Origin of the sequence: Pseudomonas sp. ANT_J12 (assembly GCF_008370045.1) — a bacterium.
Classification (GTDB): domain Bacteria; phylum Pseudomonadota; class Gammaproteobacteria; order Pseudomonadales; family Pseudomonadaceae; genus Aquipseudomonas.
Genome location: NZ_VOBN01000013.1, coordinates 1 through 57,351, shown reverse-complemented (window position 1 = coordinate 57,351; position 57,351 = coordinate 1). Strand labels below are relative to the sequence as shown.

The window sequence follows — 57,351 nt, the reverse complement described above, 5'->3', positions numbered from 1 at the left end:
CCGGCCGCGACCCTGGAAGACACTTACAACGACCTGCGCAGCCTCGGCAAAATCTTCGACGTGCAGGACCGCGCCAACGCCTTGATCGCCCAGATGCAGGCGCAAGTCGCCGCGGTGCGCAAGGATCTGCCGGCGGACAAACCTCGCGTATTCCTCTACGACAGCGGCGAAGACCGGGCCATGACCTCCGGACGCCTGGGAATGCCGCAAGCGCTGATCGATGCAGCGGGCGGGCGCAATATTCTGGATGACGTCGAGGCCAGCTGGACGCGTGTGAACTGGGAGAACGTGGTCGAGCGCAACCCGCAGGTGATCGTGATCGTCGACTACGGCGAAGTCACCGCCGAACAGAAACAGCAATTCCTGCTCGACAACAAAGCCCTGCAATCGGTGGACGCGATCAAGCACCAGCGCTTTATCGTCATCCCCTACGTGCAAGCCACGCCAGGCATCGACAACGTGCTGGCGGTGGAAACCCTGGCCAAAGGGTTCCACGGCGAATGATCGACCGTCGCTACGCCTTGCTGCTGATCGCCCTGGGCACACTGTTGCTGGTGTCGTGCGTGGTGTCTCTGGGCTTCGGCCCGGCGCGGGTGCCGGTGGACGTGGTGTGGCGGATTCTGCTGCACAAGCTCTTCGGCATCGGCGTGCCGGATTGGGCGGCGGGCCAGGAACATATCGTGTGGCTGATTCGCGTGCCGCGCATGTTGCTCGGTGCGTTGGTCGGCGCCGGGTTGGCGTTGATCGGTGCGGTGTTGCAAGCGGTCACGCGTAATCCGCTGGCGGATCCGCACCTGCTCGGCGTCACCTCCGGCGCGACCCTGGGCGCGGTGATTGTGGTGCTGCATGTGGGTGAAATCGTCGGCCTGCTGACCTTGCCGATTGCCGCGTTTATCGGCGCGCTGGCGAGCATGCTGATCGTGCTGATGATCGCCAATCGCAACGGGCGGCTGGACAGTGATCGGCTGTTGCTGTGTGGCGTGGCGGTGTCGTTCGTGATGATGGCGATTGCCAATTTGCTGTTGTTTATGGGGGATCATCGGGCGAGTTCGGCGGTGATGTTCTGGATGCTCGGCGGGCTCGGATTGGCCCGTTGGGAATTGCTGGCGGTGCCGGCGGCTAGCGTGTTGCTGGGACTGGTTTTGTTGCTGGGGATGGCTCGGCCGCTTAACGCTTTGATGGCGGGCGAGCAGACGGCCGTGACACTCGGGCTGAATGCTCGCACCGTACGGTTGCGGGTGTTTTTGATCGCGTCGTTGATGACCGGCGTGTTGGTGTCGATCAGCGGCTCCATCGGCTTTGTCGGGCTGATGGTGCCGCACATCGCCCGGCGCCTGGTCGGGGCTGAACACCGGCGATTACTACCGGTGTGCGTGTTGCTCGGCAGCATCTTCCTGGTCTGGGTCGACGTCGCCGCCCGCACCCTTATCGCCCCGGAAGACCTGCCCATCGGCGTGGCGACCGCCGCGATTGGCGGCTTGTTTTTCATCGGCCTGATGCGTCGTCGCTGAGCCCCTGTCACCAAGGGCTCAGCCAACAGGTCGGTGGATTACAGTTCGTCGTGCTTCGGTTGCGGCGGCACGACCGGGTAAGGCAGCGCTGACGGACTGACCGGGCCGGGACGCGTCCAGTACCCATCCACCTCCAGCACCTGCAACCGGCTGATACCGATCAAGCGCTTGAAGAACCGGCCGACGCCCGCGCCCATGTCTTCCTTGAACAGCGCGGTTTCCTCGGCGGTGAAATTGGGGGTGAACTTGAGCAAGGCTCCCCCGCGACCGCTCAGGTAACAACAAGCCCCCACCACGGCATTTTTTTTCAGGACATCGACGCTGAAATACAGATCGCCCAGGGCCAGGTTATTCATCAATTGCTGTTCTTCCTCGGTGGTCGGGTTGATCACCCGGGCGACCTTATAAAACTGGTGGACCGCCCCCAGCCTGAACCCGGCTGGAAATTCCGGTATCGGCAAGGACGGTGCCCCCGGCACGGTGACCGGCGCAATCGGCCCGCCGGGCCCCGAATAAAACAGGCGTGATGCCGGGTCGCTGTCGGGGCTGTCCTCCAACGGCTCGATCCCTACGCACAAATCGGCGTCGGGCAGCACTAACACCCCGCCCAGGTATGGCTTGCCCGTGAACGGTCCCAAACGGTGCTGGGCATGCCGCGCCGCATCATCGGCATGGGCGAACAGCGGCCCGAGCGCCTGGCGTTTTTCCCGCGGCCAGCGCACCAGTCCGATACCGGTTTTCACGCCATGGGCGTCCACCCGCAGTGGCGACCAGTAGCGACTGCGCTCCAGCACACGCAGCCCACCGGTCTTGATCAGTTTGCGAACGAATTCGAGCAGCGGTTCGTGGCCCGACTGGAGCAATGTGTCGTAGACATGGGTCGCCGGAAAACTCGCCCATTCGGTGGCCATCCGGGTGGCGCTGTAGTGCAGCAACGCACCGTCGGCACACGAAAGATACAACCCCAGGTACGTGTCACCCTCGGCGCTGGACACCCGCACCGCATCCAGCGCCCGCGTCAGCTCCCGAACCGAGACGAAGCTGCGGTGCAGGTCGTCCTGGCGCACAGCCGACGGCACCAGCAGATAAAGCCCCTGCACCGAAAACCCTGGCGGCAGCTGCGCCTGGGGAAACACCCGCTCCACACTCAACGGGCCCTCGGTGGCGGGGATCGGCAGCGTTGCGATATACCGCTCGACGCCCTGGGACTTGAGGAAATAACCGAACCTCAGTGCCCCACGAGACTGGGCCAGGCGATGCACATGGCGGGCGGCGTCATCCAGTTGGGTGAACAGCGGACTCAACGCCGGTTCGACAACGGCAAACCGCTGCAGCGCCTGCGCCGATACCGGACCGGTCCATTGCACCACAGGCCTTGGGCGCCCCCATGCCGGGCCGCCCTGGACCACCTGCAACTGTCCGGCGCTCGCCAGTCGCTGTACCAGATCCCCCGGGGTCAGCGTCCCGGCGCGCATCTGCAACTCCAGCACGGTTTGGCGTTGCTGCAAGCGGCTGGGCGTCGCCAGTGCCGTAGCCAGTGGCCGTGTTTGCACGTTGTCGCCGAGGCGGTAGCGCAGAAGGCTGTCATCGAGGCCGATCAGGTATTCATCACCCGGCGACCAGCGCGGACCGCTAAGCGGCGGCAAGACGATGGCGGCCAGAAAGTCCGTGGAAAACAGGTTCTGATACAGCGCCCGCTGCTCGCCGGACAAGGCAAACACCGGCTCGACCCGCCGCCGCGAATGGTAGCGGGCCACCACTGTGCTGCCGGCCACGGTGTCCGGCTGAATCCAGGCGGGCGGAAAATCCTCGACATCCAGCGGCACCGGCATGGTCGCAACGAACCGACCGTCCCGGCGGCGCAGCACCAGCCCACCGTAGACCCGCTCGCGGTCCGGTCCCACGTGCTGGATGACAAAACGCACCGCGTCATCCGGCCCGAGGAACACCGGGCTGAGCGGACGTCGCTGCCTTAAGGCAAAGGGTTGCCATTGCGCGGTCACCCGGCCTTTTTCGTCCCAACATTCGCTGCTGATCCGAACCTGCAATTCACCCCCTGCCGCGATGCTGTTCATGACCGAGGCAAAGGGCGGTGTGTCACGGCTCATGCGCGCCAGCAAGTCGTCGGCGCCCAGGCCGCCCTGTGCCAGGTCGAACAAGGTCGAGGTGCTCGAATAGCGATAGCGCAGCAAGGCACCGTCCAGGGCGGCGATGTACAGGGTCAGGTCCTGGTGATGGGTCAGCCGTTGCGTACCCTCGTCGTCGTGAAGCGCAGCGAACAGGTCCGTCAGGGCCAAGAAGTGTCGGGCGAACCAGGCATCGGCGGTGGACAGGCCCGGCAGCAGCCAACTGGCGGCGTAATAGACGCAGTGGGTGCGGAATTCGTCGATCAGCACCGCAGCGCCGAAATCACTCGCCAGGTTCAAGCGGTTCAGGTCCTTGGCCGGCACCGTTTCGGTCGCCACGTATTCCTGCCGGGTCTTGTGCTTGAGGATAAAACCCAGGCCGCCACTGGCCGCCCGATAATCGGCGCGGGCGCGCTGGCGGGCGTCGAGCACGGCCTGTTCCGCCGAGGCGAATCGGGGCCCCAGCACGGGCGCCAAGGGCCCGCGATGCACGCCGCCACCCAACAGGCTGCCCCGCTCGCCCCACAGGTCACTGCCGACGACGACCCGCAGTTCCCCGGTGATCGCCAGGGCGGTGATCAGCTCCGACACGGGCAGCGGATCGCTCACGTGGGGATTGGCGATGCGCTCTCGCAACCGGGTGCGGGCGCTCTGTGCTCGCTCGTCGCCGCGATAAGCCAGCACGCTGTCCGCCGCCCCGCACAGGTACGCCACGCTGACCGCATTACGGCTGTCCAGCAGCGCGTGAATATCCGCGTCGGTGAACATCTGCGCCGCCCTGCGCTGATGCGCCTCGTCGGCGCCGCCGGGCCTGGCATCGCCCTGCCAACGCGACGCGTACAGCCCGTGCAGCGAATAACCGGCGGCCAACACGATGGGCGCACCGCTGCTGTCCCGGGGGCACAAGCGGTCGAGGACAAACCGGGGACCGAAGGCGGGCACCGGCAAGGTCGCGACAAACCCGTTGTCCGCCGAGCGCAGGATCAACCCGACATACGCCTGATCGCGCAGGCTGCCAATGGCCTGCTGGGCGAAGCGCGCCGCGTCGTCGTCGGTGATGAACACCGGGCTCAAACGGCTGGCCCCGGCGTAAGGTCGCCAATCCTGCGCGACGCGCCCGGCGACGTCCCACAGCGGGCTGCCAAGGAGCACCGACAGTTCGCCATGGCCCGCCACACGTCGCACATAGTCGCTGGGGCTGAGTGTCCCGCTGCTCAGTTGCTCGTTGAAGGTCGCACTGTTGCGCAGGGCTTGTTCCGCCACATCGAGCGCGGGACCGTATTGCAACACCGCCCCCTCGCGGGTCCAGGTGTACACCTGCAATTCGTCGCCTTCCCGGCGCCGGTGGCTGTTCTCATGGACGAACCGTATGCCGTCCGCCAACTCGCCCGGCGTGAAGAAATGCGGGTACATCCAGGGTTCCTGGACACCGGGGAGCGCGTCCCCACGGAAGATGAAATACACGCCGGCGAGTTGGTAAGCCTGGGGCTCGGCCAGTTTGAGCCGGTTGAGGTCCTCGAACCGCAGCCGCCGCGTCAGCTCGGCGCTCGGTGTGGTCGAGACGATCGGGTAAGTGGCGAGACAGTCGCGACCGTCCGCCGACCGCAGGACGAAGCCCAGGTAGCGGCTGTTCGGCTCAAGGGCCTGCGCACTGCCTGCCGCGATGATGGCCTGGCTGGTGTAATCGGCGACCGGTCCATAGAACGCTTTTTCGTTGTGCACGGAGGTGTTGAGCGCCGGCGTGCCAAGCGTCCAGTTGCCCGACACCGTGCCCGCGCGCCCACCCCAGGCGGCATTGGCCACCAGCACTTGCAGGGTGCCGATGTGCGCCAGGTGCTGGATCAGGCGCTCGACATCGCTGAAGGAGCCCAGGTGGGTAAAGCCCGGCGTAAACAGTTGCCGTTCCCGGCCAGGTTCGGTGGATTCGTACTTGATCAGCGAGCCATCCGGCCCCGACAGGTAGTGGCGCTGCCCGTAGGGGCCGGGGTCCTGGAGGTGGGACGCCAGGTGCCCCATGAAAAAGAAACCGAGGTACAGGCTGATTTGCTCCTGCGTCCAGTCCGGGTGCACGCGTCGCGGCTCGGCACGGTCGGCGGCGTGGGAAATGTAATAGCCCACCCCCACATAGCCTTCGGGCACCACGTAACGCTGGGAATCCGGCTCGTGGGCCAGCAGGTCGTCGAAGTCGAAATACAGCGTGCGCTTACCCGCCACCGGCAGCGTCGCCCGGTACTTGCCATCGCCGCTTTGCACGATGACGGCACCGTACGCCCGGTCACGCCGCTGACCGGTTTGCAGGTGCGCCCAATAGGCGGCGTCGTCCGCACTGATGAAGGTGGGGCCCAGCGCGGGGAAAACCGCACCACCGGAGGAAAGAGGAGGGAGTGGGATAGTCGAGTTGTCCATAAACGGCTCACCGGAAGAAGAGCCTTCATGATCGACATCCCCAAGCGTGGCGTGCGGTACATATGTATCGCGTGGCGAGACAGCGCCCGCGCCCCAATGTGGCGCAACCCGACGCACCCGTGCATCCTCGGCGTTCCTTCCTGGTGCGCCGGCACTCCCGGGCAACCGCTCTGGCACGACATTTACCGGCCAAACCCCGACCGGGCACAGCCCTTGCAAAACAGCCTTCAGTAGTCCGCCTCTGCCATCAAAAAAAATATCAATGTTCATGGAGATCGCACAATGAAGCGTCGCAGCTTGATCAAGGCTTTCACACTCACGGCAAGCATTGCCGCGATGGGCATGACCTGGACGGTCCAGGCCGCCGAGACCATCAAGGTTGGCATCCTGCACTCCTTGTCCGGGACCATGGCGATCTCCGAAACCTCCCTCAAAGACATGGCGTTGATGACCATCGACGAGATCAACGCCAAGGGTGGCGTGAACGGCAAGATGCTGGAACCGGTGGTGGTCGACCCGGCCTCGAACTGGCCGCTGTTCGCCGAGAAGGGCCGGCAGTTGCTGACCCAGGACAAGGTCGCCGTGGTGTTCGGTTGCTGGACCTCGGTGTCGCGTAAATCGGTGTTGCCGGTGTTCGAAGAACTCAACGGCTTGCTGTTCTACCCGGTGCAATACGAAGGCGAAGAGATGTCGCCAAACGTGTTCTACACCGGCGCCGCGCCGAACCAACAGGCAATCCCGGCGGTGGAATACCTGATGAGCGAAGAAGGTGGCAGCGCCAAGCGTTACTTCCTGCTTGGCACCGACTACGTCTACCCGCGCACCACCAACAAAATCCTGCGTTCGTTCCTGCACTCCAAAGGCGTGGCGGACAAGGACATCGAAGAGGTCTACACCCCGTTCGGCCACGCCGATTACCAGACCATCGTCGCCAACATCAAAAAATTCTCGGCGGGGGGCAAGACCGCGGTCATCTCCACGGTCAACGGCGACTCCAACGTGCCGTTCTATAAAGAACTGGCCAACCAGGGTTTGAAAGCCACCGACGTACCGGTGGTGGCGTTCTCGGTGGGCGAAGAAGAACTGCGCGGCATCGACACCAAACCGCTGGTGGGCAACCTTGCGGCGTGGAACTACTTCGAGTCCGTCGAGAACCCGCAGAACAAGAAATTCGTCGCTGACTGGAAAGCCTACGCGAAGAAACACAACCTGCCGGGCGCCGACAAAGCGGTGACCAACGACCCGATGGAAGCTACCTACGTCGGCATTCATATGTGGGCGCAAGCGGCGGAGAAAGCCAAGTCCACTGACGTCGACAAAGTCCGCGAAGCCCTGGCCGGCCAGACCTTTGCCGCGCCGTCGGGTTACACCCTGACCATGGACAAGACCAACCACCACCTGCACAAACCGGTGATGATCGGCGAGATCCAGGCCGACGGTCAGTTCAACGTTGTATGGCAAACCGAAGGGCCGATCCGTGCCGAACCGTGGAGCCCGTTTATCGCGGGTAACGACAAGAAGCCGGATTATGCGGTGAAGAGCAACTGAGGCACCTGACTGAACTCACACGAAACCTGTAGGAGCGAGGCTTGCCCGCGAAGGGGACCTCAAGGCCGCCAAAAGCTTCGCGGGCAAGCCTCGCTCCTACAGGTTACTCATCGCCTTTCAGGACGTTGCCATGTCCCTTTATCGTCTATTTCTCGCCATCGCACTCTTGCTGCCGATGGCCACCCACGCCAGCGACGCCGAAGACTTCGTCGCCGCCAATCCCATGCAGCAAGCCAAGCTTCTGGAAACCTGGGCCGCGCAGCCCGATCCGGCCCGTGTCGAGCTGATCAACGCCCTGCAACAAGGCGAACTGACCGTCGACGGCCAACCGAAAACCCTGCGCCTGAATAACCGCCTGCGGGGTCTGATCGACACCGCGTTGGCCAGCCACCAATTGCTCGCCGCCGACCCGAAAACCCGCTTGGCCGCCGCGCAACAATTGCAGAAAAGCGCCAAACCCGCGCAGCTGAAATTCCTCGACCAGCAACTGGCTGACGAAAAAGACGACACCGTTCACGCCGCGTTGAGCCTGGCGTTAGCCAACCTGCAACTGGTGGACAGCGACCCGAGCGTGCGTCTCGCCGCCGTGCGTTTGCTCGGTGAAACCGGCGACCCGTTGGCCCGTACACGCCTCGAAGGCTTGCTCGAACCCGGTGTCGAAGCCGATGCCGGCGTGCGCACTGCCGCCGAAACCAGCCTCGCTCAAGTCAAACGCAAACTGCTGATCGGCGAGATGCTCGGCCAGGCCTTCAGCGGCATGTCCCTCGGCTCGATCCTGCTGCTCGCCGCCCTCGGGTTGGCGATCACTTTCGGCCTGCTCGGCGTGATCAACATGGCCCACGGCGAGATGCTGATGCTCGGCGCCTACTCGACCTACGTCGTGCAACTGATGTTCCAGCGCTTCGCCCCGCAGGCCATCGAGTTCTACCCGCTGATCGCCTTGCCCGTGGCGTTTTTCGTCACCGCCGCCATCGGCATGGCGCTGGAGCGCACGGTGATCCGCCACCTCTACGGCCGCCCGCTGGAAACCCTGCTCGCCACTTGGGGCATCAGCCTGATGCTGATTCAGTTGGTGCGTTTGCTGTTCGGCGCGCAGAACGTCGAAGTCGCCAACCCGGCCTGGCTCTCGGGCGGGATTCAGGTGTTGCCGAACCTGGTGCTGCCATACAACCGCATCGTGATCATCGCTTTCGCGCTGTTTGTGGTGGTGTTGACCTGGCTGCTGCTGAACAAGACGCGCCTGGGCCTGAACGTGCGCGCCGTCACCCAGAACCGCAACATGGCCGCCTGCTGCGGCGTGCCCACCGGGCGGGTGGACATGCTCGCCTTCGGCCTCGGCTCGGGCATCGCCGGCCTCGGTGGCGTCGCGTTGAGCCAGATCGGCAACGTCGGCCCGGACCTCGGCCAGAGCTACATCATCGACTCGTTCCTGGTGGTGGTGCTCGGCGGTGTCGGGCAGTTGGCCGGTAGCGTGCTCGCCGCGTTCGGCCTCGGTATCGCGAACAAGATTCTCGAACCGCAGATCGGTGCGGTGCTCGGCAAAATCCTGATCCTCGCGCTGATCATTCTGTTTATCCAGAAACGTCCGCAAGGCCTCTTCGCATTGAAAGGACGGGTGATCGACTGATGAACCAGCCCCTGCTCGTTACCGCAACACAAAAGGCCGGCCCGAGGGTCACGATTGCCGTCGGCGCAGTGATCCTTGTTTTGTTGCTGGCGCTGCCGTTGATGTCGCTGCTCTCGCCGGTCAGCGTGTTCCACGTCTCGGCCTACACCTTGACGTTGGTGGGCAAGATTCTTTGCTACGCCATCGTCGCCCTCGCCCTCGATCTGGTCTGGGGCTACGCCGGCCTGCTGTCCCTCGGCCACGGCTTGTTCTTCGCCCTCGGCGGTTATGCGATGGGCATGTACCTGATGCGCCAGGCTTCGGGGGATGCGTTGCCGGCGTTCATGACCTTCCTGTCGTGGACCGAATTGCCGTGGTACTGGACCGGCACCAGCAGCTTTCTCTGGGCCATGTGTCTGGTGGTGCTAGCGCCGGGATTGCTGGCCCTGGTGTTCGGCTTCTTCGCCTTCCGCTCGCGGATCAAGGGCGTGTATTTCTCGATCATGACCCAGGCCCTGACCTTCGCCGGAATGCTGCTGTTTTTTCGCAACGAAACCGGGTTTGGCGGCAACAACGGCTTCACCAATTTCCGCACGATTCTCGGGTTTGGCATCACCGAACCGGGGACGCGCGCGGTGCTGTTTTTTGCCACGGTGGTGTTGCTGGTGGCGAGCCTGTTTATCGGTTGGCGCCTGGCGCAGAGCAAGTTTGGCCGGGTGTTGACCGCGCTGCGGGACGCGGAAAACCGTTTGATGTTTTGCGGCTACGATCCCCGTGGTTTCAAGTTGTTTGTCTGGGTGTTGAGCGCGGTGCTCTGTGGGCTGGCGGGTGCGTTGTACGTACCGCAAGTGGGGATCATCAACCCGAGCGAGATGTCGCCGACCAACTCGATTGAAGCCGCCGTCTGGGTGGCCTTGGGCGGTCGCGGCACGCTGATCGGGCCGTTGCTCGGCGCCGGTGTGGTCAACGGGATGAAGAGCTGGTTCACCGTGGCGTTCCCGGAATACTGGCTGTTTTTCCTCGGGGCTCTGTTCATCGTCGTGACCTTGTATTTGCCCAAGGGCGTGATCGGTCTGCTGAAGAAAAGGGGCGAACAATGAGGCTTGTAAAATGAGAGTCACTGCGACGGCGGAATTTATGCTCGAACCCGCGTTTTTCCCGGTGGAACCGAACAAGGACGCGGGCACCAGCCGCGACAACATCGGCTTCGGCCAACGTGTCGGCCCCGGCCTTGATACGCGCCACGGCACGATCCTGACCCTGGAAGACATCAGCGTCAGTTTCGATGGCTTCAAGGCGTTGAACGCGCTGAACCTGTACATCGGCGTCGGCGAATTGCGCTGCATCATCGGCCCCAACGGCGCGGGCAAGACCACGTTGATGGACGTGATCACCGGCAAGACCCGCCCGAGTCACGGCAAGGCCTGGTTCGGCGAAACACTGGATTTGACGCAGATGAGCGAAGTGCAAATTGCCCAGGCCGGCATCGGGCGCAAGTTCCAGAAACCGACGGTGTTCGAAGCCTTGAGCGTGTTCGAAAACCTGGAGCTGGCGCAGAAAACCGACAAGTCGGTGTGGGCCAGCCTGCGGGCACGATTGAGCGGCGAGCAACGTGACCGTATCGCTGAAGTGCTGGACACCATTCGCCTGACCACCTCGGTCAATCGCCCTGCCGGGCTGTTGTCCCACGGGCAGAAGCAGTTCCTGGAAATCGGCATGTTGCTCATGCAAGACCCGCAATTGCTGCTGCTCGACGAACCGGTGGCGGGCATGACCGACGCCGAAACCGAGTTCACCGCCGAACTGTTCAAAAGCCTGGCGGGCAAGCATTCGCTGATGGTGGTGGAGCATGACATGGGGTTTGTGGGCTCGATTGCTGACCACGTCACCGTGTTGCACCAGGGCAGCGTGCTGGCGGAAGGGTCGCTGGAGCAGGTGCAGGCCGATGAACGAGTTGTTGAAGTTTATTTGGGGAGGTGAATCGGCCAGCTTCAAGCCGCAAGCTTCGAGCGGCAAGTTGAAGCAAAGCCGTACACCGTTCCGCTCTCACTTGCAGCTTAAAGCTTGGCGCTTGAAGCCCAACTAACGGAGTTCCGATGCTACAGGTCCAACACCTTCACCAGTACTACGGCGGTAGCCACATCCTGCGCGGCCTTTCGTTTGAGGTGAAGGTCGGCGAAGTCACGTGCCTGCTCGGGCGCAATGGCGTGGGCAAGACCACCCTGCTCAAGTGCCTGATGGGCCTGTTGCAGTCCAAGGAAGGCGCGGTGAATTGGGAAGGCAAGCCGATCACCACGTTCAAGCCGCATCAACGGGTGCATGCCGGGATTGCCTACGTGCCCCAGGGCCGGGAGATTTTCGGGCGGTTGACCGTCGAGGAAAACCTGCTGATGGGCCTGTCGCGGTTTCCCGGTTCTGAAGCCAAGGAAGTCCCGGCCTTCATCTACGAGCTGTTCCCGGTACTGCTGCAAATGAAGCAGCGCCGTGGCGGGGACTTGTCCGGTGGGCAACAGCAGCAATTGGCGATTGGCCGTGCGCTGGCCAGTCGTCCGCGCCTGCTGATCCTCGACGAGCCCACCGAGGGCATCCAGCCGTCGGTGATCAAGGAAATCGGCGCGGTGATCAAGAAGCTCGCGGCCCGGGGCGACATGGCGATTTTGCTGGTGGAACAGTTTTACGATTTCGCCGCCGAACTGGCCGATCAATACCTGGTGATGTCCCGGGGCGAGATCGTGCAGCAGGGTCGCGGTGAAAATATGGAAGCCGAAGGTGTGCGCGGTCTGGTTACGATCTAACCTGTAGCGTCCTAACGATAATTAGAAACCATGAATTTACCTGCACCCACTGTCCTGTTTACCCCGAGCTGGCACGCCGAGCTGGAGCTGGGCTACGCCCGTTTCGGCGACAGCACGCGCCCGGTCCTGCGGCGGCACCAAGGTCCGCTGCGGGTGCAAAAGCACCTGTACGCCGAAGGGCCCGAGGTGTGCCAGCACATCATCGTCCACCCGCCGGGCGGGATTGCCGGCGGTGATCGGCTGGACATCAGCGCCAGCGTCGGCGTCGATGCCTGGGCCCAGATCACCAGCCCGGGCGCCGCCAAGTGGTACCGCGCCGCCGGCCCCGCCTATCAGCAGCTGGACTTGCAGGTGGCGGCCGGTGCGACACTGGAATGGCTGCCCCAGGAGACGATCATCTTCAGCGCCGCCCAGGCAGAACTCAGTACCTCGATCAACCTTGAAGGCGATGCCCGGTTGTTCTATTGGGACGTGGTCGCGCTGGGGCGTCCGGCCAGCGGCGAACGTTTCGACCTCGGGCACTTTCAGGCAAAACTGGATATCCGCCGCGACGGCCAGTTGCTCTGGCACGAACGCCAGCGCATTGTCGGGGATGATGGCTTGCTCGACTCGCCGATCGGGCTCGATGGGCAACCGGTGTTTGCGACGTTGCTGGTGACCGGGGAGATTGATAGCGATTTGCTGGAACAGTGCCGCTCACTGCCCAATGACGTGCGCGGGGATCTGACCCAGTTGCCGGGGCTGTTGGTGGCGCGGTGCCTGGCCAGTGAGGCGCTGCTGGCGCGGGGTTGGCTGATTGATTTGTGGCGGTTGCTGCGGCCCGCATTGCTCGGACGCGAAGCCGTCCCCCCGCGAATATGGAGCACCTGAACACTGATCCTTGATCATCGATCCACGGATCTCCTGATCACCGATCTCCTGTAGGAGCGAGGCTTGCCCGCGAAGCTTTTGGCGGCCTCAAGGTCCCCTTCGCGGGCAAGCCTCGCTCCTACAGGGTTGTAGTGACCTTTTATCTGCCGATATGGATTCCAACGATGGACCTGACCCCACGCGAAAAAGACAAGCTGTTGATCTTCACCGCCGGCCTCGTCGCCGAGCGGCGTTTGGCTCGCGGCGTGAAACTCAATTACCCGGAAGCCATGGCCTACATCTCCGCGGCGCTGCTCGAAGGTGCCCGTGACGGTCGCACCGTGGCCGAGCTGATGCATTTCGGCACCACCCTGTTGAGCCGTGAACAAGTGATGGAAGGCATCCCGGAAATGATCCCCGAGATCCAGGTCGAAGCGACGTTCCCCGACGGCACCAAACTGGTCACCGTCCACCAACCGATCGCTTGAGGCCGCGCCATGACTTATCTGATTCGTGATGCGCTGCACGCCGACCTGCCGGCGATCCGCGACATCTACAACGATGCGGTGCTCAACACCACCGCGATCTGGAACGAACAGGCCGTGGACCTGGGCAACCGCCAGGCCTGGTTCAGCGCCCGGCAGGCCCAGGGTTATCCGATCCTGGTGATCGTCGACGGTGACAACGCAGTACTGGGCTACGCTTCATTCGGTGACTGGCGGCCGTTCGACGGGTTTCGCTACACCGTCGAGCATTCGGTCTACGTGCGCAGCGACCAGCGCGGCAACGGCCTCGGCCTGCAATTGATGACCGAGCTGATCGAACGCGCCAAAGGCTGCGACAAGCACGTGATGGTCGCCGCCATCGAAAGCGGGAATGCCGCCTCTATTCGTCTGCATGAACGCGCCGGTTTCATCATCACCGGACAGATGCCCCAAGTGGGCACCAAGTTCGGCCGCTGGCTGGACCTGACCTTCATGCAACTGACCCTCAATCCTGGCGCGGAGCCGCCAATCGCCAACAAGGAGTGACACCCGATGAACGCCGCCCAACTGCGCCGCGTGAATGTTGAAAGCTTTGCGCACTATCGCCAGGGTTTGATCGATTTGCTGCTGGATGCTGTGGGTTACGGCGCCAGCGTCGGTTTCATGGCTGATTTGGATGCGACACAGGCCCGGGCTTATTTCGATGAGGTCCAGGCCGACCTGAACCAGGGCAATGTGCTGCTGTGGGTGGTGGTCAAGGACGAGCAGGTGCAAGCCAGCGTGCAATTGACCCTGTGCCAGAAAGCCAACGGCTTGAACCGCGCCGAGGTGCAGAAGTTGTTGGTGCGTGAACACGCCCGCCGTCGCGGCCTGGGCCAGCAATTGATGAGCGCCTTGGAACTCGCCGCCCGCCAGCACAAGCGCGGCATGCTCTACCTCGACACCGAGGCCGGCTCCCCCGCCGAAGATTTCTACAAGGCCTTGGGCTACACCCGCGCCGGCCAGATCCCGGATTACGCCTGCGATCCCGCCGGCAATTACCGGCCGACCGCCCTCTACTACAAGATTCTGCAAGGAGTGAATGGATGATTCCCGGTGAATACCAGATCCAGCCCGGCGACATCGAACTCAACGTCGGTCGCCGCACGGTCAGCCTGAAGGTGGCCAACAGCGGCGACCGGCCGATCCAGGTCGGCTCGCATTACCATTTTTTCGAAACCAACGACGCCCTCACCTTCGACCGCGCCGCCAGCCGCGGCATGCGCCTGAACATCCCGGCCGGCACCGCCGTGCGCTTTGAGCCGGGGCAGAGTCGGGAAGTCGAGCTTGTCGAGCTCGCGGGGTTGCGCCGGGTCTTTGGGTTTGCGGGAAGAATCATGGGCGACTTATAGATCGGCTTCAGCAGCCAGTAACAAGCAGCAAGCTGCAAGCTGCAAGCTGCAAGAAAGAGCAGTTTGCGGCCCCCCCTATCCGCTTTTACTTGAGGCTTGCAGCTAGAAGCTTGCAACTCAATTACGAGGAACGAGTAATTGAAGATTTCCCGTCAGGCCTACGCCGACATGTTCGGCCCTACCGTCGGTGACAAGGTGCGCCTGGCCGACACCGAGCTGTGGATCGAGGTGGAAAAAGACTTCACCACCTACGGCGAAGAAGTGAAGTTCGGCGGCGGCAAAGTCATCCGCGACGGCCAGGGCCAGAGCCAGTTGCTCGCGGCCGAAGTGGTCGACACGGTGATCACCAACGCCCTGATCATCGATCACTGGGGCATCGTCAAAGCCGACGTCGGCCTCAAGGACGGACGCATCGCCGGCATCGGCAAGGCCGGTAACCCGGACGTGCAACCGAACGTGACCCTCGCCATCGGCGCCAGCACCGAAGTCATCGCCGGGGAAGGCATGATCCTCACCGCCGGCGGCATCGACACCCACATCCATTTCATCTGCCCGCAGCAGATCGAAGAAGCGCTGATGAGCGGCGTCACCACCATGATCGGCGGCGGCACTGGCCCGGCCACCGGCACCAACGCCACCACTTGCACCTCCGGGCCGTGGCACCTGGCGCGCATGCTCCAGGCAGCGGATGCGTTCCCGATGAACATCGGCCTCACCGGCAAGGGCAACGCCAGCCTGCCGGAGCCGTTGATCGAGCAGGTCAAGGCTGGCGCCATTGGCCTGAAACTGCACGAAGACTGGGGCACCACTCCGGCGAGCATCGACAACTGCCTGACCGTCGCCGATCAGTACGACGTGCAAGTGGCGATCCACACCGACACCCTGAACGAGTCCGGCTTCGTCGAAACCACCCTCGCCGCGTTCAAGGGCCGCACCATCCACACCTACCACACCGAAGGCGCGGGCGGCGGTCATGCGCCGGACATCATCAAGGCCTGCGGCTTCCCGAACGTGTTGCCGAGTTCGACCAACCCCACCCGGCCGTTCACCCGCAACACCATCGACGAACACCTGGACATGCTGATGGTCTGCCATCACCTGGACCCGAGCATTGCTGAAGACGTGGCGTTCGCCGAAAGCCGCATTCGCCGCGAAACAATTGCCGCCGAAGACATCCTCCACGACCTCGGCGCGTTCTCGATGATCAGCTCCGACAGCCAGGCCATGGGCCGGGTCGGCGAAGTCATCACCCGCACCTGGCAGACCGCCGACAAGATGAAAAAACAGCGCGGCGCGCTACCGGGCGACGGCGAAGGCAACGACAACTTCCGCGCCAAACGCTACATCGCCAAGTACACCATCAACCCGGCGATCACCCACGGCATCAGCCATGAAGTGGGTTCAATCGAAGTCGGGAAATGGGCGGATCTGGTGCTGTGGCGCCCGGCGTTTTTCGGGGTCAAGCCAACGCTGATTCTCAAGGGCGGCGCCATTGCGGCGAGCCTGATGGGCGACGCCAACGCCTCGATCCCGACGCCACAACCGGTGCACTACCGCCCGATGTTCGCCAGCTACGGCGGCTCGCTGCATGCCACCAGCCTGACCTTTATCAGCCAGGCCGCCCAGGACGCCGGATTGCCCGAAGCCCTGGGTTTGAAGAAGAAAATCGCCGTGGTGAAGGGCTGCCGCGACGTGCAGAAAACCGACCTGATCCACAACGACTACCTGCCGAACATCGACGTCGATCCGCAGACGTATCAGGTCAAGGCCGACGGGGTTTTGTTGTGGTGCGAACCGGCAGAAACCTTGCCGATGGCCCAGCGTTACTTCCTGTTCTGACACCCGCAAAAAACCACTGTGGGAGCAAGCGTGCTCCCACAGGTTTTTTTGTGGCGATCAGGATTCGGTGACCACCGTGAACGGCAATTCAACCCGCTGCAGCCTGGCCCGGTCCATGGCTTCCTGGGTCAGTTTTTTCAGCAAGGCATCCATGTCATCGAGGATGAGTTTGAGCTGAGCGTCATAGGCTTCATCGGTCATGACCTGCCCCGCGGCAATCTCGCTATCCGGTAGATCCAGCGCCGTGGCCAGTTCCTTGAGTTATTCATTCAAGCGTGCCAGGGCGTCCGGCGTCACGTCAGCGTCGGCTCGCTCATCCATCGCCACCTTGAATTCGGTGGTGAGGTCGACCTTGCGCCTGAACACATCAAACGCCTCGCGGTTCTGCCCCTCGACCCAGGTTTTCCAGAACGGCACCTCGGCAATCGCATCGCGCAGCAAATCCCCCTCCTCCAACGCCAGCACTCGCTCATACGCCGCATCAATCATCGCTTGCGTGACTCCGGCGATGTTGCGGAACTGCATGCCCCGGGCCTGCCAGGGCAGATCAAGGCGTGCGGCCAGGTCGGTCATGTACGCCAGATGCACTTCCACCACGTCGATCGTGCCGACGACGTCACCCTGCTCGTTGACACGGCGGTAGGTTTCACCCGCCGCCAAGCGTTCGGAGACGCGGCGCCGGGCGATGGCATCGAGCTGGTTCAGCCGTGACTTGCCCCGCGCCAGCGTCACCAGTTCCGCCTCGATCAGGGCCGGATTGGTCAACTGATACGCCTCGTGGGTCAAGACTTCGATACCCATCGCGTTGAACACATGAGTGAGCCCATCCACACACTCGGTGGGCGCCAGGGCTTCGGCAAAGAGCTTTTCCCGCAGCTCGGCGTTCTCGGCCATGGCCTCCAGCATGCGCCAGACTTTGGCCGTCAGATCGGCACGGTAAGCGCCGGCAGCCTTGAAGTCGGCGGTCTGGGTCAGGGACCTGATGCGATTGAAAAACGGTTCGGAACCCCACTCATCTTCCAGCGCGTCCCACACCGGCATGCGCCTACTCCATTGGGTTTCGGACATGCCTGCGGCCCAGTAGACCCCATCCACGGAACTGCGAGGCGGATACGGACGATCCGGATCCATGCCCACGGACTCGATATACATCCTCAGTTGCTCCAGGGTTTCGGCCGACATCCACTGTGGGCTGCGGCTCACATGGGTGCGGGCGAGCAATTCGGCACGCGCCGACCCTGGCGCCACGACCGGCACCAGGCTGATGGGGTTGTTACGCAGGTCGAGGTAGATATTGCGCGGGCGCGGGCTGGCAAACAGCCCCATGGGCCAGGTGTCGATCCCGGTGCTGTTGAGCAGCAGCACCTGCAAACGCGCCATGCCGCTGACATCCGGCAGGCGACGCAATGGATTGCCGCTGAGCGAAATGGATTCCAGGCGGACCATTTTGCGCAGCTGCGCCACCGCGAGGTCCGTCAACTCGATCTGGTTATTACTCAGCGACAATTCGGTGAGGTAACGCATGTCACCCACCGCTGCGGGCAGGCGATTCAACCGGTTGCCGGTCAGGCTCAGCCAACGCACCCGGCCAAACGGCTTGAGAAAATCCATCTGGCCTGTGAGCAAACCGTTGTTGCGCAGGTTCAGGCCGGTCACGTGATCGAAATTGGCCCGGAGCGGCGGCATGGTCGCCAGCAGTTCGCCCAGGTTGTGATTGTCGAGATCAAGCAACTGCGGATGATCCTCCCCAATCACTTCAGGGCCTCGGGGCCCGAGGCGCTGCCAGCAGCGACGCAGCGCCGTCGCCACTTTGTTGCGGGCATCCCACTGCGCCATGCTGCGCGAGGTCAGGTTCAACACCCTCGAATTGACCCAACGGGACAATCGGTTGTTCAGGTCGTTGAACTCGGCTTCCAGTGCGCGCATCTGCACGGATATCGAAGTGCCTCTTTGCTGGAACTTCGCGATCAACCAATCGAGGTCTGCCTCGGAAAATCCGGGGTACAGGGACCTGGCGCGATGGCGCAGAATCCCCACGTCCGGCACATACCCATGGCCGCTCTGCATGCCGCCGCGCAACTTCATGGTCTGGGGGTCGTAAGCCGGTTTGCGCTGCGGTGAGTCCTGCAGGATCAGCGCCAGTCGATCATGGGCCAAGGGGGCTTGCTGCACCTGCAACTTGAGCTGGGCCCCCTGATTGATTTCATAGCCCAGCGCCTTGCGTTCGGTATCGGGCAAGGCATGCAGCAGCGCACCGTACAGATCATCCGCGCCGTGCAAATGCTGATCCCGGGCATCGCGGGTCTCGAAAGTGCCGTCCTCATTGAGCACCAGTACTTTGCGAATCGGTGCATCCGCCGGGCCGACGCTGTCACGCAGCGCGCCATTGAATGAAAACAGGCGCACCTCGATCCGCACGTTTTTCGACCACCCCGGCAACGCCGCGATGCTGTGCAGCGCCAGGCGATCGGCGTCCGCGCTGGCCAGGTCCTTGAGGTACAAACCCTCGTAGGCGCGCACCACCCGCACCTCCTCCAGGGCCTGGCGTGCCTGGGCGTCCAGGCGCAGCGGCAGGCGACCTTTTTGCGCCATGAACCTCAAGTCCTCGGCATGCGCCTGCTCCAGCAATCGTTGGCCGACGCTGCCCGGCAACCCGGGGTATTTGTCCTGAAGCACGATCAACCGGGCATCGCGAGTCCGTTCAGCGGCGTGATAAAGCGAATCGAACAGACGCCGGGTCTGGCGCCCGGCATGCATGGCCAGGCGTGCGCGCAATGCCTCCAGGCGTGGGTTGCGATCCACCGACAGCCGCGTGCCGAGCAGGTCGTGGATTTCGTGTTCCTTGAGCGAATCCAGTACGCGCCCGGGCAAGTCCCCGCCCTTGAGATGCGCGCGGCTGAGCTTGATCGTGTCTGGCGCCGTCGCGTGGACATTCCCGTACTTGATCGAGGGACCGGACAGAGCCTGCGTATCAAACAGTTCAATCGCCCGGGCTTCGGGCCAGCCAGGCAGTTCGGTGACAAAGGTCGGCAGGAACCCTTCCAGGGTTTCCGACATCCGGTTATCGAGGATCTGCCGCCCCACGGCTTCGGCCTCGGCGTAGGCCTTGAACCGCTTGAGGGTGTCGCTGAGCAACGGTGGCGGGCTTTCATGCTCGGCGTGCAGTCGGCGCAATACGCGCTGATCGACGCCGCTGACCGTGCGAATCTGCGCCTGGGTCGGCTCGGCAAACGCCTCCAGCGCATGCCCCAGCCGCCGCCAGACCTTCGCCTCGTCCCAGGCCAATGGTTGCTCCAGTTCGGTGGCCCAGGCGCCGGCGCCGTTATGGGCAAGTCGGGGTCGGTAGGCGTTGGCTCGGGTCGGGTGTTCGATGCGGTACTCGCCCGTTGCGGGTTCGGTGCTCACCCGATAGCGGGTGTTTTCCAGGGGCAACAGGGTTTTGCCGTCCTGGTGGTGCAAACCCAGTTCGTCGGGGCCAGAAGTGTCGGGCAACGGCTGGTCATGGGCATAGGGCGCAAGGTCGGGTTTCCACAGGCTGGGCTGGCCATCGGGCAGTTCCACCGGGCGCAGGCTGTCGAGCACCGGCGAGGGCCGGATCGGCGTGACGCCGCCGGGCAGCACATGCCCGGCGCCCATCATCGCCAACTGGGCGCCGTTGATCAGCACCGAAATAATGTGCCCCGCCGCTTCATCGCGGTCGCCCTTGCTCCAGTCCTCAAGGCCTTCGGCCAGTTCTTCGAGGAGCTGCGCCGCCATGACCACGAGCACGGCCTCGCCGACGCCCGGCACCAGCATCGCGGCGAAGTTGAAGACATTCCAGGCGATGTCGAGGTAGCTGGTCAGGCGCTTCCAGCGGCTTTGGGCATCTTCGTCGCCGGTCGGTACGGCAATCAGCCGGGCATCGCTGATCAACTTGTCCCGGCGCTCGACGTACCGGTGGCTCCACAGATTGCCGGTGATGATGTTGGTGATCGGTTCCGGGTCGGGATTTTCCACCGCTGTTTCGCGCCACCATGGCCCCATGTCCAAGGGTTCGCGCTGCTGCCAGGTGAAGGTCCTGAGGCGTTCCTTGACCCGGCTGAAGAACACACCCTTGTCGTTCTGCGCGACAAACCGGCTGAAGAACGCCTGGTAGTCGGGCCTGTTCAACTGGCTGACCAGGGTTTTCATGAAGTCGGTGAACGAGTCGTACTGCTTGAGCGGATGGTCGGGATCATCCGGGATGTACACCAGCAGGCTGCCCACCAAACGGCTTTGGCGATACGTGTCCTGGTTGCGCGCCAGTGCCTCGGACAGGCCCCTGGGCCCGTTGGCGAAAAAGGCCCTGAGCAGTTTGATCCGTTCGTATTCCTGGCCCGGCAGGATCGGCAGTTGTTGCGAGACATCCAGCACCACGCTGAGCAAAGGCCCGGCCATGGCGTCGACGGCTTGCTTCGCCCAGCCCGGTTCAGCCACGGCGCTGAACAAGGTAATGCCGCTCATCCTGAAGCCCATCAGCGACAGGCGATGGTTGAGCATGGGCGCGCCATTGAGCTGCTGCCCAGGGGTGCCGTCGTGGACGGCGAGCAGGCAGGCATAACCGTGGGCGGTAATCTCGCCCTTGAGCAACGCCCGGAACGCCGCGTATTTGAACGCCGCTTTGTCGCTGTCCACCGATTGCTGCTGCAAGGTCATCCTGGCCGTGGCCGCGACCGGCTGCAAAATCGCCTGGATATGCGCCTGGTACTGCGCCCCCAGGTCCAGGCGCCGGCACAACGCGACAAACTGCGCCACCGTCAGGGCATGTCGCACCGGCGCGCCATCGGCATCGCGGGTGAAAATCCCGGAACCCTCACGCCAGGCCTTGGGCTCGGCTTCGCTGGCTTCGAAATTGTGCAGGGCTGCGTCCAGCAGGCTCAGTTGTCTGAACCGGCTGGCATCACGGTCAATGCCAAAGATCAAGGTATCGGGGATATACAGGCGCAACTCGGCTTCGCGCACATCCAGCGTCAGGTTTAAGTGTTCTTTTAGTGCGTTGACCAATAACGGTTCGGCAAACTTGCGAACATCCTGTTGCAACGTGCCGGTCAACGTGTCGAGTTGCCCTTGTAAGAACCAGCGGCGACTGAACAAGTCCTTGAGACTTTCTCGATCAATCTTTCGCGCCTTGAGGTACCAGTCAGGAAAGGCGCCCCGTACGGGTTCGGCCGCCAGCAGGTGGGCCTCGGGAGCCTGCCCCTGCCAATGCTGGAGGGACTGTGCAACACGCTCATAAGCGCCTGCATTTTCATTAATACCGGGAATATAAGCGGGCACTGGCGTGCGGGTGTCTGGTGAATCTTGCATATCGCTATCGTCCTTGATGACAAAGCCATCAGGCTAGCGATTATTGTTCATCAACAATAATGCAAAAACACGAAGTGTCCCCGCCCTTAAACAACGTCGACCTTTCAACATTCCAAAAGCCGACTATATATAAATACCACCGGGCGCCTCTCCATTTGTGCGGTGTTTACCTGACCGGGAAGGCGCTAAGATGCGGGTCACTTTCCGCCGTACCTGCTCAGGATTCTGCTCCATGCGTTTAAGCGAATTCATCGTGGTAGAGGTCGATCGTGTCGTCGATGAATGGGAGCAGTTCGCCCGCGCGATCACCCCTGACGACAACCTGGATCGCGCCACCTTGCGCGATCATGCCCGCTCCATCCTGCTGGCCGCCGCCCGGGACATGACCACCGCGCAGACCGCCCAGGAACAGGCCGCCAAGGCCAAGGGTGACGGCCCGGAGAAAACCCCCAGCCTGGACAAGGCCGCCGCCAGCCATGGCGAATTGCGGCACAACGTCGGCTTTGACCTGGTGCAGATGACCTCAGAGTTCCGTCATCTGCGCGCCTGTGTCATCCGGCTCTGGGTCGAGAGCCTGCAATCGCCGGACCTCGCCTACTTCCAGGACATGATCCGCTTCAACGAAGCCATCGACGAAGCCCTGGCCGAGTCGACTGCGGCCTATGCCGAGCAGGTCAATCATTCCCGGGATATTTTCCTGGCGATCCTCGGCCACGACCTGCGCGCACCGTTGCAGGCGGTGAGCATGTCCACCGAAATGCTGATGCGCAAAGCCAATCTCGAAGGTGACGCCCTGACCTGCGCGCACCACATCAAGCGTGGCACCCGGCACATGGCGGCGATGGTCAGTGATTTGCTGGAACTGGTGCGCAGTCGCCTGGGCAAGAGCTTGCCCATCGAACCAAAACCGATGGACCTGGCCGACGCCGCGCGCGAAGCCATTGCCCAGGCCTGCGCCGGCAACCCCGAATGCGATCCGACGATCACGGTGCAGGGCGATACCCACGGCACCTGGGATGCCGGGCGCATCAATCAGCTGTTGCAGAACCTGATCGGCAACGCGTTGCAGCATGGCTCGAACAAGCGTGACGTCAGTGTAGTGCTCAGCGGCGAGGCCGACTCGGTGCGCCTGACGGTGCATAACTATGGCGTGCCGATTCCGGAAGAGGCGCTCGGCACCATTTTCGATCCCCTGGTGCGCAACGCCGACGAAGAACTCGGGCAGCCGTCGACCAGCCTCGGTTTGGGCTTGTTTATCGTCAAGGAAGTGGTAAACGCTCACCGGGGCACGATCGAGGTCAGCTCCAGCGAATTGGAGGGGACGTTGTTTACGGTGGTGTTGCCCAGGAAGGTGTGATGGCTTGGGACCGCTTTTGTGGCGAGGGGCAAGCCCCCTCACCACAGGTTCAGTGCCTGCTGCTACTCAACGACCAACCTTCCCAACCGCTGCTTGAGCATTCGATTCTCAGCCCGCAGCTGCTGCACTTCTTCCAGCAAGTCCAGCGCCAGCGCGACGCCTTCCCACTCCAGCTCCAGATCGCGCCGCAGCTTGGCGGCGCGTTTGGCCAGGGCCAGTTCGTAATCGTTGAAACGCCAGTCCTTGGGCGCAGAGCCCTGAGGTTCGAGGATGCCGTGTTCGACGATTTCGATCACGTAGACGTCCGACAGCTCGGTCGCCTCACAGAATTCTGCCATGTCCAGTTGAACGATCAGGGGACTGCTCATTGTCAGTAGCTCCAGGGTTCTAGCGGATCAAAAATTTTCCCGTGGGTCGAACGCGGCTTTCTGCGCCAGCTCTTGCCACAACGCCTTGACCTCATCGTCCGAGGCTTTCGGCATCACGGCCTTGAGCTGCACGAACAGGAAGCCACGCTCGCCCTTCTTGTTCAGCAAGCCATGGCCCTTGGCGCGCATGCGCTGGCCATTCTGGCTGCCGGCCGGGACCTTGAGGTTGATCTTGCCGGTCAGGGTCGGCACCGCGACTTCGGCGCCCAGCGCCAGCTCCCAAGGAGCCAGCGGCAAGGTGATGATCAGGTTCTCGCCTTCGACGTCGAATTTCGGGTGCGGGGCGAAGCGGATGATCAGGAACAGGTCGCCATTGGCGCCACCACCGGTACCCGGCGCGCCCTGGCCCTTGAGGCGAATACGCTCGCCGTCGGCCACACCGGCCGGGATCTTCACGTTCAGGCTTTTCGAGGTGTTGCTGACATGCTGCCCAGCCGCGTTGTACTGCGGCACCTGGAAAGTGACCTTCTTCGATTCGTTCGAGAGGGTTTCTTCCAGAAAAATTCCAAGTTCCATTTCCACGTCTTGCCCTCGACGTCCGGCACTGCGACGCGACTCTCCACCCCCAAAACCAGGCCCACGGTTGCCGAAGATCGAACTGAAGAAGTCCGAAAAATCGCCCGTGTCCTGACCGCCACCGAAACCACCGCCGCCGCCGCCACGCCCCTGCCAGCCTGGCGGGCCCTGGAACGGTTGGCCGTGCTGGCCGTATTTGCGCAAGTCGTCATATTCGGCGCGCTTGTCGGCGCTTTTCAGCGCTTCATAGGCTTCCGAGGCGTCCTTGAACTTGGCCTCGGCGTCTTTTTCCTTGCTGACGTCGGGGTGGTATTTGCGGGCCAGCTTGCGATAGGCGGCTTTAATCGTCTTATCGTCCGCGGTCGGTTCCACACCGAGAATCTTGTAATAGTCTTTGAAGTCCATCTAAGGATCACCATCCGTTATCAAAATCGCGCCGCTACCCCGACAGCATGCGCGCATTGCAGGCTGTCGGGTTGACCGATCTCAAGTTTGTGACCGGGCAGCGCATCAGAAGTTTATCGGCAGCGGCGGGCGGTTCTTGCGACCGCCAAATGGCTGCCAGGGTCGATGCAGACAAGTTTGGGGCATCGTGCCCGCTTATCAAGGCGCTATTGCCGGTGATTTAGCGGATAGTCGGCCTTCGAATCTTCGCCGCACTGGCATACACTGCGCGGCCGTTTTTTAACCGGAACTCGAAAGACATGAAAAACGCATCCCCAGCCCGTGCCTGTGGTATCGACTTCGGCACGTCCAACTCCACCGTCGGCTGGCTACGCCCCGGCATGGAAACGCTGATCGCGCTGGAGGACGACAAGATCACCCTGCCCTCGGTGGTCTTCTTCAACATCGAAGAACGCCGCCCGGTGTACGGCCGGCTGGCGCTGCACGAGTACCTGGAAGGCTACGAAGGCCGGCTGATGCGCTCGCTCAAGAGCCTGCTGGGTTCCAAGCTGATCAAGCACGACACCAGCGTCCTCGGCACGGCGATGCCGTTCAAGGACTTGCTGGGCCTGTTCATCGGCCAGTTGAAGAAGCGCGCCGAAGCCGAAGCCGGTCGTGAGTTCGAAGAAGTGGTGCTGGGTCGCCCGGTGTTCTTCGTCGATGACGACGAACTGGCGGACCAGGAAGCCGAAAACACCTTGGTCGACGTGGCCCGCGCCATCGGCTTCAAGGACGTGTCGTTCCAGTACGAGCCGATTGCCGCGGCGTTCGACTACGAGTCGACCATCGAAAAAGAAGAGTTGGTGCTGATTGTCGACATCGGCGGTGGTACCTCCGACTTCTCGCTGGTGCGCCTGTCCCCTGAGCGGCGCATGCACGACAACCGCCACGACGACATCCTCGCCACCGGCGGCGTGCACATCGGCGGGACCGATTTCGACAAGCAACTGAGCCTGCAAGGCCTGATGCCGCTGTTCGGCTACGGCAGCCGCATGAAGAGCGGCGCCTACATGCCCACCAGCCACCACATGAACCTGGCGACCTGGCACACCATCAACTCGGTGTACTCGCAGAAGTCGACGTTGGCCCTGGGCAGCATGCGCTACGACATCGAAGACACCGGCGGCATCGATCGCCTGTTCAAGCTGATCGACCAGCGCGCCGGCCACTGGCTGGCCATGGAAGTGGAAGAAACCAAGATCCAGCTGACCCACGCCGACAGCCGCCATGTACCGCTGGACCGCATAGAGCCGGGCCTGAGCGTGGAACTGACCCGCGCCTTGTTCGAATCCGCCATCGACAACCTGCTGGAGCGCGTGCGCAACAGCGTCACGCAACTGCTCAACGATGCCAACGTGCGGGTTGATCAGGTCGATACGGTGTTCTTCACCGGCGGTTCCAGCGGCATCCCGGCGCTGCGCAACAGCGTCTCGGCGATGCTGCCGAAGGCGCGGCATGTGGAAGGGAATATCTTTGGCAGCATCGGCAGTGGTTTGGCGATTGAAGCCATGAAGCGTTACGGCTGCTGAGAAGCAGCGGTAAGTTGCAAGCTTCAAGCGGCAAGTAAAAAGCAGGAGCGAACACCGCCACTGCTTTGACTTGTCGCTTGAAACTTGCGGCTTGCAACTGCTTTTAAACCATCCCTACCAGCTTCAACTCACTCTTCAAATACGCGTAATAAATCGGCCCCGCCACCACCCCCGGCAGGCCGAACGCGGCCTCGAACACCAGCATTGCCAGCAGCAACTCCCACGACTTGGCACTGATCTGCCCGCCGACGATGCGCGCGTTGAGGAAGTATTCGAGCTTGTGGATAAAGATCAGGTAACCCAGCGCCGCCACCGCGACCCAGATCGACAGCGACAAACCGACGATGGTGATCAGGGTGTTCGACATCAGATTGCCGATCACCGGCAACAGGCCGAGCAGGAAGGTCAGCACGATCAGGGTTTTGGTCAGCGGCAGCTTGATGCCGAACATCGGCAGGATCACCGCCAGGAAAATCCCGGTGAAGAAGGTGTTGAGCAGGGAAATCTTGATCTGCGCGAACACGATGTTGCGAAACGCCTGGACCAGCAGGTGCAAGCGGTCGAACAGCGCGGCGGCCAGCGGTTTGCGCTTGGTCACGTCCGGCACCCGCTGCAAGGCGATGATCGCGCCCAGCACCATGCCGATCAGCAACGTCACGAACATGTGCGCCGCGTCCTTGCCCACCAGTTGCAAATCGCTGAGGTGTTTGCTCATCCATTCGCCAATGGCCACGCGGAATTCGGCGGCGCTGGCCGGCAGGTAAACATCGATGAACGGCGGCAACTGCCCGCGGGCGCGGTCGACCACGTGCATGAATTTGTCGAGGGAAGCCCCGGGGTTTTCCGCTTCGTGCAATAGAAAACTGATCGCACCGGCAAAGATCAGCGCCAGCACGCTGACCACCAATGTGCCGAGCAACGCCACCGCCAGCCAACGGGCGCGGCGACCTTCGATCAGCCGCTGCAACTGCGGCGTGAGCATGTTGACCAGTTCAAATACCAACAACCCGGCCAGCAGGCTGGGCAACAGGCGCAGCGGGATCACCAGCAGCAGCCCGCCAAAAATGATCACCCAACTGACCAACAGCAATACATGACGCTGAGAAAACGTTGGCATACAGCCTCAAAACGAACGGCGTAAAAGGATGGGCAGTCTGCCAGCGATCCGAGGTCAGCACTAGGAATTGTGCATAACCTGTAGGAGCAAGGCTTGCCCGCGATGGGCGCGCCGCGAATACCCATGACACACCGCGTTATCGTTCATCGCGGGCGAGCCATGCGCCTACAGGGCCGGATTATTTCTTCTTCAGGCAATCGCTCATGAAGGTTTTGCGCGCATCGCCCGTGAGGGCTTTGGTCTTGGCGTCCGCGTTGCAGGTTTTCATTTTTTCCTGCTGCGGGGTCAGGACTTTCGCGTCATTGGCGGCCGGGGCGGCTTTGAGGCAGGTGCTCATGAATGTCTTGCGCTCATCGCCCTTGAGGCTTTTCGCGGTAGCGTCGGCATTGCAGGTGGTCATTTTGTTCTGTTGGGCCGTGGCGGCGAAGCCCTGGGAGCAGAGCAGCAAACCGATCATCAACAAAGGGACACGCAACATCTTCATGGAGTTTTCTCCTTGTTGCCGCACCGATGGATGCGGCCTCGCCCTGAAGTGTAGACAAACCCTGTAACACCTTCACCTGGTCTCGAGGTGGCTGCGGCGATATTGCTCCGGCGTGCACCCGGCCTGGCGCTGAAACATGGCGATAAAGGCCGAACCGGTGCTGTAGCCCATGTCGAAGGCGATGTCCTGAATGCTGTGCTGGCTGCCCAGCGCTTCAATCGCCGCGAGGAATCGCAGGCGCAGGCGCCACTCGCCGAAACTCATGCCCAATTCACGCACGAATTGCCGGGCCAGGGTGCGTTCGCTGACGTGAATCTGCGTCGCCCACGCCGCCAAGGGCCGGTTATCCCCGGGCTCGGCCTGCAAGGCTTCAAGTATCCCGAGCAGCCCCGGACTGCTGGCGTAAGGCAAATAACAGGCGTGCTCGGGGGCCTGTTGCAATTGATCCACCAACACCTGGGCCAGGCGCACGTCAGTGTCCTGTTCGGGAATCTTCACGTCGCGAGCGGCGAAGTCCTTGAGGATCGCCTTGAGAATGTCGCTGATGGCCAGGGTGCACGCTTGTTGCGGCAGATCCCGGCACAGCGACGGCGCCAGGCACACCGCGCGGTAGTTGATCGGCTGGTTGCTGTAGAAACTGTGCTCGGTCTGCGGTGGCACCCACACCGCGTACTGCGGCGGCGACATGAAGCGGCTGCTGCCGATTTCCATGTGCAACACGCCATTGGCCGAATACTCCAGGGTGCCCCACGGGTGGCGGTGGGCCGAGGCGTATTCGTGGGTGTCGAAGTCGGCGTAGCGGAAGTACACCGGGGCCGGCAGTTCGCTGAAATCCAGCAGATCGATGTGTTTACTGCTCATGCTGTCCGTCATCAAGGGCCGATTGTCTGGATCGGAGTATAGGCTTGCATCCAGACAGGCGGATAATTGCGCCTCATCAACGTTCTGGTTTCTCTCCCATGCAATATGCGTTTCCCCTGCTGGCCATTTTCATTTGGGCCGGCAATACCGTGATCACCAAGATGTCGGCCGGCGCGATCTTCCCCGCCGAGATCGGTTTCTATCGCTGGCTGCTGGCCGGGATTCTGTTCACGCCCTTCATGCTCAAACCAGTGATCGCCCACTGGCCGATGATCCGCCCCAACCTGTGGAAGATCTTCGTCCTCGGCGTGCTCGGCATGGCGGTTTATCAGAGCCTGGCGTACTTCGCGGCGAGCCTGACCACCGCCACCAACATGGGCATCATCCTGTCGTTGATGCCGCTGATGTCACTGACGATGGCGATCATCAGCCTCGGCCAGCGCCTGACCGCCGGTGCGCTGTCCGGTGCGGTGCTGTCGTTTGCCGGGGTGCTGGTGGTGGTGTCGTCCGGCAGCCTGAGCGCATTGCTGGAGCACGGGGTGAACCTGGGCGACGCGATGATGCTGATCGCGACTCTGGCCTACGCGATCTACAGCACGCTCCTGAAAAAATGGCAGCTGCGCCTGCCGCCGCTGGTGTTGCTGTATTTGCAGGTGCTGGTGGCGGTGGTGGTGCTGTTTCCGCTGTTCGTGGCCTCGCCAAAAATCGGCCCGACCTGGCAGAACATCCCGCTGGTGCTCTACGCCTGCCTGCTGGCCTCGATGATTGCGCCCTTGGCGTGGATGCAAGCCGTGGTGCGCCTGGGGCCGAGCCGGACCACGCAGTTTTTCAACCTGCTGCCGCTGATTACCGCACTGATTGCGGCGGTGGTGTTGCATGAGCAGTTGGCGATGTATCACCTGGTCGGCGGGATGTTGACGTTGGGTGGGGTGATTTTGTCGGAGCGGTGGACCACCGTGTTGGGGCGCACCTAATCCTTTGTGGCGAGGGGGCTTGCCCCCGTTGGGCTGCGTAGCGGCCCCATTTTGCGACCGCTACGCGCTCGAACGGGGGCAAGCCCCCTCGCCACAGGCGGTCTAAAGACCTGCCGCTTTCAACCGCGCCGCATGCTCGACAAACAACCGAACCGGCTGCGCGCCCTTCCCCACCAGCCCCAACGACTGGTTGACGATATCGAAGTGATCCATCGGGTATTCATCGCCGATCACCGTCCCCAGGTGCGAGCTGTAGCGCCCGACCATCCCGTCGCAATGCCCCTTTTCCCGCACGAAGGTTGTCGCGAATAACCGGCAAAACCGGTTGGTCCCATCGAACAGATTGCCGCCGCGATCGGTCTTGCCCGGCTGCAAGGTCCCGGACCAGGAGTAATAACGCACGCCGTTGACCTCCTCCGGCCCGTGCCCGCCCCAGGTTTGCGGCAGGCCCTGTGGATAACGCTGGTTGAACAGCGCCACGCCGGTAGTCGTCAGGGATTCGTGGGAGGCATGGATATCCACCGGCAGTTTCGGCCCGCGATAACCGGTTTCCAACACACTCATCAAGCCACCGATCAGGCGCAGCAAAACCGCCAGTACGCGCCCCTTGGCGCTGTCCGACGGATAGTGTTTGTGCAGGTAATCCGCCAATTCCGAACCGTGGTTCGGCCCGGCCACCGACGTGACCGACGCCACCCGATCCGGGCGTTTGGCAGCGGCATAACGCGCGGTCAGCGAGCCTTGGCTGTGGCCGATCAGGTTGACCTTCTCGGCTCCGGTTTCGCGCAGGATCTCGTCGATCCGCGCCAGCAACTGCTCGCCGCGCACTTCGCTGGAATTGAGCGGCGACACCTGCACCGCAAACACCACCGCACCACCACGGCGCAACGCCGCGACGATCCCGAACCAGTACGGATACAGCAGCAAACGGATGAACCCGAGCATTCCGGGAACCAGCACCAACGGGTAACGCGTGGCGGAACCTTGCGACATGGGCGGACATCCTTGTGATCGGTGAGATGACGCAAGGCGGGATGCAAGACATCAGCCAAGCATCGCCACCGAACATGACCAGTCTATGACATCCGCGTTACTTCAAGCCCACCACCCCCGCCACGATCAACCCGACCGAGACCAGTTTGAGCGCCGTCAGGCTCTCGCCCAGCAGCGCAAACCCGAGAAACACCGTGCCCAGCGACCCGATGGCGGTCCAGATCGGGTAGGCGATGCTCACCGGCAACTCGCGCATGGCCAGGGTCAGGAAATAAATCCCGCCGACCGCCGCCGCCACCGTGATCAGCGACGGCCAGAGCCGGGTGAAACCTTCGGCGTACTTCATGCCCATGGCGAAGGTCACTTCGAAACCGGCGGCGATCAGCAGAAACACCCAGGCCATCTAGAACTCCCTGGCCAGCGCCAACAGACGCTGTTCGGCCTCGGCGGCGGAGATCTGGAAAGTACGCTCGGCGGACTCTTCACCTTCGGCGGCGACCACCGTGATGTCGGTGATGCCGATGAAACCCAGCGCGGTGCGCAACAACGGATCGGCGTGATTCATCGCTTCCAGCTCACCACCCGGGCCAAAACCGAAGCCGCCGCGACTGGTGACGATCAGGGCTTTCTTGCCCCGCACCAACGGTTCGTACTGCGCCACGCCATTGTCCAGGGTGTGATTGAAGGTCAGCCCGAGCCGCACGATCTGATCGATCCAGGCCTTGAGGCCGCTGGGCACGCTGAAGTTGTGCATCGGCGTGGAAATCACCAGCACATCGTGGCCGAGCAATTCGCCCACCAGTTCATCGCTGAAGGCCAGATCGGCCTGCATCGACAACGGCCGGGCCTCGGGTTCGGGGTAAAACGCCGCTGCCACGAACGCCTCGTTAACCGGCGGAATCAACGCCCGACCGACTTCACGTCGGGTCAACTGCGACTGCGGATGACGGGCCTGCCACGCCGACAAAAACACCTCGGCCAGACGCCGGGAATGGGAACGTTCCCCACGGGGGCTGGCGTGAACCGCAAGAACTGTGCTCATCTGAAAACTCCTTAATGGCTAAACTGCTTGAGGCTTGCAGCTTGAAGCTCGTAGCTGTTCTTCTTCAAATGAACAAAAGTCAGTCAGGATGAATTCATTTCATCCATGGAGTTCCCATGTTTGCCTCGCTGCCTCTGACCGCCCTACGCGCCTTTGAGTCCGCCTCGCGCCTATTGAGTTTCAAGGCCGCCGCCGAAGAACTCTCGGTAACGCCCACGGCGATTTCCCATCAGATTCGTTCGCTGGAGAGTTGGCTTGGCATTGCGCTGTTCGAGCGATTGCCGCGTCAGGTGCGCCTGACTGATGGCGGTGAACGTTTGTTCCAGAGCCTGCACGGTGCCTTGCTGGAAGTGGCGCAGAGCGTCGACACCCTGCGCCCGCAACGCAGCGGCGCCAGCCTGACGCTCTCCACTACCGCCGCCTTCGCCGCGTTGTGGCTGGTACCGCGACTCGGGCGCTTTTATGCCCGGCACCCGACCATCAGCCTGCGGCTCGATACCCATTGCGAAGTCATCGATTTGCATCAGGACGCCAGCGTCGATCTGGTACTGCGCTACAGCCTCGACGATTACCCGAACCTGTATGGGCTGTGCCTGTTCGATGAATCCTTCGGCGTTTATGGCTCTCCCGAGCAGGTAGCGTCGGCGGCCAGTCGGGTACCAACGCTGATCAGCGTGCGTTGGCATAACTCCAAGCTCTACGCCCACGGTTGGGAAGCCTGGTGCGCGAAGTCCGACGAAACCTGGCTGGCCGGGCGACCGGCGGTGCGTGAATACGACGAAGAGCATTACGCCCTGCAAGCGGCGATTGCCGGGCAAGGGCTGGTGTTGGCGAGCAATATCCTGGTGTCCGAAAGCGTGGCCAGCGGGTTGCTGGTGCCTTACAAGGGCGAGGTTCAAGTGGAAGGCGCCGGCTATGCCGCGTTGTGTGTGCCGGGGCGTGAACGGCATCCACCGGTACGCGCATTTTTTGCGTGGTTGCAGGAAGAAGCAGCGGCGTCTGGTCTATTGCCAAGATCAAAGGCTCAACCCACCTCCCCGTAGGAACTGCCGAAGGCTGCGATCTTTCACGCCCGTCAAATACATCAAACTTTTCGCGACGCTCATTACTCACATCTTAAGTAGCGATCACGTCCCCAGAGGCGTGACGCCCACCGGATTAGCCTCCAGGAGATCGAGATGAGCGACATGCATTTGTCTGATGTAACCACCCTTCGCGCACGAGCCCGCCAGAACGTCGAGAACGGCGCCGTGACCGAAGGCTACAGCGCCGACCGCGAAGAAGTGCTGCGCCTGCTCAACGAATCGCTGGCCACCGAATTGGTCTGCGTGTTGCGCTACAAGCGCCACTACTTCATGGCCAACGGCCTCAAGGCCCATGTGGCCGCCGACGAGTTCCTTGAACACGCGACCCAGGAAGCCGAACACGCCGACCGCCTGGCCGAGCGCATCGTGCAACTGGGCGGTGAGCCGGAATTCAACCCCGACCTGCTGTCGAAAAACTCCCACGCCCAATACGTGGCCGGGAAAGACCTCAAGGAAATGGTCTACGAAGACCTGGTGGCCGAGCGGATCGCCATCGACAGCTACCGCGAAATCATTCAGTACATCGGCGAAAAAGACCCGACCACCCGCCGCATCTTCGAAGACATCCTGGCCCAGGAAGAAGAGCATGCGGATGATATGGCCGACATTCTGAAAGACCTCTAACCCCTGATCGTTCCCACGTTCCGCGTGGGAACGATCTTGTAGACGCCGCACATTTATCGGGTGGGCTTGACGGTCACCGGCGCCTTGCCCTGCTTCATCTGTTCCAGCAACGGCGCACACTGGTTCGGCTCGCCACCGCTCGGCGCCACCAACGCCAGCAACCCCGCCGCCGGCGCGGCAATCACGCCCAGCGCAACCATCCCGGCCCCGCGCAACAACAGCGGCACGGCTTTCACGCCCGCGCTCGGCTTGATGAACTTGCCCTGCACATACAGCGGCGAGCGCAGGGAAATCAAACGCCAGCCCTTGGATTCCGGGGTGATGGTCAAGTCCAGTTGTTCAGTCGCCATGTTCGCCGTGCCGTCGATATAGATAATCGCGTTCTCGGTATCGAAGACGAACAACTGCGTGGTCGCCAGGCCAGTCTTGATGTCGAAATCCGCCGCCGCGCAGTTGATCTTCACTTCCTTGTCGCCAAAGATCTTGCCGACCACGTAGTTGCCGACATTAAGCCCGGCCAGCTCCATCAACTCGCGGCTGATGGCGCCGTCATTGATCAGCATTTTCAGCTTGCCGTTGGCCGTGCCCAGCAGCTTGGCCACTGAGTTGCCGCGACCGGCGATATCAGCGTCGCCGTTCAACTCGCCGAAACTGGTTTTCATCGGTTCAAAGGTCGGGAACAACTGCTTGAGTTTGAAACCGCGCGCGGTGAGTTTGGCCTGGCCTTCCAGCGGTTCGGTGCGGCCATTGAGGCGAATCTGTGCGTCGAGCTTGCCGCCGGCGACGCCGAAACGCAGGGGTTCGAGGCTCAGCACGCCGTCGGTCAGCACCAGATGCGTATAGAGGTCGGTGAACGGCAACTTCTCGCTGTGGACGATGCGCTTGCCGGTGAATTCGACGTCGGCGTCCATATCGCGCCAGCGCTCGGTCTTGAATTCCTCGACCGGCAACACCTTGTCCGTCGGCTGCTTGCTTTCACCGCCACGGGCCTTTTGCTTGGCGTTGGAGTCGGCACCGATCAACGGCGCGAGGTCGGCAAACAGCAATTGATTGGAAACCAGCGCACCGCTGAGTTTCGGCCGGGGCTGACTGGCGACGTAGGCCAGGTCGCCGTGGATATCACTGGCGCCGATCTTGCCGTTGAAACCCTCGTAGCGGAACTGTGCACCTGCCGCGTCATGCAGTTTGGCGATCAAGTGACCGTCGGTGGCATAGGGCGGGGAGTCCGGCAGGGTTACGCCGGTCAGTGGATACAGGTTGGCCAGGCTGCTGCCGGCCAGTTTCAGGCGCAGGTCCAACGCGCCGAGGTTCAGCGGATCGGTCAGGGTGCCGGCGAGTTCGACGCTGGTGTCGGCGATTTTGACCTGGGCTTGCATCGGGAACGGCTTGGCCGCGTCTTGCAAGGCCAGCAGGCCGCCAATCTTGCCTTCGCCGGCGAGTTTCTGATCGTGGTATTGGCCCTTCACTTTGATTGCGAAGGCGTAGTCCTGAGGGGCGCCGCCCTTCTCGACCGCGGTTTTCGCCGCTTTGTCGCCGACGATGTCGCTGAACGGAATCGGTTTGCCCAGTGGATCGATCAACAGGTCGAGCTGAGTCTTCAGACTCTGGTCGTCGAGGGTCACGTGGCCTTTGTCGAAGCCGATGGCGCCAATGTCCACCACCCAGTTCGACGGTTCGGCGTTCGGGTCTTTCGGATCGAACTTGAAGGTCCAGTTGGCGCGGCCGTCGGCCAGGCGCTGGAGGTCGGCATTGGGTTCGGTGAGGTCGATGCGCGGGATGACCACGCGCTGCGCCAGCAAGGCCAGCGGCGAAATCCGCAGTTCGACGCGCTTGAGCGTGACCATCTGCGGCTTCTTCGACCAGTTCGGGTTGCCCAGGCTCAAGTCCTCGGCCACCACATGCGGCCATGGCACCCAGGCCCGCCAGCCGCCCTCATCGGGCTCACGCTGCCAGACCACCGCGAGGTTGCCATTAATGGCGAACGGACGGTGCAGCTCTTCGGAGACTTTGGTGTTGAGGGTGGGTTTGATCCGGTTCCAATCGAAGAACACGATGACCAGAACCAGTACCGCCAGCAGTACAACAAGGCTGGCGACGGTCCAGCTGATTATTTTTGCAGTGCGCGTCATTGCACAGGGCTCCTGAATACGACTGAGCGCCCTGACTGCGACGCACGTTTGAAACGGCGGGCCAGAAGCGGCGCGCCATGAAATCTACGACTGGAAAACGGCTCGCAGGTTTAACCGAAAGTCTCCTTAACGCTCAAATAATCGTCCGGCGACACAGTGCGCCCGCTACCGACGTTACCGGCCCCGCACTTTTGTGCGGCACGAGTGGGTCGAAAATACCCACCTCGGTGCAAAACCACCGGCCGGAGAAGCCCGATCTAGAGCCTCTACGCGGAACAATCAATTCTGTTGATTATTACCATTGCGTTTATGAACTTTTATATCGACTTATCGAGAGTAGCATTGCCCTCGTACCCACTTTATCGCCCTCCCAAGGAGCAACCCATCATGAAACGCCAATTATTGCTTAGCCTGACCCTCTCGATGCTAGCCAGCACCGCTTTTGCTCTGCCAGCCGCTGATCAGGCCACTCCGCAAGTCGAAGACAATCACTCTGTATTCAGCCAAACCGTTGCCGCCGATGGTTCGGACCGCACTCCACAAGGCCAGACCCTTGCTGAAGGTGGTAATGATCGCCTGAAAGAGAAAGGCCTGATCACTGAAGATGGCTACGACAAAACTCCACAAGGTCAGGCTGTAGCCGAAGACGGTTACGATAAAACCCCACAAGGCCAAGTCGCTGAAAACGGCCGCAACCGTCTTGAAGAAAAAGGCCTGGTTGAAGATGGCTACGACAAAACCCCACAAGGCCAAGCCGTTGCCGAAGGTGGTGGTGACCGTGTTATCGAACGCAACAGCGCTGTGAGCTGAGCCTGTGGCGGCCCTGAAAAAAAGCCCAATCACTGGATTGGGCTTTTGACTTTTACAGCAGCGCCCTTCTTCCTCGCTTGAATCCCTGATCCCCGATCCCCGTTCGACGCCGGCAAAGCCGATTTGCTAGAGTGCGCCGCTGTCCTGTCCAGAAAACACCCTTGCGATGCTGCCCCGCGCCGAACAGAAACAACAGACCCGCAACGCCCTGATGGACGCCGCCCGCCATTTGATGGAATGCGGCCGAGGATTCGGCAGCCTGAGCCTGCGCGAAGTGGCGAAAACCGCCGGGATCGTGCCCACCGGTTTCTACCGGCATTTTGCCGATATGGACGAACTGGGCCTGGTGCTGGTCAGCGAAGTCGGCCAGACCTTCCGCGAAACCATCCGCCTGGTACGCCACAACGAATTCGTCATGGGCGGCATCATTGATGCGTCGGTGCGGATCTTTCTCGATGTGGTCAGCGCCAATCGCTCGCAATTCCTGTTTCTGGCCCGCGAGCAATACGGTGGTTCGCTGCCGGTGCGCCAGGCCATTGGCCGTTTGCGCGAAGGCATCAGTTCCGACCTGGCCTCCGATTTATCGCTGATGCCGAAACTGCAGCATCTGGGCATCGACGGGCTGAGCGTCATGGCCGACCTGATCGTTAAAAGCGTATTTGCCACGTTGCCGGACATTATCGATCCGCCGGTGGAAGCGTTGCCGGAGCATCTGACGCCCCAGGCGAAGATCACTCAGCAACTGCGTTTTATCTTTATTGGGTTGAAGCATTGGCAGGGGCTCGGCAGTACGGAATAACACACATCCTCTGTGAGAGCGGCTTGTGTGGCGAGAGGGCTTGCCCCCGCTGGAGTGCGAAGCGCTCCCTCGCGTCCTATCAGCGCACCGCGTTTCTCAGATTTTACGACTGCTTCACAGCCGAACGGGGTGGTGCGGCATTCCGACAAGCCCCCTCGCCATACATGCCCACCCCCCCCAATTTGGTGCATGAAGAATCCTTCACGCACCAACATGCACCAAAACCCCGCAACATCCTGAAACAACTACTAAGCTCCGACAGGGTTTTCCTACGCATCACCCCAATTGGCAAGCCCCTTGCTCTAGCCTGAGCATTGTCCTTTGCTGGAAGCATTCCGATGCTGGTGATTCATCGCAGAATCGAGCCTCAACCCGTCTGGGCCGCCGAGTTGCACCTGACCTTCGAAGCCCGGAGCAAAAGCCGTTTGCGCTGTTTCAGTGCCGAACAAGAAGACGTCGGGTTGTTTCTGGAGCGCGGCCAGCCGCCGCTGTATGACGGCGAATGCCTGCAGGCCGAAGACGGGCGCATCGTCCGCGTCTGCGCCCGTCCTGAGCAACTGCTGCACGTCACCTGCGCCAATGCTTTCGAACTGACCCGCGCCGCTTATCATCTGGGCAATCGCCACGTTGCCCTGCAAGTCGGTGACGGCTGGCTGCGCCTGCTCGACGACTACGTGCTCAAGGCCATGCTCGAACAGCTGGATGCCAAGGTGGAAAACATTGAGGCGCCGTTCCAGCCGGAACATGGCGCCTATGGCGGCGGCCATCACCACTCGCGCCACGGCGATGAAGATTTCAACTACCCGCCGAAACTGCACCAGTTCGGCGTGCGCTTATGAACCCAGCCTGGGCGCTGTTGCGCCTGGCCAGTCCGCAATTGCCGATTGGCGGCTACAGCTATTCCCAAGGCCTGGAAATGGCGGTGGATAACTTGCGGGTGACGGATGCCGACAGCGCGCGACGCTGGATCAGCGATCAATTGCTGCTCAACCTGGCGCGTTTCGAAGCGCCGTTGCTGCTCGCCCATTGCACAGCGGCGGCGGACGAAAACTGGGCAGACTTGCTGCAACGCTGCGAGGAACATCGCGCCAGCCGCGAAACCCGCGAGTTGCATCAGGAAAGCCGGCAGATGGGCTATTCGTTGCAGCAACTGCTCAACGGTTTGCCCGAACTCGATGCGCCGGCCCGGGCCTTTCTTGAGCAACGCCCCGAACCGCACCTCGCCCTCGGTTGGGCCCTGGCCGCTCGCGCCTGGGGGATCAGTCCTCAAGATGCGCTGGCCGCATGGCTCTGGAGCTGGCTGGAAAACCAATTGGCCGTGCTGATGAAAACCCTGCCCCTGGGCCAGCAAGCCGCCCAGCGCCTGACCAGCCAATTGCTGCCGCTGCTGCAGGAAGCCCAGCAGCACGCCACTCGAATCAACCCCGAACACTATGGCAGCGCCGCTTTCGGCCTGTCCCTGGCGTGCATGGCCCATGAACGCCAGTACAGCCGTCTGTTTCGCTCCTAGGGCCCTTTATTTTGGAGAAGCATATGAACACTCAACCCCTGCGCGTCGGCATCGGCGGCCCGGTCGGCTCCGGCAAAACCGCCCTGACCCTGGCCCTGTGCCTGGCCCTGCGCGACCGCTACAACCTGGCGGTGGTGACCAACGACATCTACACCCGCGAAGACGCCGACTTCCTGGTGCGCAATGAAGCCTTGGCACCGGAACGCATCATCGGCGTGGAAACCGGCGGCTGCCCGCACACGGCGATCCGCGAAGACGCCTCGATCAACCTCGAAGCCGTGGACCAGTTGAACCGGCGCTTTCCGGGGCTGGACCTGATCATTGTCGAGTCCGGTGGCGACAACCTCTCGGCGACCTTCAGCCCGGAACTGTCCGACCTGACCATCTACGTGATCGACGTTTCCGCCGGCGACAAACTGCCGCGCAAGGGTGGACCGGGGATCTGCAAATCCGATCTGCTGGTGATCAACAAGGTCGACCTCGCGCCGCTGGTGGGCGCCTCGCTGGAGCAGATGGACAGCGACACCAAACGCATGCGCAACGGCAAGCCATTCGTCTTCAGCAACCAGAAAACCGGCCTGGGCCTGGAAGACATCATTGCCTTCATCGAACGCCAAGGCCTGCTGATCGCAGCCTGATCACGACTTATCAACAAGGAAGCTTATCCATGACACTCAAACGCATCCTGGGCGCTTTGGCCCTGCTGCTGACCCCAGCCATCGCCTTCGCCCACCCGGGGCATGGCGACAACGGTTTGATCGCCGGCATCAGCCACCCGATTGGTGGCATCGATCACCTGCTGGCGATGGTCGCGGTGGGTTTGTGGGCCGCGCAGCAAAAAGGCGCGGCGCGTTGGGCTCTGCCGTGCACCTTTGTCGGCACCATGCTGATCGGCGGCTTGTTGGGGTTTGAAGGGCTGAACCTGCCGGCGCTGGAAAGCGGGATTGCGGCCTCGGTGCTGGCGCTGGGCCTGGCCGTGGCCTTGGCGGTGCGTCCGCCGTTGAGCGTGGCCGTTGCAGCGACTGCATTGTTTGCGCTGTTCCACGGCGTGGCCCATGGTCTGGAATTGCCGGACATGTCCAGCCCTTGGGCGTATGCCGCAGGGTTTGTGGCGGCGACGGCGGCATTGCATGCAGCCGGTTATGCGGTGGTGCGCGTGCTGCCTCAGGCGGCGGCGCCGTTGATTCGCGTCGCGGGTGCGGCTTCCGCGGCGACCGGGGTCTGGTTGTTGGCGGGCTAAGCCCCCCAGAGATCGTTCCCACGCTCCGCGTGGGAATGCAGCCCGTGACGTTCCGCGTCACTGGACGCGGAGCGTCCCTAGAGGCATTCCCACGCGGAGCATGGGAACGATCGACCCGCTCACTCTGCTACCATGTCGCGCAATCGCCCCTGCCGTGACGACGCCAGCCAATGCCCCATGCTTCCCGCTCTGCCTCCCAGCCTGAATTGACCGCCCTGTTCGCTTCGGTGCAACAGCATTTCCAGGACGTGATCGTGCCGCTCTGGCAAGGCCCCGGCTGGAACGCCGACATGGCGCTGCCGTATGAAGCGCTGGACGCCGGGCATCAAACGCTGGCGCCACAACGCTATCGAGCCATGGCCTGCGCCCGCCAGCTGTATCTGTTTTCCAGCCTGATCGGCCAGGTGCCGGCGGCCGAAGAACGCGCGGCAGCGTTGTTCCGTTCCTTGCAGCAGCATTTCCACGATGCCGAGCACGGTGGCTGGTTCTACAGCATCGACCCGCAAGGCGCGCCGCTGGATCAGCGCAAAGACCTCTATACCCACGCCTTCATCCTGTTCGCCTGCGCCCATTACTGGGACAAGGTGCGCGAACCGCTGGTGGAGTCGGTGCTCAATGCCGCGCAGGAAGTCGTGGCCCAGCGCTTCGCCACGGACGACGGTCTGTACGAAGCGTGCCTTGAGCGCGACTGGTCATCCCTCGACACCGGCCCGCTGCAAAACCCGTTGATGCACCTGGCCGAAGCCTTCCTCGCCACCCTGTCGGTACGCGAAGACGCTGGCGCCCAAGCTGCGCTCGTCAAGTTATGCACAGTCATGCACAAGCGGTTCATCGATCCACAGACCGGTGTGTTGATGGAAAAACCGCTGGGGGCTGTGGATAACTGGTTTGAACCGGGGCATCAATTCGAATGGTATTTCCTGCTGGAGTCCTCGCCATTGCTGCGTGGATCGAAGCTGCATGCCTCGCTGGACCGGGCCTTTGCTTTCACTGAGCACCTGGGCGTGGATCCACAGACAAACGCTGTTCGAGCGATGCTCGATCTGGATGGCCGCGCGAAGGACGGCACTGAAAGAATCTGGGCCCAGGCTGAATACCTGCGCGCACTGACGTTGCGGCCGGACGGCGAGGCAGTGGTGCTGCGCCAATTGCAGGCGTTGCAGCAGCGGTTTCTGCATGTTGGCGGTTGGTATGAGTGTCGGGATGAGGAAGGCGAAGTCAGCCGCAAGGACATGCCTTCGACTACGCCTTATCACTTGGCGACTTGTTACCGCGGGCTGGTTGAATATTTGCGCTGAGTTCGAGATCGCTTTCGCGGGCAAGCCTCGCTCCTACAGGATTTATGTTTGAACGCGGTAATGCGAACGACACATAACCTGTAGGAGCGAGGCTTGCCCGCGAATGGCCTTGAAGCGGTCACCGGCCAATCACGCAATCCACTTCCGATCCCCGGTAAAACTGATGGTCAGCCATCGCGCCGCATCCGCCTTGCCCAACTTCGCGGAAATCTCCTCGCGCAATACATCCAGCTGCCCCACGCCGTGCAGCGGATAATCCGTCGGCAACACCACATGAATTTCGATAAACCGCGCCCGACCGTGCTTCTGCACGTAGGAAATGTAGTCGTCGAAACCATGCTCGACCTTCGCCGCGTCCATCACCTGGCGCACCTTGTCGTTGAGTTGATCCGGGACAATCCCCAGTACATCGCGCAGCGCTGGACGCAGTATTTTGAAGGCTGGTGGCAGCATGCTCAGGGCCAGCAGAATCAGGATCAAGGGGTCGACATACACCGCCCACTCGCCATAGCCCTGGGACTTGAGCAGCAGCGCGGTCAGGAAACTGACCAACAGGCCCACCGAAAGCATCGCGTCCACCAGCCAACTGATGTTGTCGAACTGGATCAGCGTCGATTTAAGCTTGCGATTGCGATGGCGCACGTAGAAGAAATAGGCGAACTCAACGACGGTAAACACCGCCGCATAGATGATCACCAACCCCAGCTCGATCTCGCGGCCGCCATTGATGATGCCGAACACACCGTTGAGAAAGGCGTAGATCGCGATCAGGAACAGGAAGCTGCCTTCGATCAGCAACACCATGGGCTCCAGGTGCCAGAAGCCGAACTGGAAGCGGTGGTTACTTTCTTTGGCGATCAGTTTGGCGGTGATCAGCATCAAGACCTTGATAAAGGTCGCGATCAACGAGAAAAAACCATCGAACAGGATGGATTGGGCACCCGAAACAAAACCGGTAACGATCCCGGCGATCGCCACGGCGAACATCAGGATGGTCGATTGTTTGAGCAGTGACTGCTCACCTCGGTTACTCACGTAGCCTCCTCTGAAAACCCTGGAAACCGCGGGGTGCGGTGGGGTTGTTGGGCGGGAGTCTACCTTATGCCTTGTTTTGCCCGGTTTTTGTGGCGAGGGGGCTTGCCCCCGTTCGGATGCGCAGCAGCCGCAAACCTGAGAATGCGGCATATCTGACAAAACGTGGCGTTTGGCTCAGGGGCTGCTACGCAGCCCAACGGGGGCAAGCCCCCTCGCCACAGGCAAGCCCCCTCGCCACAGGCAAGCCCCCTCACCACAGGCAAGCCCCCTCGCCACAATTAAGCCTTGCCACCATTACGCTCAATGGAGAACCCGGCCCAGGTCTGGCTCACCGGCATCAACTCCAGGCTGTTGATGTTGATATGCGCCGGGGCATTGAGGACCCAGAAAATGGTATCGGCAATGTCCTGCGGCTGAATCGGCTCGGCCCCGGCGTAGGTGGCGTTGTAGCGCTCCTGGTCACCGGCGAAACGCACCAGGGAGAACTCGCTTTCGCACAGCCCCGGCTCGATGTTACTAACGCGTACGCCCGTGCCTTGCAGGTCGCAGCGCAGGTTCAGGGAGAACTGTTTGACGAACGCTTTGCTCGCGCCATACACGTGACTGCCTGGGTACGGGTAGTTGCCGGCGATGGAGCCGAGGTTGACGATGCCGGCGCCACGACCGTGGGCGATCAGGCGCGGCAGCAGCAGGCGAGTGCTGTACATCAGGCCTTTGATGTTGGTATCGACCATGGTGTCCCAGTCGTCCAGGTCACACTTGGGCGCCGGGTCCACGCCCAGGGCCAGGCCGGCGTTGTTGATCAGCCCGCGCAGCTTGGCGAAGGACGGCGGCAGATTGGCAATCGCCTCCTCCATGGCCTTGCGATCACGCACGTCGAGCACCAGGCCATGGACCTCGGTCTGCTTCGACAACTCGGCGCACAGGGCGTTGAGGCGCTCTTCACGACGGCCCGTCAGCACCAGTTTCCAACCCGCCTCGGCAAAACGACGGGCACAGGCTTCGCCAAAACCGGACGTTGCGCCGGTGATAAACAGGGTGTTGGACATCGTGTTCTCCTTGCTTCGGCTGATCGGCAGCCATTGGAATAGAAAATCAGCAGCCAGCATGCCCGGCGCGGCGCTGACCGGCAACCTCGTTCCCCGGTGTTTTCTGTACAAAAAACAACCAGCCGAAGCGGCGCCTTACCCACCGTGGCTTGCAGCCATGTGCGCGCACGTTATCCACAGGCCGGTCCACAGTCTTTGGGGGCAAGTGCAAAAGCTGCAAGCCGCTGTGTATAAGGCTTTGCGAGCAGCACAGAAAGTTTTTTGCTTGACCCTCGACCGCTCGCCGTGTAGCCCCATGGCATTTTGCACGATTGGCCACACCCAAGAACGATGGCGCCAAGCCAGTAACGACGGCCCTCAGCCAAGTCTTTCCAGAGTTTAACCACAGACTTATCCACAGGCTGGCACACCTGCATTCCTGCCGTTTTCGCCCACAACAAAAAGGTTGACAACCACAGCTCATGGTCCGGGAAAAATGTCTGATCAAAAAACAACCACAAGTCTGCAAGCCACGGTTTCAAAGGCTCTCAGCCAGCTACTCCCACGTTATTCACAGCCAGCTCCACAGCAAACGGGGACAAGTCAAAACCGTGACAAAACAACTATTTGCAGCGGCTTTATGTCGCGGTTTGAGAGCTTGCGAATATTGTTTTCCACAATTTCCATTTGCCTTGAATCGCGGCCCCGTATAGGAGCTGCCGAAGGCTGCGATCTTTTGCTTTTGCGGTTTAAAAGCAAGATCAAAAGATCGCAGCCTCGTTTCTCTCGACAGCCCCTACGGGGGATTTGTGTGGGCATAAAAAAACGCCCTGGCGTGGAGTGCGTCAGGGCGTTTTTTATGGGGCCGAAGGCTTAGTGCCCGCCGAGATACGCGTTACGCACCTCCTCGTTCACCAGCAGCTCCTTGCCGGTGCCTGTTAGGCGAATCTCGCCGTTGACCATCACGTACGCCCGGTCCGAGAGCTTGAGCGCGTGGTTGGCGTTCTGCTCGACCAGGAAGATGGTCATGCCGGTTTTTGCCAGTTCCCGCAGAGTCGCGAAAATCTGTTTCACCACGATTGGCGCCAGGCCCAGGCTCGGCTCATCAAGCAGCAACAACTTCGGCCGGCTCATCAGTGCCCGGGCGATGGCGAGCATTTGCTGTTCGCCGCCGGACATGGTCATGGCCCGCTGGGTGCGCCGCTCTTCGAGCCGTGGAAACAGCTCGAACATGCGCTGCATGTCTTCCTTGGCGTACTTGTCGCCAATCGGGATGGTGCCCATCAACAGGTTTTCCTCGACGGTCATGTCGGGGAACACCCGCCGCCCTTCCGGCGATTGCGCGATGCCGTGGGACGCGATGTAGTGGGACGACTTGTGGGTGATATCCACCCCTTGATAGATGATCTGCCCGTCAGCGGCGCGAGGCTGGCCGAAGATCGACATCAGCAGGGTCGACTTGCCGGCGCCATTGGAGCCGATCAGGCTGACGGTTTCGCCTTCGTTGATGTGCAGCGAGACTTTCTTCAGGGCCTGGATCGGCCCGTAAAACACATCCAGATCCTTCAGTTCGAGGATGGGTTGGCTCATAGCACCACTTCCTCTTCATCAGCGCCCAGGTAGGCCGCAATCACTTTCGGGTCGTTGCGAATGGCATCAGGCCCGCCCTCGGCGATGACGATGCCGTGGTCCAGTACCACGATGTGGTCGGAAATGCTCATGACCATGCCCATGTCGTGCTCGATCAGCACCACGGTCAGGTCGTGCTCGTCGCGCAGCAGCCTGATCATCGCGCTCAGTGCTTCGGTTTCCTGAGGGTTAAGGCCGGCGGCCGGTTCGTCGAGGCAGATGATCTGCGGCCGCGTGCACATGGCCCGGGCGATTTCCAGGCGACGTTGCTGCCCGTAGGAGAGCTCGCCCGCCAGACGGTTGGCGCAGTCCACCAGGTCCACCACTTCCAGCCAGTAGAACGCATGGTCCAGCGCATCACTTTCAGCCTTGCGATAGCCCTTGGTGTTGAGGATGCCCGCGAGCATTTTGCGGTTGACCCACATGTGTTGGGCCACCAGCAGGTTTTCCAGCACCGACATTTCCTTGAACAGGCGAATGTTCTGGAATGTGCGCGCCAAACCGGCACGGTTTACCAGATGGGTACCGCCGAACATCTTGTAGTACATCCGGCTAAGGAAAGATTTCGGCGAAACGAAATCCACCGGTTTGAAGGACTCGCCCAGCAACTGGATAACGTTGGTCTGCTCGCCGCGCACATTGAGTTCAATCTTGCCGCCCGAGGCTTTGTAGAACCCGGTCAGGCAGTTGAACACCGTGGTCTTGCCGGCGCCGTTGGGGCCGATCAGGGCGAAGATCGAGTTGCGGTGCACCTTGAGGCTGACATCGCTCAACGCCTTGATGCCGCCGAAGTGCATCATCAGCTTCTCGACCGAGAGTACGACTTCGCTCATGGCGCTACTCCTTTACGCGGGGTCACACCGGTACGGCTGATCCGGATCAGGCCGCGCGGTCGCCAGATCATCATCAACACCATCAGGATGCCGAACAGCAGCACGCGGTATTCCGCGAAGCCGCGCAGCAGTTCCGGGGCCACGGTCAGCACGAAGGCAGCGATAACCACGCCGATGGTCGACCCCATGCCGCCGAGTACCACGATGGCGAGGATCAGGGCCGATTCGAAGAAGGTGAACGAGGTCGGGTTGACGAAACCTTGATAGGTCGCAAAGAACACACCCGCCAGACCGGCGGTCGAGGCACCGATGGTGAACGCCGAGAGCTTGACCAGTACGTGGTTCAGGCCCATGGAGCGGCAGGCGATTTCGTCTTCACGCAGGGCTTCCCAGGCGCGGCCGACCGGCATTTTCACCAGACGATGCTTGATGTACAGCACGGCCAGGACCACCAGGAACAACACCGCATAGATGAAGTAATACTTCACGTCCGGGTTGTAGGCGATGCCGAAGAACTCATGGAACGGCACCCCGCCGTCCTTCGCGCGTTTACCGAACTCCAGGCCGAAGAAGGTAGGCAGTGGCGCCGCCATGCCATTCGGGCCGCCGGTCAGGGACAGCCAGTTGTTGAGGATCAAGCGGATGATTTCACCGAAGCCCAGGGTCACGATCGCCAGGTAGTCACCGTGCAGGCGTAACACCGGGAAACCGAGAATGCACCCGGCCAGTCCCGCCGTGATCGCCGCCAGCGGCAGCACCGTCCAGAAACCCAGGCCCAGGTATTGATAACCGAGCGCCAGGCCGTAGGCACCGATGGCGTAGAACGCCACGTAACCCAGGTCGAGCAAGCCGGCCAGGCCGACCACGATGTTCAGGCCCAGGCCCAGCAACACGTAGATCAAACCGAGGATGACCACGCCCAGCAGGTAGGAGTTGGAGAAGAACGGGAACACCACGGCAATGACGATTACCAGCGGGATGATCCAGCGCAAGCGGGTTTTGTAATCGGGCGGCAGTACATGAACCCCGGAACCGGTGCTTTCAAAACCTTCGAGGATTTTCAGGCCCTTGGGGGTTTGCAGGAACAGGCTCAGGGCAAAACGGCCAGCCATGACGATGGCGACAATCCACGCCACACGGGTCGGTTGCAGGTTGAAGCCGTAGCCGTCGAGGACCACGCCGACAATCGGGCCGAACACAATCAGGGCAACGAGGCCGGCAAGAATCGCGTCAACCAGGCTTCTTTTGAGATCAATGGTTTTTTTAGTGGTTGAAGACATCGCTTACACCTTCGACACAAGAGGACGGCCGAGCAGGCCTTGGGGCCGAAAGACCAGAACGAGAACGAGCAGCGAGAAGCTGAAAACGTCTTTGTAGTCCGAGTTCACCAGGCCCGAGAACAGCGACTCGGAAATCCCGAGGATGATCCCGCCGAGCATCGCCCCAGGCAGCGAACCGATGCCGCCGAGTACCGCGGCGGTGAACGCCTTGATCCCGATGACGAAGCCTGCGTAAAAGTCGAACGTGCCGTAGTTCATGGTGATCAGCACGCCGGCCAGGGCCGCCATCGCTGCACCGATGATGAATACGTAGGAAATCACGCGGTCGGTGTTGATCCCCAGGATCGAGGCCATCTTGCGGTCTTGCTGGGTGGCACGGCACATGCGGCCGAGCTTGGTGTACTTGATGACATAGGTCAGCAGGGCCATCCCGGCGAACGCTGCGACCAGAATGAAGATCTTGGTGTAGGTCAGCTGGACGAAGCCAGTGCCGACATCCACGCGCCATGCGCCGGTCAGGAGTGTGGGCACACCCTGTTGCCGCGCACCTTGGGCGATTTGTGCATAGTTTTGCAGGATCAGGGAAATACCGATGGCGCTGATCAGCGGTGCCAGTCGTGTGGAGTTGCGCAGCGGTTTGTAGGCGACGCGTTCGATGACCCAGCCATACACCGCCGTGACGACGATGGTGAAGACCAGTGTGCCGAGCATCAGCAGAGGGAAGGATTCAATACCGAAGTAAGCCAGCAGAGCCAGACTGATTGCCGCGAGGTAAGCGGAAATCATGTAAACCTCGCCGTGGGCGAAGTTGATCATGCCGATGATGCCATAGACCATTGTGTAGCCGATGGCGATCAGGCCATAGACCGACCCGAGGGTCAGACCGTTGACCAGTTGCTGCAGGAAAATACCATCCATAACGCAATCTCACGCATTTGAGAGACTGCACAGAAGCGGGTTGCAACGGACCGGGGTTCAGCCGCCAGTGCAACACGGTTGTGTGCAGCTCTACGAGAAAAGACAGGTACTGCACGGACATGTTCTCTGACTGCCCGGCGCACAAGGCACCGGGCAATCAGCGGTTCATATCACTTCTGTTTTTCCAGCTGGTGGTATTTGCCGTCCTTGTCCCACTGGTAAACCACGTAGTCGGAGACTTTCAGGTCGCCCTTGCTGTCCCAGGTCTTCTCGCCCATGACGGTCTTGACCGGGTTTTTCTTCAGCCAGGCAGCCGCTTCTTCGCCCTTGTTGGACTTGGCGCCATTGAAAGCGGCAGCCAGGGTCTGGACCGACGCGTAGGCGTACAGGGTGTAGCCTTCAGGCTCGGTGCCTTTTTTGCGGAACTCGTCCACTACCGTCTTGCTGTCTGGCAGCAGGCGCGGGTCGGCGCCGAAGGTCATGAGCACGCCGTCGACGTATTGCGGGCCGCCAGCGGTGGTCACCAGTTCGTCGGTCACGATGCCGTCGTCGGACATGAATTTCACGTCTTTCAGGCCTTCGGTACGCAGTTGTTTAACCAGTGGACCAGCCTCTGGGTGCAGACCACCGAAGTAGACCACGTCGGCACCGGCCGCCCGGATCTTGGTGACCACGGCGCTGAAGTCTTTCTCGCCGCGGGTCAGGCCTTCGTACAGCACTGGCGTTACACCGCGCTTGACCAGCTGAGCCTTGGTGGCATCCGCCAGGCCTTGGCCGTAGGTGTCTTTGTCGTGCAGTACGGCGACTTTCTTGCCCTTGAGCACGTCGACGATGTAGTCGCCGGCCACGATGCCTTGCTGGTCGTCACGCCCGCACATACGGAACATGGCGCTCAGGCCGCGCTCGGTCACCTGTGGGTTGGTGGAACCTGGAGTGATCGCAATGATGCCCGCTTCGTCGTAGATCTCGGAAGCCGGAATGGTGGATGAGGAGCAGAAGTGACCGACGACGCCGGCGACTTTCTGGTTGGTCAGGTCCTTGGCGACCGTCACAGCCTGTTTCGGTTCGCAGGCGTCATCGCCCTTGACCAGTACGATTTTTTCCCCGTTGACGCCGCCCGATGCGTTGATCGCATCGGCTGCTGCCTGTGCACCCTTCATGTACTGCTCGCCAAATGCCGCGTTGGCGCCAGTCATTGGACCTGCCACACCGATTTTCACATCAGCCTGTGCAAACGCAGAAACACCCAACGCAGTTGCCACTGCGAGGGCCAGAAAGCCTTTCTTGTAAAACGTCTGGGACATGAGGTGGTGCTCCAAGGTTTTTTTTAGTTGGCACTGCGACTTCTGTGGTTGCTCAGAGCAAGCGCCGTGCCATCGGTTTTTTATTCTGAAAAAAGTCGCTGCTTTATTGTTATTTCGACTGTTTCGATCCCATTTTCATTGGGCGTGCAACCGTCTAAACCGCGGAAGGTGAAACCATTTATTTCAAAAGGCGCAACCCGCACGCGCCATCATTGCAACCGCGGCGCCAAACGACGTGCAACCAGCCTGTAACAGCCTGCGTCACCGAAGTGCACACTCGTGGTGCGCAACTGCTACAACCCGCACCACTACAGGCTAGTCGCTGCGCGAAAAAGCGCCGCTCCCCCGCAACAAAATTCAACAATCAAATCACGATCCGCAAGCACTGGCCTGCGTGATACAGCGAAAAACCGGCCTCATACAGACAGCTGCGCAAGCCGACACCCGCCAGGGGCTGCATCGGTGCGAACGGAATCGGTAGTGCTTGAGGATTTCCGTTACACAAATAGTCGGCAAACGCTTTGCCGACCACCGTGCCCGTCGTCACGCCCCGGCCGTTGTAACCGGTAACTGCCACTATTCCGGGCGCCGGTTCGAACAGGCGCATCAGGTGATCGGGGGTAAAGGCGATGCAGCCAGTCCAGGTGCACTCCCATTCCACCGGTTTCAGGTAGGGAAAGTAATGCTGCTGAACGCGGTCGGCCCAGGCTTTCAAGAACCAGGTCGGTTTCTGATTGCCATTACCGAGGCTGCCGAGCAACAGACGCCCGTCCTTATCGCGACGGATGCTGCTCAGAACCTGGCGGGTGTCCCACGAACCCTGGCCGCCGGGCAGAATCTGTTGCGCAGCGTCATCGGTCAGCGGCACCGAGGCCACTTGGTAGTAATAACCGGGAAAAAAGTTGCGCCGAAGTTCTGTCCAGTCGCCTTCGGTGTAGGCGTTGGAAGCGATCACTACCTGATCGGCAAGCACCGAACCTTGGGCGGTTTGCACCGACCAGCGCTGGCCCTGACGTTCCAGCCGGGTCACCGGGGAATGATCGAACAGTTGACCGCCGAGGTTGATGGCCGCTTTGGCCAGCCCGGTCGTATAAGCCATCGGATTGATGGTGCCAGCACGTCGATCCAGCAGCGCAGCGGCGATCTTTTTGGTGCCGGTCGCTTGTTCGCAGGCCTGGCCGGTCAACAGTTCCACCGGCGCCCCACGGCGCTTCCATTGTTCTTCACGACTGCGCAGATCCGCTTCGCCACGGCTGTTGTGCGCCATGTGCAGCGTGCCTTCGCGGCGCAGTTGGCAATCGATGTTGTACTTATCCACAAGGCTGAACACCAGGGACGGTGCTGCACCAAGCATGCGGTTGAGCTGACTGCCCACCGCTTCGCCGAACCCGGCTTCGATCTCGTCCGGTGGAATCCACATCCCGGCGTTGACCAGCCCGACGTTGCGCCCCGAGCCACCATGGCCGGCGCGATGGGCTTCCACCACGCAGACGCTTTTACCTGCTTCCAACAGATGCACCGCCGCCGACAGACCGGTAAAACCGGCGCCGATGACGCAGACATCGATCGTTACTTCGCCCTTGAGCGCCGCGTTATCAGGCCTTTGCGGCGTCAGTTTTTCCCACAGACACTCTTCGCGTAACGGCATTGCCAGACTCCAATCAGAAACCTAACCATCACACACTGATCGTTCCCACGCTCTGCGTGGGAATGCAGCCCGGGACGCTCCGCGTCCCAAAAGCGGACGCAGAGCGTCCATTGAGGCATTCCCACGCAGAGCGTGGGAACGATCAACACAAGCTGCAAGCCAGTCTGCTTGAAGCTTGAGGCTTGCAGCTTGCAGGCTGCTTTTAATCGAACGTAATCCCCTGGGCCAACGGCAGCTCCAGCGAATAGTTCACGGTGTTGGTCTGGCGGCGCATGTAGGCGCGCCAGGCATCGGAGCCCGATTCACGACCGCCACCGGTTTCCTTCTCGCCACCAAATGCCCCGCCGATTTCCGCGCCGCTCGGGCCGATGTTGACGTTGGCGATGCCGCAGTCGCTGCCCACGTCCGACATGAACTGCTCGGCTTCACGCACGTCGGTGGTGAAGATGCACGACGACAGACCTTGCGGTACGGCGTTGTTCAAGCGCATCGCTTCGTTGAAATCGGTGTAGCCGACCACGTAGAGGATCGGCGCGAAGGTTTCGCTGCACACCACGTCGCTTTGCTCCGGCATCTCAACGATGGCCGGCGAAACGTAGTAAGCATTCGGGAATTTGTCTTCCAGTTGACGCTTGCCGCCAAACACCCGGCCGCCTTCGCTCAAGGCTTGTTCCAGCGCTTCCTGCATGTTTTCGAAGCTGTTTTTGTCGATCAGCGGGCCGATCAGATTGCCTTCCAGCGGGTTGCCGATGCGCACCTTGGCGTAGGCAGCCTTCAGGCGGGTGACGATTTCTTCTTTTACCGATTCATGAGCGATCAGGCGACGCAGGGTGGTGCAGCGTTGACCGGCGGTGCCGACGGCGCTGAACAGGATCGCGCGAACGGCCATGTCCAGGTCGGCGCTTGGGCCAAGAATCATGGCGTTGTTGCCGCCCAGTTCCAGGATGCTGCGAGCGAAACGGGCGGCGATTTTCGGCGCCACTTCGCGGCCCATGCGGGTGCTGCCGGTGGCGCTGATCAGCGCGACACGCGGGTCATCGACCAGGGCTTCGCCGGCATCGCGGCCGCCGATGATCACTTGGCTCAGGTGCGGCGGCGCATCGCTGAAGTTTTTCAGGACGCGGTCGAACAGTGCCTGACAGGCCAGGGCGGTCAGCGGGGTTTTCTCCGACGGTTTCCAGATCACCGGGTTGCCGCAGACCAGCGCCAGCGCGGTGTTCCAGGCCCAAACCGCGACCGGGAAGTTGAACGCGCTGATCACGCCGACAACGCCCAGCGGGTGCCAGGTTTCACGCATGTGGTGGCCAGGACGCTCGGAAGCGATGGTCAAACCGTACAGCTGGCGGGACAGACCGACGGCGAAGTCGCAGATGTCGATCATTTCCTGAACTTCGCCCAAGCCTTCCTGGGTGATCTTGCCGGCTTCCCAGGACACCAGCTCACCGAGATCAGCCTTGTATTCACGCAGGATGTCGCCCAATTGGCGCACCAGTTCGCCACGGCGCGGTGCCGGGACCTTGCGCCACAGTTCGAACGCATGATCTGCGCGACTGATGTGCTGCTCGACTTCGGCAGCGCCTTCCCAGTTCACGCTGGCAATCTGGCTGCCATCGATCGGCGAATGCACCGGCACTTTGCCGTTCTGGTACAGGGCCGGGTTTACACCAAGACGATCAAGCAATGCGGCAACCATGGGTCACTCCTCAAGCAAAAAACGGAAATCGTGCAGCCGGAATATCACGGCTGATCAGGCCTGTAGTTGTAGCGCCACTCAGACGAGCCAACAAACGACCATTAAGCGAGATATCATTCCGTTTATTCATGCTTCGCATCTGTCGGTAAAAGAAAAGCATAGAGCAACAAGAAAAAGGACCACCCATGCTGAATAAACGCTACTTGCCGTCGATCACCGCCCTGCAGTGTTTCGAGGCCGTGACCCGGCATTTGAGCTTCACCCGGGCCGCCGAAGAGCTGAACCTGACCCAGAGCGCCGTCAGCAAGCAGGTGGCGCAGCTGGAAGAATTGCTGCAGCACCTGCTGTTCCGCCGGGTGCGCCGACGCCTGCAAATGACCCCGGCCGGTGATTTGTACCTGGTGGAAGTGCGAAAAATCCTCACGCAAGTGGAGATGTCGACCCACTACCTGCGTTCCTACGGCGGTGATACCGAAGTCCTGCGCGTGTCGACGCCGCCGACCTTCGGCGCCCGCTGGCTGGTGCCGCGTCTGAAAGGCTGGCGCCTGCGTCATCCCTCGATTCATCTAGATTTGTGCAGCGAGCAGGAAGCCGACGACCTGCTGCAAGGTCGCAGCGACCTGGCGTTCTACTTCGGCCAAGGCTCGCGGCCCGGCACCGAAAGCCTGAAGCTGTTTGGCGAAGAGCTTGTTCCTGTGTGTGCACCGGGCAGCCTGCCGGATAAGCCTTTCACCGACCCGACGCAACTCGCCGACCTGGTCCTGCTGCAAAACGCCTCCCGGCCCCAGGCCTGGCACGACTGGTTCGACAACCAGGGCTACCACACCGAACACAGCTACCACGGCCCGCGCTTCGAAACCTTTTATATGTGCATCCGTGCCGCACAGGTTGGCTGCGGCGTGGCGTTGCTGCCACGGTTTCTGGTGGAGGAGGAATTGGCGGACGGCAAACTGGTGATTCCTTGGAAGCATGCGATGCCCAGTTCCGACGCTTATTACCTGGCGTACCCCGAGCATTCGGCGGAAGTGCCCAAGGTGCGGGATTTTGTGAAGTGGATGTTGGAGCAGATTGATAGCCCGGATGCGCCGCAACATTAAGTCCGCATGCGATACCTGTGGCGAGGGGGCTTGCCCCCGTTGCGTCGCGAAGCGGCCCTGAAATCGACGACTGCTGCGCAGCCGAACGGGGGCAAGCCCCCTCGCCACAAAGGCTCGCGCCCACAGGAATCGGCCGCGGTCTAAAAAATCGCTGGCAATCCGCACCTCTGATATGCGCCACTAGCCCCATTCATTAATACAGCTGAAACGTCGCGAGCACGGGCCGCGGCCAGCCTGGAGATTCCCTTATGAGCGAGAGCGTATTCGGCGATCGCATCGTGCAGAACCTGCTCGACACCGACTTCTACAAACTGACGATGATGCAGGCGGTGCTGCACAACTACCCTAACGTGGAAGTCGAATGGGAGTTTCGTTGCCGTAACAGTGAGGATTTGCGCCCGTACCTGGCGGAGATCCGCTACCAGATCGAGCGTCTGGCCGAGTTGAGCCTGAGCGCCGACCAGTTGAGTTTCCTGGAACGCATCAGCTTCATGAAGCCGGATTTCCTGCGCTTTCTCGGCTTGTTCCGCTTCAACCTGCGGTACGTCCACACCGGCATCGAAAACGGCGAGCTGTTCATCCGCCTGCGCGGGCCGTGGCTGCATGTGATTCTGTTCGAAGTGCCAATGCTGGCGATCGTCAGCGAAGTGCGTAACCGCTATCGCTACCGCGAAGTCGTGCTGGAACAGGCGCGCGAGCAGCTCTACCGCAAGTTCGACTGGCTGACGGCCAACGCCAGCAGCGATGAATTGTCCGAATTGCAGGTCGCCGATTTCGGCACTCGCCGCCGGTTTTCGTACCGCGTGCAGGAAGAAGTGGTGAACGTGCTCAAGCACGATTTCCCCGGGCGTTTCGTCGGCACCAGCAACGTGCACCTGTCCCGGGAGCTGAACATGAAACCCTTGGGCACCATGGCCCACGAGTGGATCATGGCCCATCAACAACTCGGCCCACGGTTGATCGACAGTCAGATTGCGGCCCTCGATTGCTGGGTTCGCGAGTATCGCGGTTTGCTGGGGATCGCCCTGACCGACTGCATCACCACCGATGCCTTCCTCGGCGATTTCGACCTGTATTTCGCCAAGCTCTTCGACGGTTTGCGCCACGATTCCGGGGACCCGGTGCTGTGGGCGGAAAAATCCATCGCCCATTACCACAAGCTCGGCATCGACCCGATGAGCAAGACCCTGGTGTTCTCCGACAGCCTGACGCTGCCCAAGTCCCTGGAAATATTCCGTGCGCTGCGCGGTCGGATCAATGTCAGTTTCGGCATCGGCACCAACCTGACCTGTGACATACCAGGTGTTGAACCGATGAGCATCGTGCTTAAAATGACCGCCTGCAACGGTCAGCCCGTGGCCAAGATTTCCGATGAGCCTGGCAAGACTCACTGCAAAGACCCGAATTTCGTCGCCTACTTGCGACACGTGTTCAAAGTCCCTGCCCTTTCCAGTATTCCCAGCAAGGAGTGAATTCATGCAAGCCGAACAGCGTGAGATTGCTGAACAGCTCAACGTCCAGCCGCCGTTCGCCGACCAGGCCGCCCTCGAGGCTGAAGTCGCCCGGCGGATTACCTTTATCCAGGATTGCCTGGTCAATTCCGGTCTCAAGACCCTGGTACTGGGTATCAGCGGCGGCGTCGATTCCCTGACTGCCGGGCTGTTGGCCCAGCGTGCCATGCGCGAACTGCGCACCCGCACCGGTGACGACAGTTACAAGTTCATCGCCGTGCGCCTGCCGTACGAAACCCAGTTCGATGAACACGATGCCCAGGCTTCGGTGGACTTCATCGCGCCGGACGAACGCCACACCGTGAACATCGGCCCGGCGGTCAAATCCCTGGCCAGTGAAGTCGCAGCGTTCGAAGGCAAGCATGCGGTGTCGGTGGATTTCGTGCTCGGCAACACCAAGGCGCGGATGCGCATGGTCGCCCAGTACACCATCGCCGGCGCGGCACAGGGGCTGGTGATCGGTACTGACCACGCGGCGGAAGCCGTGATGGGCTTCTTCACCAAGTTCGGTGACGGCGCCTGCGATCTGGCGCCGTTGAGCGGGTTGGTGAAGAACCAGGTCCGGGCGATTGCCCGCAGCTTCGGTGCGCCGGAGTCGTTGGTGGAGAAGGTCCCGACAGCGGACCTTGAAGACCTGTCGCCGGGCAAGCCGGACGAAGCGTCCCATGGCGTGACGTATGCCGAGATTGACGCGTTCCTGCACGGCGAGCCGGTGCGTGAGGACGCGTTCAAGATCATCTGTGATACGTACAGGAAGACGCATCACAAGCGGGTGATGCCGTTTGCGCCGTAAGCCGTAATACCTGCCTTCAGCATTCTCCGAATGCCGAAGGCAGTGCTGTGTTCATACCACCTGGAAAGAGTAGCTTTCCCTCACTAGCCCAGAGTCATAGCTTCCTTCTACGTGGAACACGTGAGTATCGCTCGCTAAATCTCGGAGCTGCAGTTCCCAAACACCGAGGGCGTCGACGATCGGATTGCCCACCAGATCCGTTCTATTTTTAACGCTGAGTTCTTCTCCCGCGGCACCAGTACCGGTCAATACAATCGAACGATCCCTCGTCGTCCCATTGATTGGAATGGGATTGCCCGTGGAGTCTCTCGCCAGTCGAATGATTGGCAGGCGCTGATCCACACAGCGAAATACACGATTATGACCAGCAATGGATTCAGCCACCTTGACGACATAGAGCTGTTGAGTGAGGTCCTCCAATCGTACTTTCCAGTTACCCTCAGGATCGGCCATTGCAGATTTTTCTTCACCGCTGGCGGGGAAAACCCTGACCAACTGAAGCGGTGAAGCGGTGCCTATGACGTCCACTGTCGTCGAAGCCGTGTAACGAGCGGGTGGAATGTCATAACCGTCGCGGTCTTTTATTGCTCTGATCCAGACCGTCCCTTTCACAGCTTCCACGGTCACGTGCCAGATGTTGGACGATACTTCGCGGCTCACTGCCTTGAACGCATATTGCGTGTCCTGGTTCAAGTCCGTCACTATGAAAGCCCAGTTACCCTTTGGAGAATACGCTCCACCCCAATGTGAATCCCCGACAAAAAATTCGACGTAGCCATTAACAGCGGCTGAGCCTTTAAACACTAGAGTGGTGGAGGCGGTAATGCCGCCGTCAGGAACCGAATTTCCCTCAGTGTCCACGACCTCCAAAATCAAGGGTTGTATCTCTTCTACCCGAACCTGCCAGGCAAGCGAAGGCACCCCGTAGGCAGAAGCCCTGATGCCATACGTCCTGCCTCTGGTCAAATTTTCCAGGGAATAGTCCCATTTGCCATCTGTTGCTTGGGCTACCCCTCGTTTTTGCCCGTCGACAAGAACGTCAACAACATCGTCCATCCCTGCGGTTCCGCTCAGGTTCAGCGTGGTGGAGCTGGTGGCTCCCCCGTCAAGAATCGGGCGTCCCTCAGCGTCGGTGATGGACGTAATTTCAGGCACAACGTTTCGATTCGACATGATCCGATGCTCTCTCGATGGCATCACCGCGATAGCGGAGAACTCAAGAGCGATTTGACGCCTGGAATTGAAGCCCTGCCTACTGTCATAAATAACAGGTCAACCTAGCTTTCGGACCAATGGTCGGGTTCTGACAGGCGAAAAAAAGACGCCTGTGCGGGTAATGCCGATCAGTTAAGCCCTTTTACTTGACCTTTGGCCGCAAGAAATCAAAATCCGATGCCTGTATTGGCATCGGATTTTTTTATGCGTCTCGCTCGGGCACTGGAACTGACCCACAACATCGTC

50 protein-coding genes (1 of these 50 only partly in view) are annotated in these 57,351 nt (G+C 61.3%); 28 read left to right on the top strand and 22 right to left on the bottom strand.

Translation table 11 applies throughout. The features are described from left to right. Together FQ192_RS23240 and FQ192_RS23235 are read left to right on the top strand one after the other, a co-directional pair. On the top strand, positions 1-504 hold the 3' portion of the coding sequence (locus FQ192_RS23240; RefSeq protein WP_149660640.1) for an ABC transporter substrate-binding protein. The gene continues 444 nt to the left of window position 1, outside the view; 504 of the gene's 948 nt are visible here — the last part of the coding sequence; its start codon lies off the left edge, out of view; it ends in the stop codon at positions 502-504. Next, the gene (locus FQ192_RS23235) at positions 501-1,511 is read left to right on the top strand and encodes an iron ABC transporter permease (RefSeq protein ID WP_149660638.1); all 1,011 of its coding nucleotides are present in this window, start codon (positions 501-503) and stop codon (positions 1,509-1,511) included. The genes FQ192_RS23240 and FQ192_RS23235 overlap by 4 nt, the downstream gene beginning before the upstream one ends. Before the next feature lie 38 nt (positions 1,512-1,549). Here the strand turns inward: FQ192_RS23235 and FQ192_RS23230 are convergent, their stop codons facing one another. Then, on the bottom strand, positions 1,550-6,043 hold the full coding sequence (locus FQ192_RS23230; protein ID WP_149660637.1) for a hypothetical protein: 4,494 nt from the start codon (positions 6,041-6,043) through the stop codon (positions 1,550-1,552). 282 nt (positions 6,044-6,325) lie between these two features. Here FQ192_RS23230 and urtA point away from each other — a divergent pair, with 282 nt between their 5' ends. From urtA to ureC, 11 genes are all read left to right on the top strand, one after another. Next, on the top strand, positions 6,326-7,591 hold the full coding sequence (urtA, locus tag FQ192_RS23225) for an urea ABC transporter substrate-binding protein (RefSeq protein WP_123402373.1): 1,266 nt from the start codon (positions 6,326-6,328) through the stop codon (positions 7,589-7,591). A 130-nt stretch (positions 7,592-7,721) separates the two neighbouring features. Then, positions 7,722-9,218 (top strand): urea ABC transporter permease subunit UrtB, encoded by a 1,497-nt coding sequence (gene urtB / locus FQ192_RS23220; RefSeq protein ID WP_149660636.1) that lies wholly within the window; start codon positions 7,722-7,724, stop codon positions 9,216-9,218. Next, positions 9,218-10,297 (top strand): urea ABC transporter permease subunit UrtC, encoded by a 1,080-nt coding sequence (urtC, locus tag FQ192_RS23215; protein WP_149660635.1) that lies wholly within the window; start codon positions 9,218-9,220, stop codon positions 10,295-10,297. The genes urtB and urtC overlap by 1 nt, the downstream gene beginning before the upstream one ends. 10 nt (positions 10,298-10,307) lie before the next feature. Then, on the top strand, positions 10,308-11,177 hold the full coding sequence (gene urtD / locus FQ192_RS23210; protein WP_149660633.1) for an urea ABC transporter ATP-binding protein UrtD: 870 nt from the start codon (positions 10,308-10,310) through the stop codon (positions 11,175-11,177). A gap of 116 nt (positions 11,178-11,293) precedes the next feature. Further along, complete coding sequence (urtE, locus tag FQ192_RS23205) at positions 11,294-11,992, top strand: urea ABC transporter ATP-binding subunit UrtE (protein WP_149660632.1); 699 nt, start codon at positions 11,294-11,296, stop codon at positions 11,990-11,992. A gap of 30 nt (positions 11,993-12,022) precedes the next feature. Then, a complete protein-coding gene (locus tag FQ192_RS23200) occupies positions 12,023-12,862 on the top strand; it encodes an urease accessory protein UreD (RefSeq protein ID WP_149660630.1) in 840 nt (279 codons plus the stop codon). A 164-nt stretch (positions 12,863-13,026) separates the two neighbouring features. Then, a complete protein-coding gene (ureA, locus tag FQ192_RS23195) occupies positions 13,027-13,329 on the top strand; it encodes an urease subunit gamma (protein ID WP_033055605.1) in 303 nt (100 codons plus the stop codon). A 9-nt stretch (positions 13,330-13,338) separates the two neighbouring features. Then, the gene (locus tag FQ192_RS23190; RefSeq protein WP_149660629.1) at positions 13,339-13,872 is read left to right on the top strand and encodes a GNAT family N-acetyltransferase; all 534 of its coding nucleotides are present in this window, start codon (positions 13,339-13,341) and stop codon (positions 13,870-13,872) included. 6 nt (positions 13,873-13,878) lie between these two features. After that, positions 13,879-14,415, top strand: coding sequence for a GNAT family N-acetyltransferase (locus FQ192_RS23185; protein ID WP_149660628.1), 537 nt, complete (start codon positions 13,879-13,881; stop codon positions 14,413-14,415). Beyond that, positions 14,412-14,717, top strand: a complete 306-nt coding sequence (locus tag FQ192_RS23180; RefSeq protein ID WP_149660627.1) for an urease subunit beta — start codon at positions 14,412-14,414, stop codon at positions 14,715-14,717. The genes FQ192_RS23185 and FQ192_RS23180 overlap by 4 nt, the downstream gene beginning before the upstream one ends. A gap of 138 nt (positions 14,718-14,855) precedes the next feature. Further along, positions 14,856-16,556 carry an urease subunit alpha gene (ureC, locus tag FQ192_RS23175; protein ID WP_149660626.1) on the top strand — a complete coding sequence of 567 codons (1,701 nt, stop codon included), beginning with the start codon at positions 14,856-14,858 and terminating at the stop codon, positions 16,554-16,556. A 57-nt stretch (positions 16,557-16,613) separates the two neighbouring features. Here the strand turns inward: ureC and FQ192_RS34090 are convergent, their stop codons facing one another. Then, positions 16,614-16,757, bottom strand: a complete 144-nt coding sequence (locus tag FQ192_RS34090) for a hypothetical protein (RefSeq protein WP_178129204.1) — start codon at positions 16,755-16,757, stop codon at positions 16,614-16,616. Between the two features lie 60 nt (positions 16,758-16,817). Continuing rightward, entirely contained in the window at positions 16,818-21,881 is a 5,064-nt protein-coding gene (locus tag FQ192_RS23170) for an NEL-type E3 ubiquitin ligase domain-containing protein (RefSeq protein WP_149660625.1), read from the bottom strand. 232 nt (positions 21,882-22,113) lie between these two features. On the opposite strand from FQ192_RS23170, the gene FQ192_RS23165 reads away from it, so the two are divergent. Further along, on the top strand, positions 22,114-23,238 hold the full coding sequence (locus FQ192_RS23165; RefSeq protein WP_149660623.1) for a sensor histidine kinase KdpD: 1,125 nt from the start codon (positions 22,114-22,116) through the stop codon (positions 23,236-23,238). A gap of 62 nt (positions 23,239-23,300) precedes the next feature. Here the strand turns inward: FQ192_RS23165 and FQ192_RS23160 are convergent, their stop codons facing one another. Both FQ192_RS23160 and FQ192_RS23155 read right to left on the bottom strand, forming a co-directional pair. Then, entirely contained in the window at positions 23,301-23,606 is a 306-nt protein-coding gene (locus tag FQ192_RS23160) for a chaperone modulator CbpM (protein WP_149660622.1), read from the bottom strand. A 27-nt stretch (positions 23,607-23,633) separates the two neighbouring features. Continuing rightward, positions 23,634-24,587 carry a DnaJ C-terminal domain-containing protein gene (locus FQ192_RS23155; protein ID WP_149660620.1) on the bottom strand — a complete coding sequence of 318 codons (954 nt, stop codon included), beginning with the start codon at positions 24,585-24,587 and terminating at the stop codon, positions 23,634-23,636. Between the two features lie 299 nt (positions 24,588-24,886). Between FQ192_RS23155 and FQ192_RS23150 the strand changes: the two genes are divergently transcribed. Continuing rightward, entirely contained in the window at positions 24,887-26,155 is a 1,269-nt protein-coding gene (locus FQ192_RS23150; protein ID WP_149660619.1) for an Hsp70 family protein, read from the top strand. 103 nt (positions 26,156-26,258) lie between these two features. Here the strand turns inward: FQ192_RS23150 and FQ192_RS23145 are convergent, their stop codons facing one another. The 3 genes from FQ192_RS23145 to FQ192_RS23135 form a co-directional block, all read right to left on the bottom strand. Beyond that, entirely contained in the window at positions 26,259-27,272 is a 1,014-nt protein-coding gene (locus tag FQ192_RS23145) for an AI-2E family transporter (protein WP_149660617.1), read from the bottom strand. 178 nt (positions 27,273-27,450) lie between these two features. Next, complete coding sequence (locus FQ192_RS23140) at positions 27,451-27,756, bottom strand: PsiF family protein (protein WP_003221193.1); 306 nt, start codon at positions 27,754-27,756, stop codon at positions 27,451-27,453. Positions 27,757-27,828: 72 nt separating this feature from the next. Further along, positions 27,829-28,617 (bottom strand): helix-turn-helix transcriptional regulator, encoded by a 789-nt coding sequence (locus FQ192_RS23135; RefSeq protein WP_178129202.1) that lies wholly within the window; start codon positions 28,615-28,617, stop codon positions 27,829-27,831. A gap of 98 nt (positions 28,618-28,715) precedes the next feature. On the opposite strand from FQ192_RS23135, the gene FQ192_RS23130 reads away from it, so the two are divergent. Continuing rightward, positions 28,716-29,591, top strand: coding sequence for a DMT family transporter (locus FQ192_RS23130; protein ID WP_149660615.1), 876 nt, complete (start codon positions 28,716-28,718; stop codon positions 29,589-29,591). 102 nt (positions 29,592-29,693) lie between these two features. Here FQ192_RS23130 and FQ192_RS23125 read toward each other — a convergent pair whose 3' ends face one another. The 3 genes from FQ192_RS23125 to FQ192_RS23115 form a co-directional block, all read right to left on the bottom strand. Further along, on the bottom strand, positions 29,694-30,584 hold the full coding sequence (locus tag FQ192_RS23125) for a triacylglycerol lipase (RefSeq protein WP_149660614.1): 891 nt from the start codon (positions 30,582-30,584) through the stop codon (positions 29,694-29,696). Between the two features lie 97 nt (positions 30,585-30,681). Continuing rightward, on the bottom strand, positions 30,682-30,987 hold the full coding sequence (locus tag FQ192_RS23120; protein ID WP_149660613.1) for a multidrug efflux SMR transporter: 306 nt from the start codon (positions 30,985-30,987) through the stop codon (positions 30,682-30,684). Next, complete coding sequence (locus tag FQ192_RS23115; RefSeq protein ID WP_149660612.1) at positions 30,988-31,626, bottom strand: FMN-dependent NADH-azoreductase; 639 nt, start codon at positions 31,624-31,626, stop codon at positions 30,988-30,990. Between the two features lie 116 nt (positions 31,627-31,742). Here FQ192_RS23115 and FQ192_RS23110 point away from each other — a divergent pair, with 116 nt between their 5' ends. Further along, positions 31,743-32,669, top strand: a complete 927-nt coding sequence (locus tag FQ192_RS23110) for a LysR substrate-binding domain-containing protein (RefSeq protein WP_149660611.1) — start codon at positions 31,743-31,745, stop codon at positions 32,667-32,669. 135 nt (positions 32,670-32,804) lie between these two features. After that, positions 32,805-33,335 (top strand): bacterioferritin, encoded by a 531-nt coding sequence (locus FQ192_RS23105; protein ID WP_149660609.1) that lies wholly within the window; start codon positions 32,805-32,807, stop codon positions 33,333-33,335. A gap of 53 nt (positions 33,336-33,388) precedes the next feature. Here FQ192_RS23105 and FQ192_RS23100 read toward each other — a convergent pair whose 3' ends face one another. Beyond that, positions 33,389-35,464 (bottom strand): AsmA family protein, encoded by a 2,076-nt coding sequence (locus FQ192_RS23100; protein ID WP_149660608.1) that lies wholly within the window; start codon positions 35,462-35,464, stop codon positions 33,389-33,391. Between the two features lie 387 nt (positions 35,465-35,851). Between FQ192_RS23100 and FQ192_RS23095 the strand changes: the two genes are divergently transcribed. From FQ192_RS23095 to FQ192_RS23065, 7 genes are all read left to right on the top strand, one after another. Further along, positions 35,852-36,274, top strand: coding sequence for a hypothetical protein (locus tag FQ192_RS23095; RefSeq protein WP_149660736.1), 423 nt, complete (start codon positions 35,852-35,854; stop codon positions 36,272-36,274). Positions 36,275-36,440: 166 nt separating this feature from the next. After that, positions 36,441-37,073: a TetR family transcriptional regulator gene (locus FQ192_RS23090; protein ID WP_149660607.1), complete on the top strand. Its 633-nt coding sequence runs from the start codon at positions 36,441-36,443 to the stop codon at positions 37,071-37,073. A 338-nt stretch (positions 37,074-37,411) separates the two neighbouring features. Further along, positions 37,412-37,912, top strand: a complete 501-nt coding sequence (gene ureE, locus FQ192_RS23085) for an urease accessory protein UreE (protein WP_149660606.1) — start codon at positions 37,412-37,414, stop codon at positions 37,910-37,912. Continuing rightward, positions 37,909-38,583 (top strand): urease accessory protein UreF, encoded by a 675-nt coding sequence (locus FQ192_RS23080; protein ID WP_149660605.1) that lies wholly within the window; start codon positions 37,909-37,911, stop codon positions 38,581-38,583. Before ureE ends, FQ192_RS23080 begins: the two co-directional genes overlap by 4 nt. A 23-nt stretch (positions 38,584-38,606) precedes the next feature. Beyond that, on the top strand, positions 38,607-39,221 hold the full coding sequence (ureG, locus tag FQ192_RS23075; protein WP_149660604.1) for an urease accessory protein UreG: 615 nt from the start codon (positions 38,607-38,609) through the stop codon (positions 39,219-39,221). 29 nt (positions 39,222-39,250) lie between these two features. Next, complete coding sequence (locus FQ192_RS23070; RefSeq protein ID WP_149660603.1) at positions 39,251-39,823, top strand: HupE/UreJ family protein; 573 nt, start codon at positions 39,251-39,253, stop codon at positions 39,821-39,823. A 170-nt stretch (positions 39,824-39,993) separates the two neighbouring features. Next, positions 39,994-41,121: an AGE family epimerase/isomerase gene (locus FQ192_RS23065; RefSeq protein WP_149660602.1), complete on the top strand. Its 1,128-nt coding sequence runs from the start codon at positions 39,994-39,996 to the stop codon at positions 41,119-41,121. Positions 41,122-41,250: 129 nt separating this feature from the next. Here the strand turns inward: FQ192_RS23065 and FQ192_RS23060 are convergent, their stop codons facing one another. The 9 genes from FQ192_RS23060 to FQ192_RS23010 all read right to left on the bottom strand — a co-directional run bounded on the left by FQ192_RS23060 (position 41,251) and on the right by FQ192_RS23010 (position 52,489). After that, positions 41,251-42,156, bottom strand: coding sequence for a cation diffusion facilitator family transporter (locus FQ192_RS23060; protein WP_149660601.1), 906 nt, complete (start codon positions 42,154-42,156; stop codon positions 41,251-41,253). Positions 42,157-42,434: 278 nt separating this feature from the next. Beyond that, entirely contained in the window at positions 42,435-43,205 is a 771-nt protein-coding gene (locus FQ192_RS23050; protein WP_054044081.1) for an SDR family oxidoreductase, read from the bottom strand. 852 nt (positions 43,206-44,057) lie between these two features. Then, complete coding sequence (locus tag FQ192_RS23040) at positions 44,058-44,774, bottom strand: ABC transporter ATP-binding protein (protein ID WP_123513958.1); 717 nt, start codon at positions 44,772-44,774, stop codon at positions 44,058-44,060. After that, positions 44,771-45,646, bottom strand: a complete 876-nt coding sequence (locus FQ192_RS23035) for an ABC transporter ATP-binding protein (protein ID WP_149660599.1) — start codon at positions 45,644-45,646, stop codon at positions 44,771-44,773. Before FQ192_RS23035 ends, FQ192_RS23040 begins: the two co-directional genes overlap by 4 nt. Further along, a complete protein-coding gene (gene livM, locus FQ192_RS23030; RefSeq protein ID WP_149660598.1) occupies positions 45,643-46,926 on the bottom strand; it encodes a high-affinity branched-chain amino acid ABC transporter permease LivM in 1,284 nt (427 codons plus the stop codon). The genes FQ192_RS23035 and livM overlap by 4 nt, the downstream gene beginning before the upstream one ends. Before the next feature lie 3 nt (positions 46,927-46,929). Then, complete coding sequence (locus FQ192_RS23025) at positions 46,930-47,844, bottom strand: branched-chain amino acid ABC transporter permease LivH (RefSeq protein ID WP_123402406.1); 915 nt, start codon at positions 47,842-47,844, stop codon at positions 46,930-46,932. Between the two features lie 170 nt (positions 47,845-48,014). Beyond that, entirely contained in the window at positions 48,015-49,148 is a 1,134-nt protein-coding gene (locus FQ192_RS23020; RefSeq protein WP_149660597.1) for a branched-chain amino acid ABC transporter substrate-binding protein, read from the bottom strand. A 364-nt stretch (positions 49,149-49,512) separates the two neighbouring features. Continuing rightward, the gene (locus tag FQ192_RS23015; protein ID WP_149660596.1) at positions 49,513-50,796 is read right to left on the bottom strand and encodes an FAD-binding oxidoreductase; all 1,284 of its coding nucleotides are present in this window, start codon (positions 50,794-50,796) and stop codon (positions 49,513-49,515) included. Between the two features lie 202 nt (positions 50,797-50,998). Then, positions 50,999-52,489: an aldehyde dehydrogenase family protein gene (locus tag FQ192_RS23010; RefSeq protein ID WP_149660595.1), complete on the bottom strand. Its 1,491-nt coding sequence runs from the start codon at positions 52,487-52,489 to the stop codon at positions 50,999-51,001. Positions 52,490-52,674: 185 nt separating this feature from the next. On the opposite strand from FQ192_RS23010, the gene FQ192_RS23005 reads away from it, so the two are divergent. From FQ192_RS23005 to nadE, 3 genes are all read left to right on the top strand, one after another. Continuing rightward, positions 52,675-53,586 carry a LysR family transcriptional regulator gene (locus FQ192_RS23005; protein ID WP_149660594.1) on the top strand — a complete coding sequence of 304 codons (912 nt, stop codon included), beginning with the start codon at positions 52,675-52,677 and terminating at the stop codon, positions 53,584-53,586. Positions 53,587-53,834: 248 nt separating this feature from the next. After that, positions 53,835-55,058: a nicotinate phosphoribosyltransferase gene (pncB, locus tag FQ192_RS22995; protein WP_149660593.1), complete on the top strand. Its 1,224-nt coding sequence runs from the start codon at positions 53,835-53,837 to the stop codon at positions 55,056-55,058. 4 nt (positions 55,059-55,062) lie between these two features. Next, a complete protein-coding gene (nadE, locus tag FQ192_RS22990) occupies positions 55,063-55,890 on the top strand; it encodes an ammonia-dependent NAD(+) synthetase (RefSeq protein WP_149660592.1) in 828 nt (275 codons plus the stop codon). Positions 55,891-55,941: 51 nt separating this feature from the next. On the opposite strand, the gene FQ192_RS22985 is transcribed toward nadE, so the two are convergent. Beyond that, entirely contained in the window at positions 55,942-57,063 is a 1,122-nt protein-coding gene (locus FQ192_RS22985; protein ID WP_149660591.1) for a hypothetical protein, read from the bottom strand. Between the last annotated feature and the right edge of the window lie 288 nt (positions 57,064-57,351).

Excerpts from the sequence above, each read along its gene's own strand:
- ureG (WP_149660604.1), top strand. The coding sequence starts at position 38,607 with ATGAACACTCAACCCCTGCGCGTCGGCATCGGCGGCCCGGTCGGCTCC.
- FQ192_RS23115 (WP_149660612.1), bottom strand. The coding sequence starts at position 31,626 with ATGAGCACAGTTCTTGCGGTTCACGCCAGCCCCCGTGGGGAACGTTCC.
- FQ192_RS23125 (WP_149660614.1), bottom strand. The coding sequence starts at position 30,584 with ATGTCGCAAGGTTCCGCCACGCGTTACCCGTTGGTGCTGGTTCCCGGA.
- FQ192_RS23005 (WP_149660594.1), top strand. The coding sequence starts at position 52,675 with ATGCTGAATAAACGCTACTTGCCGTCGATCACCGCCCTGCAGTGTTTC.
- FQ192_RS23200 (WP_149660630.1), top strand. The coding sequence starts at position 12,023 with ATGAATTTACCTGCACCCACTGTCCTGTTTACCCCGAGCTGGCACGCC.
- FQ192_RS23120 (WP_149660613.1), bottom strand. The coding sequence starts at position 30,987 with ATGGCCTGGGTGTTTCTGCTGATCGCCGCCGGTTTCGAAGTGACCTTC.
- urtE (WP_149660632.1), top strand. The coding sequence starts at position 11,294 with ATGCTACAGGTCCAACACCTTCACCAGTACTACGGCGGTAGCCACATC.
- FQ192_RS23025 (WP_123402406.1), bottom strand. The coding sequence starts at position 47,844 with ATGGATGGTATTTTCCTGCAGCAACTGGTCAACGGTCTGACCCTCGGG.
- pncB (WP_149660593.1), top strand. The coding sequence starts at position 53,835 with ATGAGCGAGAGCGTATTCGGCGATCGCATCGTGCAGAACCTGCTCGAC.
- FQ192_RS23190 (WP_149660629.1), top strand. The coding sequence starts at position 13,339 with ATGACTTATCTGATTCGTGATGCGCTGCACGCCGACCTGCCGGCGATC.
- FQ192_RS23185 (WP_149660628.1), top strand. The coding sequence starts at position 13,879 with ATGAACGCCGCCCAACTGCGCCGCGTGAATGTTGAAAGCTTTGCGCAC.
- FQ192_RS23065 (WP_149660602.1), top strand. The coding sequence starts at position 39,994 with ATGCCCCATGCTTCCCGCTCTGCCTCCCAGCCTGAATTGACCGCCCTG.
- FQ192_RS23160 (WP_149660622.1), bottom strand. The coding sequence starts at position 23,606 with ATGAGCAGTCCCCTGATCGTTCAACTGGACATGGCAGAATTCTGTGAG.
- urtC (WP_149660635.1), top strand. The coding sequence starts at position 9,218 with ATGAACCAGCCCCTGCTCGTTACCGCAACACAAAAGGCCGGCCCGAGG.
- FQ192_RS23020 (WP_149660597.1), bottom strand. The coding sequence starts at position 49,148 with ATGTCCCAGACGTTTTACAAGAAAGGCTTTCTGGCCCTCGCAGTGGCA.
- FQ192_RS23095 (WP_149660736.1), top strand. The coding sequence starts at position 35,852 with ATGAAACGCCAATTATTGCTTAGCCTGACCCTCTCGATGCTAGCCAGC.
- urtA (WP_123402373.1), top strand. The coding sequence starts at position 6,326 with ATGAAGCGTCGCAGCTTGATCAAGGCTTTCACACTCACGGCAAGCATT.
- FQ192_RS23110 (WP_149660611.1), top strand. The coding sequence starts at position 31,743 with ATGTTTGCCTCGCTGCCTCTGACCGCCCTACGCGCCTTTGAGTCCGCC.
- FQ192_RS23090 (WP_149660607.1), top strand. The coding sequence starts at position 36,441 with ATGCTGCCCCGCGCCGAACAGAAACAACAGACCCGCAACGCCCTGATG.
- FQ192_RS23015 (WP_149660596.1), bottom strand. The coding sequence starts at position 50,796 with ATGCCGTTACGCGAAGAGTGTCTGTGGGAAAAACTGACGCCGCAAAGG.
- FQ192_RS23070 (WP_149660603.1), top strand. The coding sequence starts at position 39,251 with ATGACACTCAAACGCATCCTGGGCGCTTTGGCCCTGCTGCTGACCCCA.
- livM (WP_149660598.1), bottom strand. The coding sequence starts at position 46,926 with ATGTCTTCAACCACTAAAAAAACCATTGATCTCAAAAGAAGCCTGGTT.
- urtB (WP_149660636.1), top strand. The coding sequence starts at position 7,722 with ATGTCCCTTTATCGTCTATTTCTCGCCATCGCACTCTTGCTGCCGATG.
- FQ192_RS23135 (WP_178129202.1), bottom strand. The coding sequence starts at position 28,617 with ATGAGCAGTAAACACATCGATCTGCTGGATTTCAGCGAACTGCCGGCC.
- nadE (WP_149660592.1), top strand. The coding sequence starts at position 55,063 with ATGCAAGCCGAACAGCGTGAGATTGCTGAACAGCTCAACGTCCAGCCG.
- FQ192_RS23145 (WP_149660617.1), bottom strand. The coding sequence starts at position 27,272 with ATGCCAACGTTTTCTCAGCGTCATGTATTGCTGTTGGTCAGTTGGGTG.
- FQ192_RS23105 (WP_149660609.1), top strand. The coding sequence starts at position 32,805 with ATGAGCGACATGCATTTGTCTGATGTAACCACCCTTCGCGCACGAGCC.
- FQ192_RS23165 (WP_149660623.1), top strand. The coding sequence starts at position 22,114 with ATGCGTTTAAGCGAATTCATCGTGGTAGAGGTCGATCGTGTCGTCGAT.
- FQ192_RS23130 (WP_149660615.1), top strand. The coding sequence starts at position 28,716 with ATGCAATATGCGTTTCCCCTGCTGGCCATTTTCATTTGGGCCGGCAAT.
- FQ192_RS23010 (WP_149660595.1), bottom strand. The coding sequence starts at position 52,489 with ATGGTTGCCGCATTGCTTGATCGTCTTGGTGTAAACCCGGCCCTGTAC.
- FQ192_RS22985 (WP_149660591.1), bottom strand. The coding sequence starts at position 57,063 with ATGTCGAATCGAAACGTTGTGCCTGAAATTACGTCCATCACCGACGCT.
- ureE (WP_149660606.1), top strand. The coding sequence starts at position 37,412 with ATGCTGGTGATTCATCGCAGAATCGAGCCTCAACCCGTCTGGGCCGCC.
- FQ192_RS23040 (WP_123513958.1), bottom strand. The coding sequence starts at position 44,774 with ATGAGCCAACCCATCCTCGAACTGAAGGATCTGGATGTGTTTTACGGG.
- FQ192_RS23235 (WP_149660638.1), top strand. The coding sequence starts at position 501 with ATGATCGACCGTCGCTACGCCTTGCTGCTGATCGCCCTGGGCACACTG.
- FQ192_RS23170 (WP_149660625.1), bottom strand. The coding sequence starts at position 21,881 with ATGCAAGATTCACCAGACACCCGCACGCCAGTGCCCGCTTATATTCCC.
- FQ192_RS23155 (WP_149660620.1), bottom strand. The coding sequence starts at position 24,587 with ATGGACTTCAAAGACTATTACAAGATTCTCGGTGTGGAACCGACCGCG.
- FQ192_RS23035 (WP_149660599.1), bottom strand. The coding sequence starts at position 45,646 with ATGAGCGAAGTCGTACTCTCGGTCGAGAAGCTGATGATGCACTTCGGC.
- FQ192_RS23180 (WP_149660627.1), top strand. The coding sequence starts at position 14,412 with ATGATTCCCGGTGAATACCAGATCCAGCCCGGCGACATCGAACTCAAC.
- FQ192_RS23100 (WP_149660608.1), bottom strand. The coding sequence starts at position 35,464 with ATGACGCGCACTGCAAAAATAATCAGCTGGACCGTCGCCAGCCTTGTT.
- FQ192_RS23230 (WP_149660637.1), bottom strand. The coding sequence starts at position 6,043 with ATGGACAACTCGACTATCCCACTCCCTCCTCTTTCCTCCGGTGGTGCG.
- FQ192_RS23080 (WP_149660605.1), top strand. The coding sequence starts at position 37,909 with ATGAACCCAGCCTGGGCGCTGTTGCGCCTGGCCAGTCCGCAATTGCCG.
- FQ192_RS34090 (WP_178129204.1), bottom strand. The coding sequence starts at position 16,757 with ATGACCGATGAAGCCTATGACGCTCAGCTCAAACTCATCCTCGATGAC.
- ureA (WP_033055605.1), top strand. The coding sequence starts at position 13,027 with ATGGACCTGACCCCACGCGAAAAAGACAAGCTGTTGATCTTCACCGCC.
- FQ192_RS23050 (WP_054044081.1), bottom strand. The coding sequence starts at position 43,205 with ATGTCCAACACCCTGTTTATCACCGGCGCAACGTCCGGTTTTGGCGAA.
- FQ192_RS23150 (WP_149660619.1), top strand. The coding sequence starts at position 24,887 with ATGAAAAACGCATCCCCAGCCCGTGCCTGTGGTATCGACTTCGGCACG.
- FQ192_RS23140 (WP_003221193.1), bottom strand. The coding sequence starts at position 27,756 with ATGAAGATGTTGCGTGTCCCTTTGTTGATGATCGGTTTGCTGCTCTGC.
- urtD (WP_149660633.1), top strand. The coding sequence starts at position 10,308 with ATGAGAGTCACTGCGACGGCGGAATTTATGCTCGAACCCGCGTTTTTC.